The sequence below is a fragment of the Gordonia sp. CPCC 205333 genome (genome assembly GCF_048537885.1).
Lineage (GTDB): Bacteria > Actinomycetota > Actinomycetes > Mycobacteriales > Mycobacteriaceae > Gordonia.
On the sequence record NZ_JBCLVI010000001.1, the window covers coordinates 683,949 to 741,619 of the forward strand.

50 protein-coding genes and 4 tRNA genes (1 of these 54 only partly in view) are annotated in these 57,671 nt (G+C 63.6%); 26 read left to right on the forward strand and 28 right to left on the reverse strand.

Annotated elements, in window-relative coordinates:
• The 4 genes from cysC to AAFP29_RS03310 all read left to right on the forward strand — a co-directional run.
• Positions 1 to 1,686, forward strand: the 3' portion of a protein-coding gene (cysC, locus tag AAFP29_RS03295; protein ID WP_419215874.1) for an adenylyl-sulfate kinase. Its footprint begins 228 nt before the window's first position; 1,686 of the gene's 1,914 nt are visible here — the last part of the coding sequence; the start codon falls outside the window, past its left edge; its stop codon occupies positions 1,684 to 1,686.
• Between the two features lie 143 nt (positions 1,687 to 1,829).
• Positions 1,830 to 2,282, forward strand: a complete 453-nt coding sequence (locus AAFP29_RS03300) for a MarR family winged helix-turn-helix transcriptional regulator (protein ID WP_419215875.1) — start codon at positions 1,830 to 1,832, stop codon at positions 2,280 to 2,282.
• Between the two features lie 79 nt (positions 2,283 to 2,361).
• Complete coding sequence (locus AAFP29_RS03305; protein ID WP_419215876.1) at positions 2,362 to 2,574, forward strand: helix-turn-helix domain-containing protein; 213 nt, start codon at positions 2,362 to 2,364, stop codon at positions 2,572 to 2,574.
• A gap of 25 nt (positions 2,575 to 2,599) precedes the next feature.
• Positions 2,600 to 3,514: a Clp protease N-terminal domain-containing protein gene (locus tag AAFP29_RS03310; protein WP_419215877.1), complete on the forward strand. Its 915-nt coding sequence runs from the start codon at positions 2,600 to 2,602 to the stop codon at positions 3,512 to 3,514.
• A gap of 43 nt (positions 3,515 to 3,557) precedes the next feature.
• Here AAFP29_RS03310 and AAFP29_RS03315 read toward each other — a convergent pair whose 3' ends face one another.
• The 11 genes from AAFP29_RS03315 to AAFP29_RS03365 all read right to left on the reverse strand — a co-directional run bounded on the left by AAFP29_RS03315 (position 3,558) and on the right by AAFP29_RS03365 (position 17,625).
• Positions 3,558 to 5,303: a dipeptide ABC transporter ATP-binding protein gene (locus AAFP29_RS03315; protein ID WP_419215878.1), complete on the reverse strand. Its 1,746-nt coding sequence runs from the start codon at positions 5,301 to 5,303 to the stop codon at positions 3,558 to 3,560.
• Positions 5,300 to 6,196, reverse strand: a complete 897-nt coding sequence (locus tag AAFP29_RS03320) for an ABC transporter permease (RefSeq protein ID WP_419215879.1) — start codon at positions 6,194 to 6,196, stop codon at positions 5,300 to 5,302. Before AAFP29_RS03320 ends, AAFP29_RS03315 begins: the two co-directional genes overlap by 4 nt.
• 1 nt (position 6,197) lies before the next feature.
• Positions 6,198 to 7,151, reverse strand: coding sequence for an ABC transporter permease (locus AAFP29_RS03325; RefSeq protein WP_419215880.1), 954 nt, complete (start codon positions 7,149 to 7,151; stop codon positions 6,198 to 6,200).
• Positions 7,152 to 7,154: 3 nt separating this feature from the next.
• Positions 7,155 to 8,750, reverse strand: a complete 1,596-nt coding sequence (locus AAFP29_RS03330) for an ABC transporter substrate-binding protein (protein ID WP_419215881.1) — start codon at positions 8,748 to 8,750, stop codon at positions 7,155 to 7,157.
• Between the two features lie 85 nt (positions 8,751 to 8,835).
• Positions 8,836 to 10,326, reverse strand: coding sequence for an APC family permease (locus tag AAFP29_RS03335; protein ID WP_419215882.1), 1,491 nt, complete (start codon positions 10,324 to 10,326; stop codon positions 8,836 to 8,838).
• Positions 10,327 to 10,335: 9 nt separating this feature from the next.
• Positions 10,336 to 11,643 carry an LLM class flavin-dependent oxidoreductase gene (locus AAFP29_RS03340; RefSeq protein WP_419215883.1) on the reverse strand — a complete coding sequence of 436 codons (1,308 nt, stop codon included), beginning with the start codon at positions 11,641 to 11,643 and terminating at the stop codon, positions 10,336 to 10,338.
• Positions 11,643 to 12,527 carry a N5,N10-methylene tetrahydromethanopterin reductase gene (locus AAFP29_RS03345; protein WP_419215884.1) on the reverse strand — a complete coding sequence of 295 codons (885 nt, stop codon included), beginning with the start codon at positions 12,525 to 12,527 and terminating at the stop codon, positions 11,643 to 11,645. The genes AAFP29_RS03340 and AAFP29_RS03345 overlap by 1 nt, the downstream gene beginning before the upstream one ends.
• Positions 12,528 to 12,530: 3 nt before the next feature.
• Positions 12,531 to 13,778, reverse strand: coding sequence for an acyl-CoA dehydrogenase family protein (locus AAFP29_RS03350; protein WP_419215885.1), 1,248 nt, complete (start codon positions 13,776 to 13,778; stop codon positions 12,531 to 12,533).
• A gap of 35 nt (positions 13,779 to 13,813) precedes the next feature.
• A complete protein-coding gene (locus tag AAFP29_RS03355; protein WP_419215886.1) occupies positions 13,814 to 15,001 on the reverse strand; it encodes a GNAT family N-acetyltransferase in 1,188 nt (395 codons plus the stop codon).
• A gap of 267 nt (positions 15,002 to 15,268) precedes the next feature.
• Positions 15,269 to 16,918 (reverse strand): long-chain fatty acid--CoA ligase, encoded by a 1,650-nt coding sequence (locus AAFP29_RS03360; RefSeq protein WP_419215887.1) that lies wholly within the window; start codon positions 16,916 to 16,918, stop codon positions 15,269 to 15,271.
• A complete protein-coding gene (locus tag AAFP29_RS03365; RefSeq protein WP_419215888.1) occupies positions 16,915 to 17,625 on the reverse strand; it encodes a nitroreductase in 711 nt (236 codons plus the stop codon). The genes AAFP29_RS03360 and AAFP29_RS03365 overlap by 4 nt, the downstream gene beginning before the upstream one ends.
• 230 nt (positions 17,626 to 17,855) lie before the next feature.
• On the opposite strand from AAFP29_RS03365, the gene AAFP29_RS03370 reads away from it, so the two are divergent.
• Positions 17,856 to 18,530 carry an alpha/beta hydrolase gene (locus AAFP29_RS03370; RefSeq protein ID WP_419215889.1) on the forward strand — a complete coding sequence of 225 codons (675 nt, stop codon included), beginning with the start codon at positions 17,856 to 17,858 and terminating at the stop codon, positions 18,528 to 18,530.
• A gap of 40 nt (positions 18,531 to 18,570) precedes the next feature.
• Here the strand turns inward: AAFP29_RS03370 and AAFP29_RS03375 are convergent, their stop codons facing one another.
• The 6 genes from AAFP29_RS03375 to AAFP29_RS03400 form a co-directional block, all read right to left on the reverse strand.
• Positions 18,571 to 20,163, reverse strand: a complete 1,593-nt coding sequence (locus AAFP29_RS03375) for a flavin-containing monooxygenase (protein WP_419215890.1) — start codon at positions 20,161 to 20,163, stop codon at positions 18,571 to 18,573.
• Between the two features lie 39 nt (positions 20,164 to 20,202).
• Positions 20,203 to 20,664: a PaaI family thioesterase gene (locus AAFP29_RS03380; RefSeq protein ID WP_419215891.1), complete on the reverse strand. Its 462-nt coding sequence runs from the start codon at positions 20,662 to 20,664 to the stop codon at positions 20,203 to 20,205.
• Entirely contained in the window at positions 20,657 to 21,811 is a 1,155-nt protein-coding gene (locus AAFP29_RS03385) for an acyl-CoA dehydrogenase family protein (RefSeq protein ID WP_419215892.1), read from the reverse strand. The genes AAFP29_RS03380 and AAFP29_RS03385 overlap by 8 nt, the downstream gene beginning before the upstream one ends.
• 61 nt (positions 21,812 to 21,872) lie before the next feature.
• A complete protein-coding gene (locus tag AAFP29_RS03390; RefSeq protein ID WP_419215893.1) occupies positions 21,873 to 27,011 on the reverse strand; it encodes an SDR family NAD(P)-dependent oxidoreductase in 5,139 nt (1,712 codons plus the stop codon).
• A complete protein-coding gene (locus tag AAFP29_RS03395) occupies positions 27,008 to 28,993 on the reverse strand; it encodes an AMP-binding protein (protein ID WP_419215894.1) in 1,986 nt (661 codons plus the stop codon). The genes AAFP29_RS03390 and AAFP29_RS03395 overlap by 4 nt, the downstream gene beginning before the upstream one ends.
• A gap of 589 nt (positions 28,994 to 29,582) precedes the next feature.
• Positions 29,583 to 30,128 carry an OsmC family protein gene (locus AAFP29_RS03400; RefSeq protein ID WP_419215895.1) on the reverse strand — a complete coding sequence of 182 codons (546 nt, stop codon included), beginning with the start codon at positions 30,126 to 30,128 and terminating at the stop codon, positions 29,583 to 29,585.
• A gap of 57 nt (positions 30,129 to 30,185) precedes the next feature.
• Here AAFP29_RS03400 and AAFP29_RS03405 point away from each other — a divergent pair, with 57 nt between their 5' ends.
• Entirely contained in the window at positions 30,186 to 31,271 is a 1,086-nt protein-coding gene (locus AAFP29_RS03405) for a helix-turn-helix domain-containing protein (RefSeq protein WP_419215896.1), read from the forward strand.
• A 46-nt stretch (positions 31,272 to 31,317) separates the two neighbouring features.
• Here the strand turns inward: AAFP29_RS03405 and AAFP29_RS03410 are convergent, their stop codons facing one another.
• The 7 genes from AAFP29_RS03410 to AAFP29_RS03440 all read right to left on the reverse strand — a co-directional run bounded on the left by AAFP29_RS03410 (position 31,318) and on the right by AAFP29_RS03440 (position 37,149).
• On the reverse strand, positions 31,318 to 32,439 hold the full coding sequence (locus AAFP29_RS03410; RefSeq protein WP_419215897.1) for an LLM class flavin-dependent oxidoreductase: 1,122 nt from the start codon (positions 32,437 to 32,439) through the stop codon (positions 31,318 to 31,320).
• A 354-nt stretch (positions 32,440 to 32,793) separates the two neighbouring features.
• Positions 32,794 to 33,690, reverse strand: a complete 897-nt coding sequence (locus tag AAFP29_RS03415; RefSeq protein ID WP_419215898.1) for a 1,4-dihydroxy-2-naphthoate polyprenyltransferase — start codon at positions 33,688 to 33,690, stop codon at positions 32,794 to 32,796.
• 36 nt (positions 33,691 to 33,726) lie between these two features.
• Positions 33,727 to 34,851: an o-succinylbenzoate--CoA ligase gene (gene menE / locus AAFP29_RS03420; RefSeq protein WP_419215899.1), complete on the reverse strand. Its 1,125-nt coding sequence runs from the start codon at positions 34,849 to 34,851 to the stop codon at positions 33,727 to 33,729.
• A 31-nt stretch (positions 34,852 to 34,882) separates the two neighbouring features.
• Positions 34,883 to 35,209, reverse strand: coding sequence for a DUF3349 domain-containing protein (locus AAFP29_RS03425; protein WP_419215900.1), 327 nt, complete (start codon positions 35,207 to 35,209; stop codon positions 34,883 to 34,885).
• 86 nt (positions 35,210 to 35,295) lie between these two features.
• Positions 35,296 to 35,607 carry a DUF3349 domain-containing protein gene (locus AAFP29_RS03430; protein WP_419215901.1) on the reverse strand — a complete coding sequence of 104 codons (312 nt, stop codon included), beginning with the start codon at positions 35,605 to 35,607 and terminating at the stop codon, positions 35,296 to 35,298.
• Between the two features lie 18 nt (positions 35,608 to 35,625).
• Positions 35,626 to 35,907, reverse strand: a complete 282-nt coding sequence (locus AAFP29_RS03435) for a hypothetical protein (protein ID WP_419215902.1) — start codon at positions 35,905 to 35,907, stop codon at positions 35,626 to 35,628.
• A 30-nt stretch (positions 35,908 to 35,937) separates the two neighbouring features.
• The gene (locus AAFP29_RS03440) at positions 35,938 to 37,149 is read right to left on the reverse strand and encodes an anion permease (RefSeq protein ID WP_419215903.1); all 1,212 of its coding nucleotides are present in this window, start codon (positions 37,147 to 37,149) and stop codon (positions 35,938 to 35,940) included.
• A gap of 193 nt (positions 37,150 to 37,342) precedes the next feature.
• Between AAFP29_RS03440 and AAFP29_RS03445 the strand changes: the two genes are divergently transcribed.
• Positions 37,343 to 38,404: an LLM class F420-dependent oxidoreductase gene (locus AAFP29_RS03445; protein ID WP_419215904.1), complete on the forward strand. Its 1,062-nt coding sequence runs from the start codon at positions 37,343 to 37,345 to the stop codon at positions 38,402 to 38,404.
• Between the two features lie 213 nt (positions 38,405 to 38,617).
• Here AAFP29_RS03445 and AAFP29_RS03450 read toward each other — a convergent pair whose 3' ends face one another.
• A complete protein-coding gene (locus tag AAFP29_RS03450) occupies positions 38,618 to 39,577 on the reverse strand; it encodes a 1,4-dihydroxy-2-naphthoyl-CoA synthase (RefSeq protein WP_419215905.1) in 960 nt (319 codons plus the stop codon).
• 118 nt (positions 39,578 to 39,695) lie between these two features.
• Here AAFP29_RS03450 and AAFP29_RS03455 point away from each other — a divergent pair, with 118 nt between their 5' ends.
• Both AAFP29_RS03455 and AAFP29_RS03460 read left to right on the forward strand, forming a co-directional pair.
• Entirely contained in the window at positions 39,696 to 40,661 is a 966-nt protein-coding gene (locus AAFP29_RS03455; RefSeq protein ID WP_419215906.1) for an esterase/lipase family protein, read from the forward strand.
• 30 nt (positions 40,662 to 40,691) lie between these two features.
• Positions 40,692 to 41,339: a PaaI family thioesterase gene (locus AAFP29_RS03460; RefSeq protein ID WP_419215907.1), complete on the forward strand. Its 648-nt coding sequence runs from the start codon at positions 40,692 to 40,694 to the stop codon at positions 41,337 to 41,339.
• 6 nt (positions 41,340 to 41,345) lie between these two features.
• Here the strand turns inward: AAFP29_RS03460 and AAFP29_RS03465 are convergent, their stop codons facing one another.
• Positions 41,346 to 42,593, reverse strand: coding sequence for a saccharopine dehydrogenase family protein (locus AAFP29_RS03465; RefSeq protein WP_419215908.1), 1,248 nt, complete (start codon positions 42,591 to 42,593; stop codon positions 41,346 to 41,348).
• A gap of 75 nt (positions 42,594 to 42,668) precedes the next feature.
• Here AAFP29_RS03465 and AAFP29_RS03470 point away from each other — a divergent pair, with 75 nt between their 5' ends.
• The 5 genes from AAFP29_RS03470 to AAFP29_RS03490 all read left to right on the forward strand — a co-directional run bounded on the left by AAFP29_RS03470 (position 42,669) and on the right by AAFP29_RS03490 (position 47,450).
• Complete coding sequence (locus AAFP29_RS03470) at positions 42,669 to 43,292, forward strand: class I SAM-dependent methyltransferase (protein WP_419215909.1); 624 nt, start codon at positions 42,669 to 42,671, stop codon at positions 43,290 to 43,292.
• Between the two features lie 59 nt (positions 43,293 to 43,351).
• Entirely contained in the window at positions 43,352 to 45,010 is a 1,659-nt protein-coding gene (menD, locus tag AAFP29_RS03475; protein WP_419215910.1) for a 2-succinyl-5-enolpyruvyl-6-hydroxy-3-cyclohexene-1-carboxylic-acid synthase, read from the forward strand.
• 18 nt (positions 45,011 to 45,028) lie between these two features.
• A complete protein-coding gene (locus AAFP29_RS03480) occupies positions 45,029 to 45,472 on the forward strand; it encodes a hypothetical protein (RefSeq protein WP_419215911.1) in 444 nt (147 codons plus the stop codon).
• 75 nt (positions 45,473 to 45,547) lie between these two features.
• Positions 45,548 to 46,693, forward strand: coding sequence for a glycosyltransferase family 4 protein (locus tag AAFP29_RS03485; RefSeq protein WP_419215912.1), 1,146 nt, complete (start codon positions 45,548 to 45,550; stop codon positions 46,691 to 46,693).
• Between the two features lie 43 nt (positions 46,694 to 46,736).
• Positions 46,737 to 47,450, forward strand: a complete 714-nt coding sequence (locus AAFP29_RS03490; protein ID WP_419215913.1) for a demethylmenaquinone methyltransferase — start codon at positions 46,737 to 46,739, stop codon at positions 47,448 to 47,450.
• Here the strand turns inward: AAFP29_RS03490 and AAFP29_RS03495 are convergent.
• On the reverse strand, positions 47,447 to 48,754 hold the full coding sequence (locus AAFP29_RS03495) for a geranylgeranyl reductase family protein (RefSeq protein WP_419215914.1): 1,308 nt from the start codon (positions 48,752 to 48,754) through the stop codon (positions 47,447 to 47,449). The two genes, AAFP29_RS03490 and AAFP29_RS03495, sit on opposite strands and share 4 nt — an antisense overlap.
• A 183-nt stretch (positions 48,755 to 48,937) precedes the next feature.
• On the opposite strand from AAFP29_RS03495, the gene AAFP29_RS03500 reads away from it, so the two are divergent.
• From AAFP29_RS03500 to AAFP29_RS03515, 4 genes are all read left to right on the forward strand, one after another.
• Positions 48,938 to 49,957 carry a polyprenyl synthetase family protein gene (locus tag AAFP29_RS03500; protein WP_419215915.1) on the forward strand — a complete coding sequence of 340 codons (1,020 nt, stop codon included), beginning with the start codon at positions 48,938 to 48,940 and terminating at the stop codon, positions 49,955 to 49,957.
• Positions 49,958 to 50,082: 125 nt separating this feature from the next.
• Positions 50,083 to 50,934 (forward strand): zinc metalloprotease HtpX, encoded by an 852-nt coding sequence (gene htpX, locus AAFP29_RS03505; RefSeq protein ID WP_419215916.1) that lies wholly within the window; start codon positions 50,083 to 50,085, stop codon positions 50,932 to 50,934.
• Between the two features lie 38 nt (positions 50,935 to 50,972).
• Positions 50,973 to 52,622: an N-6 DNA methylase gene (locus AAFP29_RS03510; protein ID WP_419215917.1), complete on the forward strand. Its 1,650-nt coding sequence runs from the start codon at positions 50,973 to 50,975 to the stop codon at positions 52,620 to 52,622.
• A 3-nt stretch (positions 52,623 to 52,625) separates the two neighbouring features.
• Complete coding sequence (locus AAFP29_RS03515) at positions 52,626 to 53,666, forward strand: hypothetical protein (protein WP_419215918.1); 1,041 nt, start codon at positions 52,626 to 52,628, stop codon at positions 53,664 to 53,666.
• On the opposite strand, the gene AAFP29_RS03520 is transcribed toward AAFP29_RS03515, so the two are convergent.
• Positions 53,653 to 54,144, reverse strand: a complete 492-nt coding sequence (locus tag AAFP29_RS03520) for a YajQ family cyclic di-GMP-binding protein (protein WP_419215919.1) — start codon at positions 54,142 to 54,144, stop codon at positions 53,653 to 53,655. The genes AAFP29_RS03515 and AAFP29_RS03520 overlap by 14 nt on opposite strands.
• A 124-nt stretch (positions 54,145 to 54,268) precedes the next feature.
• Here AAFP29_RS03520 and AAFP29_RS03525 point away from each other — a divergent pair.
• The 8 genes from AAFP29_RS03525 (at position 54,269) to nusG (ending at position 57,667) form a co-directional block, all read left to right on the forward strand.
• A tRNA-Tyr gene (locus tag AAFP29_RS03525) sits at positions 54,269 to 54,349 on the forward strand.
• Positions 54,350 to 54,459: 110 nt separating this feature from the next.
• Positions 54,460 to 54,532: transfer RNA gene (locus AAFP29_RS03530), tRNA-Thr, on the forward strand.
• Between the two features lie 22 nt (positions 54,533 to 54,554).
• A tRNA-Met gene (locus AAFP29_RS03535) sits at positions 54,555 to 54,628 on the forward strand.
• A 71-nt stretch (positions 54,629 to 54,699) separates the two neighbouring features.
• Positions 54,700 to 54,867: a 50S ribosomal protein L33 gene (rpmG, locus tag AAFP29_RS03540; RefSeq protein ID WP_419215920.1), complete on the forward strand. Its 168-nt coding sequence runs from the start codon at positions 54,700 to 54,702 to the stop codon at positions 54,865 to 54,867.
• Between the two features lie 141 nt (positions 54,868 to 55,008).
• Positions 55,009 to 56,085 (forward strand): fused (3R)-hydroxyacyl-ACP dehydratase subunits HadA/HadB, encoded by a 1,077-nt coding sequence (locus tag AAFP29_RS03545; protein ID WP_419215921.1) that lies wholly within the window; start codon positions 55,009 to 55,011, stop codon positions 56,083 to 56,085.
• Positions 56,086 to 56,253: 168 nt separating this feature from the next.
• Positions 56,254 to 56,326 (forward strand) — tRNA-Trp (locus AAFP29_RS03550).
• 38 nt (positions 56,327 to 56,364) lie between these two features.
• Positions 56,365 to 56,796 (forward strand): preprotein translocase subunit SecE, encoded by a 432-nt coding sequence (secE, locus tag AAFP29_RS03555; protein WP_419215922.1) that lies wholly within the window; start codon positions 56,365 to 56,367, stop codon positions 56,794 to 56,796.
• A gap of 67 nt (positions 56,797 to 56,863) precedes the next feature.
• On the forward strand, positions 56,864 to 57,667 hold the full coding sequence (gene nusG / locus AAFP29_RS03560; RefSeq protein WP_419215923.1) for a transcription termination/antitermination protein NusG: 804 nt from the start codon (positions 56,864 to 56,866) through the stop codon (positions 57,665 to 57,667).
• Positions 57,668 to 57,671 lie beyond the last annotated feature (4 nt).

Consider the following 57,671-nt stretch of genomic DNA (forward strand, 5'->3'; position numbering starts at 1 on the left):
CGGGAGCAGGGCATCACCATCGACGTCGCGTACCGCTTCTTCTCCACTCCCACGCGCAGCTACATCCTCGCTGACACTCCGGGGCATGAGCGGTACACCCGCAATATGTTCACCGGAGCATCGAACGCTCATGTGGCCGTTCTACTGGTCGACGCGCGCGCCGGGGTGGTGCGCCAGACCCGTCGGCATGCACGCATCGCGTCCTTGCTCGGAGTGAATCATCTTGTCGCAGCGGTCAATAAGATCGACTTGGTCGACTATGACGAGGCGCGCCTGCGTGAAGTCGAGCAGGAACTCGTGGTGCTCGCCGAGCGGCTTGGTGTTAAAGATCTGGTGGTCGTGCCGCTGGCAGCCAAGGACGGCGACAACGTGGTCCACCGGTCGCCGAAAACACCGTGGTACACCGGTCCGACTCTGCTCGAATACCTCGAGAGCGTCGAATTATCCGCCCCCGCAGCGACTCCCGAGGATCTGCGGCTGCCGATCCAGTGGGTGTCGCGGCCGGACGCATCGACGCGTCGGCGTTACACCGGCCGACTGTCGGCCGGGACGCTGCGGGTCGGCGATGTGGTCACCGCGCTGCCGTCGGGTTCGTCGTCGACCATCACCGCGCTCGATACCCTCGATCCCGAACGGGACCTCGCCGTTGCGCCACTGTCGGTTTCAGTGGAACTCGCCGATGATATCGATGTGGCGCGCGGCGACGTGCTGGTCAGCGGAGCAGTGCCCGACGGTGAAGATCCGCTCGAGCATCATCCGGTGCTGGCGCGCGAGTTGGAAGCGACGATCTGCTGGTTCGCCGACACTCCGCTGCGGGCCGGTGACCGGATCGCGGTCAAACACACCACTCGTACGGTGCGCGGCACCGTGGGCGAACTGGTGTCGAAACTGGATCCGGAGACTTTGAACTCCGACGAGTATCCGGTTGAGTTGGCGCTCAACGACATCGGTGTGGTGACGTTGCGAACCAGTTCGGTCGTCGTCGCAGATGCGTACGGGGACAACCGCGATGGCGGTTCATTCATCCTCATCGACGAGAATTCGAATGAAACCGTCGGCGCCGGAACAATTCTGACCGCGCGCGAGGTCAAGGCCGGTGAGCGGGTCCGCACCGATATTCGCTGGCATCCGTCGTCGTTGGATCGTGGGCATCGATGGACGTCGGTCGGGCAGCGGGGTGCGACAGTGTGGCTCACCGGATTGCCGGCGTCGGGTAAGTCGACAGTCGCGGTCGCGCTGGAGCGTGCCCTTGTCGAATCCGGCCGTGCCGCTTATCTTCTCGACGGTGACAATGTGCGGCACGGACTATCGGACGATCTTGGGTTCTCGCCCGGTGATCGAGCCGAGAACGTGCGACGCGTCGGTCACCTGACGCGACTGTTCGCCGATTCGGGCATCGTCGCGATCGCTTCGCTGGTCTCGCCGTTGGAATCGGATCGGGAGATCGCCCGCACTCTTAACAAGGCCGCCGAATTGCCGTTCATCGAGATTCATATCTCGACACCGGTCGAAGAGTGCGCGCGTAGAGATCCCAAAGGGCTTTATGCCAAGGCGAAGGCTGGCGAGTTGACCGGTCTCACCGGTTGGGATGCGCCCTATGAGACGCCGCAGAATCCGGACTTGGCGGTCGACACGACCGGTGCCGATATCGAAGAGATCGTGACGCAGATCCTGGCGCTCCTGTAGTTGGTCGCCTGTCCTTCCTGAAATCTGGGCTTGGGTTGTGTGCCGAGAACAACCTGTCCGTGCGGACTGAGCCTGCTGGAACGGATCTCGGCGCGGTCCAGAGTTTTGGGAGGGGTGCCGGCGGTAGCGAATAGACTCGGCGCATGTCCGCCAACTCGCTCGACGCCGCGCTGCCCGATCTCGACACCGAAGCCGTCGCCGAAGCGCTCTATTCGTTGTTGTCGAATCTGTTGCGTCGGCAACCGCGCGAGATCAGCATGACCGCGACATCGACGCTGGCGACCCTGCGACACGGCGGTCCCCGTCGAATCACCGCGCTTGCCGCGGCGCAGAAGGTTACGCAGCCGTCGATGACGGTACTCATCGGCTCCCTTGAGCGCGACGGGCTGGTGTCCCGGAAACAAGATCCCGATGATGGCCGCGCGATGCTGATCGAACTCACCGAGCAGGGATATGAGTTCGTGGCGCGACGTCGGGGTGAGTATGCCCAGCGAGTCGGTGAGTATATGTCCAAACTCCCGCCCGAGCGTCAGGTCGAGATCGCCGCGGCAGTGCCAGCGTTGCGACTGCTCGACGACGTGATTTCGCAGGCGTGAATCGCGTCTGTGCGTGACCGCTCAAATTTGTTCGTCAATAATTCTTGACATGCATCGAGTGTCAAGATAACCTGACGTTGTGCATGAAACCGAGAACGCTGCCGCTAGCCAAGATCCCGCCGAGGGGCTGGCCGCGGTACGCGCCCTGCGAACACTTGCCGACCGGCTCGAAGACGTACACGTCGCCAGCGCTCGCGCTGAGGGTTGGAGCTGGCAGGCGATCGCCGACGTACTACAAGTCAGTCGGCAGGCCGTGCACCAGAAACATTCACAACGCGACGCCCAGGGCTAACCCCGGGCAGAGGAAGGAGACGACCATGTTTGGCCGACTCACTCGCGAAGGCAAGATGATCCTGACCTTTGCAACACAAGAAGCCGCCGATCTGTCGCAACCGCGACTTGGCGCAGACCATCTCATCCTGGGCATGCTCTGCAATGCCCGCAGCCCGTTGTTCAGCCTGCTCGGCGAAAACGGACTGACACTGGCGGGAGCTCGTGAGGTCGTCAAGACTTATCACGATGAGCATCCAGACGACTCGGCGGACAAGACCGCCGAGGAACGTTACGAGGAAGACCGGAATGCCTTGCGCAGCATCGGTATTGACCTCGACAAGATTCGCGAGGCAGTCAGTGACCGCTTCGGCGATGACCTGGCCTTCGGCTGGGGCGAACGCGGTGACCGCGGTGGACGCGGCCGAGGTCGTGGACGCGGCCGGGACTGCGGCCCGCGCGGCGAAGGCGAATGGGGTCCCCGTGGCGGAGGCCGAGGTCGCGGACATCGAGGACATCCCGGTCAGTTCCGGCCCGGCGACTTCGGGCCGCGCGGTCCCGAAGGCCCACGCGGTCCCGAAGGCCCACGCGGTCCCGAAGGGCCAGAGGGTCGATTCGGTCCTGACGGACCATTCGGCGAGCGCGGCCCGTTCGGCCCCGAAGGGCCGTTCGGTCCGGAAGGTCCATTCGGTCCCGAAGGCCCATGGGCGCAGGGACGCGGACGTCGTGGACCGCGCGGCCGGGGTAACCGGCCACGGTTCAGCGTGGCGGCCAGGGATGCCTTCGCCGCGGCCGTGCAGATCGCGCGGGATGCCGACGACGACCGGCTTCGTCCCGAGCACCTGCTGCTCGGCATCATCGCCATCGAAGACCCGGCGTCGCAAGCTGTGCTGCGGTCGGGTACGTCGAGCGTCGACGAGTTGAAGGCAGCCGTCGAGGCATCATTGCCGCAGAGCGCATAACCCACCCACATCTGCCCGGCCGGAAATTCCGGCCGGGCAGATGTCAGCCTGCGTGCGCGTCCAGGGGTAGGACGGCGTCGAGCAATCCGCGCGTGATCGCGTGGCGGTCCGCGGCGAAGAGCTGATCAACACCGAATGTCTCGATCAGACGACCGGCCTGAAGTACGCCGATCCGATCACAGAAGTATTCGATGATCGCGAGGTTATGCCCGATGAAGACGTAGGTGAGTCCGAGTTCGTCCTTGAGGTCGAGTAGGAGATTGAGGATCTGCGCCTGGGTGGAGACGTCGAGGGCCGATGTCGGCTCGTCGAGGATGAGCAGGTCGGGCCGCAGGGCGATCGCCCGGGCGATACCGATGCGTTGACGCTGACCACCGGATAACTCATGGGGGTAGCGGTTGACATATGAATCGGGTAGGGAAACCAAGTCGAATACGGTCTTGACCTGAGCGGCGGCGGACTTCCTCGACGTTGCCCTACCGAACCGCCGCAAAGGTCTGCTGATCTGCTCGCCGACCGGGATTCGTGGGTTGAGTGAGCTGGTGGCGTCCTGGAACACGAACTGGAAACGCGGGCGCAATTCTTTGACACGGCGCGGGGGCAGCGCACCGATGTCGTTACCGGCCACCACCACGTGCCCCGCGGTGACCGGCTGCAAACCTCCGATGAGGCGGGCGAGCGTCGACTTCCCGGAACCGGATTCACCGATCAGACCGAAACTCTGCCCGACATCGATGCGCAATGAGACGTCGTCGACGGCGGTGATATGTGTCCGGGGCTGGCCGGTACCCAGTCCGCCGACGACATACTCCTTGGTGACCCGTGACACCTCGACCATCACCTCGATCGAGGTGGCTTCGGCGGATGTATTCCGATTCGGTCCGGCCGGTTCACCGGGTCGCTGGTCGACGGACCCGAGGCGGTGCCGCCGATGTCCGGCGGAGAGTTTCGCGCGTGACCCGAGTTCGGGCACCGCGGCGATGAGCGCGCGGGTGTAGTCGTGCGAGGGCCGGCTGAGCACCTCTGACCGAGTACTTGTCTCGACGATGCGACCGGTGCGCATTACGGCTACCCGGTCGGCGAGGTATGACACGACTCCGAAATCATGGGTGATCAGTAGTAAAGAGCTGCCGTTCTCATCGATCACGCTCTTGAGCAGGTCGAGGATCTGCTTTTGCGTAACCGCGTCGAGAGCAGTGGTCGGCTCGTCGGCGATCAGCAAGGTGGGTTGTGAAAGGCTTGCGATTGCGATCATCACCCGCTGGCGCATCCCGCCACTCAGCTCGTGTGGATAAGCACCCAGTACGCGTTCGGTGTCGGTGATCCCGACGTTCTGGAGCCAGGTCTGTGCGATCTGCTGCTGATGACGCCGTCTCGTGGCGGGCCGGTGCAATCCGATGATCTCGCGGAGTTGGGACCCGATCTTGAAAGATGGGTCCAGCGACGCGAGTGGATTCTGGAAGATCATCCCGATCTGCGAACCGCGATAGCTGCGCGCGTCGGCGCCGCGCAGCGGTAACAGGTCGCGGCCGTCCAGAGCGACGCTCCCGTTGGCTATCCGGGCCGAGTCGGGTAGCAGGCCGAGGATCGCGGCGGCTGTGATGCTCTTTCCGGACCCCGATTCACCGACGACCGCGAAGGTCTCACCTCGTGCGATCTCGAATGTGACACCGTCGACGGCGCGGTGTGGCTCACGCGAGCCGAACTCGACCACCAGGTCGTCGACCGCGAGCAGCGGTGCCGCGGAATTCGCGGCGGCGGGTGCGATGGTAGCTAGCTGCTCGGTCATGAGTTATGCCTCCGCCGGTGCGGGTCGGCGGCGTCGCGCAGCCCGTCGCCAAGCCAGTTGAAGGTGAGAGCGACGACGAGGATCGCCAATCCCGGTAGCAGCGCCAGCCAGAAGTTGCCCGAGATAATCACCTTGGCACCGTCGGCGATCATGCGGCCCCAGTCGGCGTCGGGCGGTTGAACCCCGATGCCCAGTGCGCTGAGACTGGAGGAGAACACGACCATGGCACCGACCAGACTTGTGCCGTATACAACGATCTGCCCGATGACGTTGGGAAGAACCTCACGCGTGAGAATCGACCAGAATCCGGCGCCGAGTGAGACCGCGGATTCGACATACTCGTGACCCCGCTGTTGTTTGACCTCGGCGAAGATCACCCGAGCCACATAGGGCACCGCCGCGAATACAATGGCGAGCACCAAGACCGTGATGCCGGGGTCGAAGACGAGTGCCAGGGCGACCGCGATGATGATGACCGGAAAAGCGAACATTATGTCGATCGTGCGCATGATCAATCCGGCCACCTTGTCGCCGGAGAATCCTGCGATCAGCGCGGTGGTGCTACCGATAACGGTGGCCGCGGTGGACGCGAGTACGGCGACGATGAGCGAGGTACGACCGCCGTAGAGCAGTCGGCTCAGGGTGTCGCGGCCCTGATCGTCGGTGCCGAGAAGGTGACCGGGGGAGCCAGGGGACAGATATTTCTGGGCGGCGTCACCGCTGATGGGGTCGTAGGGGGCGATCCACGGGGCCAGCACGCATACCAGCGCAAGGACTGCCAGCAGTGCGAAGCCAATGAATATCTGTACTCGACCGTTGGTGCGGCCCCGCCGCTGGCGCGACCCGCGAAGCCGATGGAGTTCGTCGCCCCTGCTGCTCGTCAGGATGGCCATGTCAGGTCCTCCGCAGTCGGGGATTCAGCAGGTCGACCAGTACATCGGTCGTCAGGTTGACAACCAGATAACACAGGGCGACGAGGACGACGCCACCCTGGATAAGGACATAATCCTTGCCATAGACGGCGTTGAGCAGCTGTGTTCCGATGCCCGGCCAGTTGAATACGGACTCGACGAAAATCACTCCGGTGAGCAGAGTGCCGATCTCCAGCCCGATGATATTGACGATGGTCGGCAGAATATTGCGGCCAATATGTTTGCCGAGGATGCGATGTTTCGGCATTCCCTGTGATTCGAGAGTCCGCACATAATCGGCATGTGATTCGTTGATAATGCCGATCCGTACGAATCGCGCGAGTACCAGCATGGAGATCAGTGCCGCGGCCAGGCCGGGCAGGATGAGATGCTGGAGAAGGTCGCCGGGACCGCCGCCGTTACGTGATTCCATCCCGCTGACCGGTAGCCACCGTAGGGTCAGCGCGAAGACCCAAACGAGGACCAGACCGAGCCAGTAGATCGACAGGTTGCTGCCCACCTGCACCACCAGCATGGACAGGCGGTCGACGATATTTCCGTGGTTGATCCCGGCGATGATTCCGATGCCAACCCCGACGACGACACAGATCGTGATTCCGGCGACCGTGAGTATCAGCGTGTTGACGAAATTCGGCCAGAGGATGTCGAAGACCTTCTGGTTCTGGCTGATCGAGATGCCACCGCCGTCGGTGAACAAGTCACCGACCCAGTTGAGGTACTGCCGCCACAGCGGCAGGTCGAGTCCGTAAGAATGTTTGACACCCTCGATCTGCTCGGGAGTCATGACGCGCTTGAACTGAGCGGTGATCGGATCACCGGGGGTCAGGTGGCCGAGCAGGAATGTCAGGACCGACACGATGAAGACAAGCGGAAACATGTTGAGGACCCGCCAGCCGATATGTTTGAGCGTCGCCATCGGTCAGTCCGACAGCCAGACCTTGGTGAGGTCGTAGCCGTTGGTGGCCGGCCAGACGAAGCCGTGGACTCGAGGACTGTACGCGTAGTACTTGGTGTAGGTGAATACCGGAATGGTCAATGCTTTTTGCCGCAGAATCGCGTCGGCATCGCGCCAGCGCGCAATCCTGGTCCCGGGGTCGGTGGTGTTGTCAGCTTTGTCGATAGCGCCGCTGAGATCCGGATAGGTCTTGACGACGTCGGCGCCGCCCTTGCGGCCGTTGATGCCGCTGTTGACCACATAGTCGAGCCATTCGGCGTATGAGCCGCCGTATTCGGAGATGTCGAATCCGTCGTCGGGCTGTGGTGAACCGATACGCGCCACATAACTCGGCCGATCGAGTGAGACGATCGTGAAATCGACGCCGATCTTCTTGTACTGGTTCTGCAGCCACTGGGCCAGGTTGGTGTTGGCGACGTCGACGACGAGATTGAGCCGGAGGGGTTTACCCGCGCCGTATCCCGATTGAGCAAGAAGTCCGGTGGCTTTGGCGGTATCGAAGGCAAAATCCTTGACGCCGGGCTGGTAAGCCTCATTTCCCGGGTGAAATGTCGAATAGTCGGGGACGCCGTAGCCGTCGTAGACCTCATTGATCAGTTTCTGCCGGTCGAGGCCGTAGATGAGCGCCTTTCGGACCCGCTCATCCCGCAGGGCGGGATTGGTGAAGTTGTAGCTGAAGTAGATATATGACGCGCCAGTGCCATCCGGTACCTGGAAGCCCTGCTTGGTCAGCGTCTCGATGTCGTCGGGCTGTACGTAGCTGATTTGATCGACCTCACCGCTCAGCAGAGCGGCGAGCCGAGTCTGGTTATTGGGGATGACGCGGAAGATGAGCTCATCTAGGTTGGGGCGGCCGCCCCAGTACTTCGGGTTGCGCCGCAACGTGATTCGATCGCCGATTTTGCGGGAGACGAAAGTGTATGGCCCGGTTCCTTCGGGGTGCTCGGCGAAACCGTCGTTACCGTACTTCTCCCACACCGCGGGATTGCCGATGGCCAGTGTGCCCATCGACTGGGCGAGGCCGCGAGGGAAACCGAGTTCCGGTTTGCTGAAGGAGAATGTGTAGGTGAACTCGTCGATGATCTTCCCGCCGGTGAAATGGTTGAACCACGCGGCGAGTCTGGACCGGCTCTGGGTGTCGAAGAACCGATAGGAGGGGTCGGCGACGCGACGAACATTCTTATCCAGCGCCTCGGCGTTGAATGGGGAACCGTCGTGGAATGTGACGCCCTTGCGGAGGTGAAAGGTCCAGTTCTTGGCGTCGGGACTGGCGTTCCACGATGTCGCGAGCGCCGGCACGATCTTGACCGGTCCTTTCGGATCTGAAAGATCTTCCGAGGTCAGTCCGTCGAAGATATTGCGGCTTACGCGGTAGGTTTCCCAGAATCCCTGCCGGTGCGGGTCAAGAGCGAGCGGTTCGAGATAGAGCCCGCTGATGAAAGAGCCGCCCCGCTGGGGTTCACCATCCGAGCCGCCGACCGAACCACCACCGCCACATGCGGTGATGCCGACGAGCAGTGCGAATAGTCCGCTGGTCAGCCGGTGTCGTCGTCGAATCATCTGCGGTGCCTTTCGGGATCGGTCGGGATCTGTTGTCGGGGTCAGACGCCGGTTGATACCGGCTGGGATCGGTAGCTGCACTGCGTTACGAGCGGTGTGCCGCGCTCGCGCCGGCCGCTATGCCCAACTCGGCCAGACGCTCCTGTTCCTGCGGTGAAAGCGTTTGGATGGTGCCGATTCGCCGGGCGACCTCGGGGCGGCGCAGGCGCAGAAACAGGTACCAGAGGAGTCCCGCGGCGAGAAGACCGAGGAATACGAACGGCAGAATGTTGTACGGCCATTTAGGGCTGGGATAGATGTTGCCGACGATCACATAGCCCACCGCGACGAAGGCGGTCCCCGAGACGATCGCACGCCCGACGGTCAGCGCCTTGATCCGGTACAGCCAGATCGGGGTGGCCGCCACGACCAGCAAATAACTCACCAAGAAGCCCCAGTTGGCGACGTAGATGCCGTAGACGTCGAACAGGAGACGCCCGGTCGTGCTCAGTGTCGCCGCCACCGCGAAGGCCAGGGCCAGAACACCGACGAACGCGATTCCCACCCACGGTGTGCGATGTACCGGGTGGACCTTTGCGAGCACCTTCGGCAGTGCGCCTTCCCGCGACAGGGTCAGCAGTGTTCGGGCAGCGGAATTGGTCACCGCCGTCACGAACACCAGGAACGCGACAGTTAGTGTGAGGCTCACGATCGGGTTGATCCATACGACGTCGGTACGGTCGGCGAGCTGCGGCAAGACGGCTTCGTCGGGGTCCACGCCCCCGATATTCAGCACCTGGGGATATGTCGCGATCAGGTAGAGCACACCGATCACCAGCACCACTCGCAGCAGCGATCGCGAGATGCTGCGGTGCGCGTCCCTCGCCTCGCCGCCCAGTGAGGCGACACTCTCGAATCCGGCATATGCTCCCACCGCGGTCACCGCTGCTACGAAGGTGGAGTTTTGACCGAGGTGGGAGAGACTGAACTGCTCAGCGTCGAAGTGCAGGCCGTAGGTGGTGTAGGACGCGCCGATTATCACCGCGATGCAAGCGATCGCGGCTATCTCAAACGCGAGTTCATATTTCGCCGCTAGCGACGCACCCCGAAACGGGAGGTAGGACGCCACCAGCACGACGATCACAGCGATCACCAGCTTGAACGCGGTGGACTCGGCGTGGATGCCGATCGAGGAGAGGAAGGACTCGAAGTACAGCACGCCGCCGAGTGCGCCGACCGTGGCGAAGCCGATGTAGCCGATCAACAGTGACAGTCCGGCGGCGAATGCTGCGCCGGGCCCGAGTCCATTGCCGGTGTAGGTTCCGAGGGACCCCGACGTGACCGTGCGTTTGGCTTGGTAGCTGATGGTGATCGCGATCAGGACGACAATTACCAGGCCGATGATGCCGGCCCACACCGCACCCTTCCCGGTGGCCGTGTAGAGCGAGATGGGCACACCCGCGATGGCTACGCTCGGTGCCGCAGCGGCGAGGCCCTGGGCGAATACCTCCCACGGACCGAGGCCGTCGCGGTGAAGCTCTCGGGACGGCGTCGGGTCCGCGACGTCGGCGTCCGGCGGGGTGATTGTGGATGTCATGTCGATCCTTCAAGGGGAAGTGGTTGTCTGAAGAGTTTCGTCATATGTGTTGGTGCCCAACAGATTTCCGCGCAGCGTGGTTTCTGCGTAGTCATGTCGGAATAGTCCCCGGCGGCGGAGGATGGGTACGAGTTCGTCAACGATGACCTCAAGTCCCTCCGCCAGAACATCGGGTTGCAGGTTGAATCCGTCGGCGGCTCCGGAGTGAAACCAGTCCTCGATGAAATCCGCGAGTTGTTCGGGGGTGCCGGTGAATCCGCGATGGCCGGACCCGGTGTACCGGGTTTCGTGCAGGTACTCGCGCACCGTCGGATTTGTCAGTCGGATCCGCGCGATCACCGATTCGCGGAATCCCAGGCTGCCCGGATGCCGTCCCGGATCCTTCGGCGGTTCCAGTACCTCATCGGGAAATGGTGCGTCCAGGTCCAGGGTGGTGGCGTCGTAGCCGATGGCATGGGAGAGCCATCCCAGGGAGTATGACGGCGGACCGGCATCGTGGAGTTCATCGTTTCGGCGCCGCGCTTCCTCCTCGGTACTGCCGAGTGATAGCAGCAGTCCGGGCAGGATGCGGATATCGCCGGCGCGCCGGCCCTGCTGTTCGGCGAGACGTTTCACCAGGTCGTAATGCTCAATCGCCTTGTCTTTGGTGAGTTCGGCGGTGAAGACGCCGTCGGCCAGACGAGCCGCGAGCCGGCGCCCCTGCGGCGAGCCGCCGGCCTGGAACAACACCGGTCCGCCCTGTGGCGAGGGCGGCGTCGAGAGTCCTTCGGCGACGACGAAACGTTCGCTCTCATATGCGACCCGCTGTCCGGTCGCGGCTGATGCCCAGAGCGCGCGTACCAGGTCGACGAATTCGGCGGCGCGTGCGTAACGGTCGTCGCGGTGCGGCACTTCCGGCAGCCCGAAATTGCGCGCGGGAGCCGCCGCGACGGTGGTGACAATATTCCATGCCGCACGTCCACCGGAGAGAATGTCGAGGGAAAGTAGACGTTCGGCCAGCTCGACCGGGTCGTTATAGGTCGTCGACGCCGTGGCCACCAACCCGATGCGCTCGGTGGCAGCAGCGACATGCGCCCAGGTGATCGTTGGTTCAAGATGTGCCGGATTCGCGTCGTATGCGGGGTCGGTCAGCGCGGGACCGTCCGCCAGGAACACGGCATCGAGTGTTCCGCGCTCGGCGATCCGGCCGATTCTGGTCCAATACTCGGGGTCGACGAAGGAGGTCGCGGTGAGTCCATCGGCCTGCCAGGAGGCGGGAAGGTAACCGGTGACAAGGGCATTCACCCCCAGGGACACCTGCCCGGAACGGGACGGCATCAGCGCACCGCCTGCTCGGACGCGCGGGCCAGATCTGGTCGGGGGGCGTCGAATGCCGGGGTCCCGAGCGGCGGTGAGGCATGCGGGGCCAGCCCGAGAGCGCCGCGCAGATCGATCGGAGGTTCCGCTGATGCCACGAGCCCGGCCAGTGGCGACACCTGTTCGAGTAGCACCCGGACCGGCAGCTGCCGATCGGCCACGACGACACCGGGACCGGAACCCGGATAATCGGCGGCGCGGACGATCGGCAGTCCGTGCGGACCCCCGATCACGAGGTCGATGTCGGGAGCGGGTTTCTCGCCTGTGCCGTGGGTGTCATACCAAGCGAGGATCGACGGTCCGGTCCGCGGTTCGGGCACGGTGAGTGGTCCGGTGATCGCATACGAACCGACCAGATCCACCCGGCGGATCCGGTCGGATAGCACGAAGATCCCGGTGTCCCGGTCGCCGATCACCGCGTCGAACGGCCAGCTCGCCTCGAGTGCGCGTACGGCGTGGATAGCGTCACCCCGCAGGCGGTTGGTCGGACCATGTACGGGCCATGAGCCGACCGGCGGTAGATAAGTGCCGCCGCGGAAGATCAGACCGGTGCGACCGTCGGACAGCAAACCCGCTGACGCCGCGCGCCGGGCGAGGTTGTAGGGGTGATCGCGACCAGCCCTCGCGGCGAACAACGTTCGGGCACGAGTGGTGTGAGCGGCGAAGAAGGCCGCGGCGACGCTCGGCTCAATCGTCGGCCGGCCGGCCGGTCCCGATTCGATGCGGTCCACGCCCAGCACGGTGAAGGCGAGGTCGATCTGATCCCAGTGATCGATCAGGTCGCGGTCGGCGGCCAATTCGACGACCTGGGATCCCGTGAGCGCCAGCGCCAGATAGGAAGCCATGGGTCAGTTCCCCTGTCCGCCGCGACCGGAGGAGGTAAGACGCGGAACCGGATCGGTTCCGTTCACCAGCCAGTCGCCGATGATCCTCGACTTGTAGACCACCGGATTGTGTGAGGAGAGGGTCCGTGCGTTGCGCCAGTGACGATCGAGCAGTCGGGTCTTCGACACTCCCGACGAACCGAGGGCGTCGAAGATATGGGTGGTGGCTTCCAGCGCGTTGCGCACGACGACGGCTTGCGCCTGATCCGTCGCCACCTGCGCCTCGGTGATGATGTCGTCGACCGCGTCCCGGCCCCTATCCGCGATCGCGGCGGCCAGTCGGTCAAGGGATCGTGCGACGTGTCGCAGCGCGGCTTCCGCGGCAAAACCCGCTTGGGAGACCTCGCCGATCACCTGCAGCAATTGGGGATCGCGTGCGGGTACCGGATCGAGTCCCTGCGGATAGTTGCGGCCGCGCTCGCGAAGGGCGGCCACACCGTCGCGCAGTGCCGCGCGGATGATTCCGGTGAGGACCGACAGGATCGCCACCTGATAGAACGGACCCTGGTAAACGAACCGTTCACCGATATCGAAGACATCGGATGAATCAGCTTGTGCTCCTTCATATGTCGCGCTACCACTAGCAGTTGTCTGCTGACCGAAGCCGTCCCAGTCGTCGGTGAGTGTCACACCGGCGTCGTCCCGGCGCACGAGCAGAGTGAGGTAGGCGCCGTCGTCGGTCTTTCCGAGGACATCGAGCCAATCCGCGTAGAGACTCCCGGTCGCGTAGAACTTGGCGCCGGTCACCCGGTGCCGGTTGCCGTCCCGCTCCACTCTGGTCGCGATATTCGCCAGGGTGCCGTTGCCGGCTTCGGTCCAGCCGCCGCCGACGAAGTCCCCGTCGCGGAAGCGTTCTAGCCACCGAACCGACTGTGACGCGGGGGCGTTCAGTCGATCTTCGACGAATGCCAGATGATTTCGGAACACATGCGCGACATTGGGATCTGCCTCCGCGAGGCGGGCCAGCAACACGAAGGTCTGTTCGAGCGAGGCGCCGAGACCACCGTGGTTCTCCGGGATCCGCAATCTGCCGAATCCCGCGTCCTTCAGGTCGGTCACCTCGTCATAGGGAAAGGCGCGCGTGCGTTCGCGCTCGACATTGTCGCGGGCGATCCTGGCGAATATGGGGGCGAAACGCTCTTCTAAGGCGGCCTCGGTGGTGGTCGACACCCGGAGTCCGGTTGCGACTGCGGCGTCGGGGGCGATCGTCATAGGTTGGTTCCCTTCACGAATCGTGGGGTAGAAGGTCAGAAAAAGGTGCCTGAATAGGGCAGGCGGTCGGTTGCAAAGAGCGCGTCGAGGCGCGCGAGCGCGGCCGGGTCGCGGACTTCCAGACGCCCGGCGGCGGCGAGTTGCCACCAGCGGGTGCCGCCGAGATAGGTCGTCGCCAGCTCGGCGACCGGGACCGTGACGTCTGGCACGGAATCGGTCGGCGCGACACCGTCACCGCTGATGCGGTAGGTGCCGCCGTTGGCCGGCAGCTCCTCATCGATGACGGCGATCGTCGCCGGTGCCGTCGCCGCGAAGGTGCGGGCCGACAGGGCGGCGGGTACGTCGATCAAGCGCAACCAGGTCTCGTCCCGGGCCGGGCCGAGCGTCACCGCACGTTCGTCTTCGACGAATAACGGCAGGGGATCATCGAGCGGCAGCGTCTCGACCTCGATGGTGTTCACCAGGTCCAGATCGAATAGATGTCGCCACAATCCGGCCCGCGCCGCATCGGTGAGTGCCACGAAGTCGGTGATCACGATGGTCCGTGCGCGACTGGCGAACCAGGTCGATGGATCGACCGGCCGGTAGTGCACATAACCGTCGTCCACTCCTTCGGTGCGGTGTACCGCGGTATAGCGCAACGGGCCGCTGTCACTGGGAGCGCGTGAGACCCACCAGCCCGGATGCCGGGTGATGGCACCGGTCCACGTCGCCCGCCGGTGGATGGGGTCGAGGAGTTCGGACCAGGCGGTATCGGCGATCCGGATCTCACCACCGGCGGGCAGCCCGGATCGCAGCTTTCCGCGAGTCCGATCGATCGTCGCCGATCGCACCGAATTGGCGATGCCGTAGCCGAATCGGCCGTAGATCAGGGCCTCCGACGCGCGGAGAGTGGCCACCACGTCGCCGCGCCGGGCCAACCCGGACAGCTGGCTGGTCAGCATGGCCCGCGCGATACCCCGTCGCCGGTGCGACGGCAGTACGCCGACCGCGGTGACCGCCGCATGCGGCACCTGGGCGCCGCCCGGTACCACCAGCGTTCCACTGGCGGAATAGGTGCCGCCGACGATGCCGGTGTCGTCGAGCGCCCCGATATACCTGCCCGGCTCGGCGGAGGCGGCCGGATCGATGGCTCGCAAGTCGACGCCGAGCAGCGACCGCCTAAAGACGCCGAATGCCGAACGGATCTCCTCCGGGGTGACGAGTTCACGAATCTCAGTCATCTGCACCACCTTCGGGTCGAGTCGCGGTATTCGCGGATCGGAACGTGCGGGGTGCCGTCGGCGTAAGACAAGACAGACTCCGTTCGTCGATGTGAATTGGGAACGAATTAATCGCGTTCAAAGTGAGGGCGATATTATTACCCTCAACGATGGGCCCAAAATAGCGTTCGGGACACCGTTTAAACCGCGACGATTCTTGATATTTCGTCGGATTGGCGCGGGCCGGAGGTCGGCCGGGGAGTATTTCGAGGGAAAGCCGGACCGGATCTAGCCGCGAACGTCGATTACCGCGTATTCGCTACTTCGGTAGGATTCCCGGATGAGCTTCTTGTCGAATTTCCCGACACTCGTCTTGGGAATCTCATCGGCGACTGCCCACTTCTCGGGTAGTTGCCATTTCGGTACGAGATCGACTAAATGGCGGCGCAACGCTTGTGCATCGGTCCCGGTGTCCCGGGCCACAAAAAGCACGAATGGCCGCTCATCCCACTGTTCGTCGGGTACGCCGATAACAGCTGCTTCACGAATTCCGTGATGTGACATGATCTTATTCTCGAGGTCAACCGAGGAGATCCATTCGCCGCCGGTTTTGATCAGATCTTTGGTGCGATCGACAATGGTGAGGTATCCATCCCCGCTGATCGTGCCGACATCGCCGGTCCGGAGCCAGCCATCCCGGAATTTCCCGTCGTTGATATTCGCGCCGTCATCGCGGCTGAAGTAGCTTCCCGCCACCCAGGGGCCGCGTACCTCCAGCTCACCGGCCGAGACGCCGTCATGAGGAACGATGGCCCCGTCTTCTCGGGTCAGCCGGGCTTCGACCAACGCCGAGAATTTTCCCTGAGTGCATCGATAGGCGAAGATCTCGTCGGGATCGGTGACATTCCGCGGAGCCCGGGCGACGGCACCCATCGGGGAGGTTTCCGTCATTCCCCAGGCGTGCACGATTGCCACACCAAAGTCCTCATCGAATTTGCGGATGATATTCGGTGACACGGTGGCACCGCCGACGAGAACCTCGCGGAGATGGGAAATATCTTGCGGCGCCGATTCGAGCTGCACCATCACCGCTTGCCAGATCGTCGGCACCGCCGCGGCGAAAGTCGGCCGGGTCTTAGCCATCAATCGCAACAACGGCTCGGGCTGCAGAAACCGGTCGGGCATAACCAGGGACATCCCCGAGATCATCGCGGCGTAGGGAAGTCCCCAGGACATCACATGAAACATCGGGACGATGGCCAACGCCGAATCCCGATCCGACAGGTTCATCGCATTCGGCTGGCAGATGGCCATTGAATGTAACCAGATCGATCGATGCGAATACACCACACCTTTCGGGTCACCGGTGGTGCCCGATGTATAGCAGACCACGGCCGGACTGCGCTCGTCGATCGCGGGCCAGCGGTAGGTATCCGGCTGGCCGGTGAGCAGGTCGGCGAATGAATGGACGGTGACCCCGGCCGGTACCTGCACGCTGTCGACCGGGCCGTTCGCGACCACCACATGTTCGATGGTCGGGGTCCGGGGCAGGTAGGACGAGACCAGTGGGCCCAGAGATGCGTCGATAATCAACACGATGTCCTGTGCGCTGTTTATCGAATACACCGCCTGATCGGCGGATAGGCGCAGATTGATGGTGTGGAGTACCGCGCCCATGCTGGGTACGGCACCGTAGACGACGGCATGTTCGGCGTTATTCCACATGAATGTGCCAACGCAACCGTGCACGCCGACACCCAGACCCGCGAGCGCGTTGGCGAGCCGGGAAGCGTCCGCCGACAGAGTCGGGAAGTCGATCTCGCGCACCCCCTCGCCGGTCCATGTCGACACGGTCGAATGTGGATGCGCGGTGCGAGCGAAATCAACGAGTCGGGAAATCAGCAACTCGCCGTCCTGCATGGTGTTGTAGTCGATCATTGGTTCTCCTGATCGGTCGATGCCGGGGCGACTCGGCCGTGCCGGACCACCGAGTCCTCGACCGGGGCGCGTTCGGTCCGGAACTGATTGGCCGGACTGGTCGTGTCCTCCCAGCCGAAGGAAATCCCCGCCACGATCCGGCGGTCCTGCGGGATGTCCAGGTGGCGCCGCAGTTCGTCGGCGACGCTGGCCAGTGACGCCTGCGGGACGGCCGAGACGCCGAGGCTGTGCGCCGCGGTTAGGAACGCCTGGATGTACAGGCCGCTGTCGATTGCGCCGTACACTCCTAGGTCGGCCGGGGTCGAAATAATCGCTGCCTGCGGCGCACCGAAGAAGGAGAAGTTCCGCAGCATCTGAGCGGCGGCCCCGGCCTTGTCGTCCTTGCCGATCCCCAGTGCTCCGTACAGGGCGAGCCCGGACGCCCGGCGGCGGTCGCGGTACTCTCCGGGGAATTTCTCGGGGAAGGCGAAATCGGGATTGGGAATCGTCGTACTGGCGGTGTCGTGAAGCGCCGACGCCAGTGGAGTCACCGCGTCTCCGACAACTAGATCCACCCGCCACGGTTGAGTGTTAGACCAGGATGGCGTCAGCGCGGCGTAGGTAAGAATCTTCGAGACTATTTCGTCGGGTACTGGCTTGGCAGCGAATTGTCGGCATGAATGCCTGGACTTGGCGGAATCGATCAAAGCTTGATAGTGGTCGGTCATTTCTGACTCCTATTCTTGTTTGTTGAGGTCGATCTATGCAGATCTTCAGCTATTGGTTCGAACTATTTTCGGAGCTATGTTGTAAATCACAAGGTAATGTCGCTCAGGTAATTTTCGATCTTGTCGCGGTATGGCTGAATGCTGTTAGACTGGCTCTCGAAAATCGATAACCGATTCTTCGCCGGGCCGTGTATCAACCCCGACGAAGCAGGCGATGAGGAGATGGCGCGATGGCGACATTTGTTTTGGTTCCGGGCAGCTTCGAGGGCAGTTGGACGTTTGCCGAACTTGAGCGCGAACTTGCCGACCGGGGACATTCCACGGTCACGCTGACCTTGCCTGGGCTTGAGTCCGACTTCGATATCGATCGGGAGATTCCCCCTAATCTCGACGACCATATTTCTGCGGTAGTCGACGCGATTCCCGAGGGTGCCGATCTCATTCTCGCGGCCCACAGTTACGGCGGAATGACGTTGCCCGGAGTGTATGAACGACTTCCTGATCGATTCGCCGGCGTGGTGTTCATCGATGCTTTTCTGCCCGGTCAGGGCGACTCGTGCTGGACATTGCTGACCGACGCGCTCCGGGAAACATTCGTCAGTCAGATCTCCGCCGACGGCAGATACCTCCGGCCGTTGCCCGGATCTGATCACCGCTCGAGTGATCACCCGGTCGCGTCGCTGATGCAGCCCTCGCGGGTCGGTTCCACCTTCTCCGGTGCGCGCAAGATCTACCTGTTCGCTAACCAGTGGGCCGGCAGCCCGTTCCGGGGAACTTTCGCCGCGCTGGAGAAGAGCGCCGAATGGGAGACCTACGAGTTGACCGCCGACCACGGTCTGATCCGGAACCAAGCTGAGCTGGTAGCCGAAGTCCTCGACCAGCTCACCGCGGCGGTGGTCGGTTGAGTGATGCCCGGCGTCGAGTCGTCCGGTCATACCCCGACCGTCACCGATCCGTTTCGACTGCTCGTGGACCACGGGTCCCTGCGGACCCAGCGGTGCCCGTCTCAGTGGCGAGTGCCCCTGCGGATCGCGTCGCGGCCAGCGCGTTGTACTCCGATTTGTCGAAGGTTTTGAGCGCGCGGGCATAGGCGAGATGCGACCCCGGCCAGGCGACGAATTCCCGACCGTCCTTCGACGAGTACCACCCCGAGCAGTCCGATGCGTAGACGGTGGTCTGGAAACGTTTGGCCAATTTGTCGTTATAGGTGTCCTGTACCTCTTTACGCACGTCGAGTGATTCCCCGGATTTGATCGAGCTGAGTGCCTTCCGGATGTACTCGGCCTGCCGCTCCAACAGGAACACTGCGGAGTTGACTGTGGTGCCGCCGGTCCCCGGACCGAAGATAGTGAACAGATTGGGGTAACCCGTGAGAGCGACGCCCAGGTATGAGGTCGCGGCCGAGGACTCCCATTCCTCGTGTAGATCCCGCCCGTCGATGCCGCGGATCCGGATCGGCGCGAGATACCGGTCGGCCTGAAAACCCGTGCACCAGACGACGACGTCGGCGTCGAGGCTGGTGCCGTCGGTCAACTCGACCGTGCGGCCGACCAGACGTTTGACGGATGCGGTGTGAACCGACACGTTCTTCTTGACCAGCGTCGAATACCAGTCGCTCGAGATGAGGATCCGATTGCACATCGCCTTGTATCGTGGGGTGACCTTTTCCCGGAGTTCGGGATCGGCGATCTCCCGGCGGATGTCGTTGAGCATGCGCGCCTCGAACAGTCCGCGTACCGCGTCGAACCGACGATAGATCAGGGGGGCCTTCAGTTCGTGATGAAGGAATTCCACCGCGTGCTGGAACCGGAGATACCACTTCGTTCGCCGTACCGCGGCGGGTAGTCGATGCCGGGGAGTGTCATGCTTCCGGTTGATGACCCATTTCGGGGTTCTCTGCACGATCGACAGATGTGCGACGGTACCGGCGATCCGCGGAACGATCTGGATGGCACTCGCGCCGCTACCCACGATGACCACGCTTTTACCGACCAAATCGACGGTCTCGTCCCACTCGGCGGAATGGAAGTGGGTGCCGGTGAACTCCGCGATATCGGCGTCGGGAATATACGGATTCGATAGAACACCCGATGCGGTGATCACCGCATCGAATATCCGATTCGCGCCGTCGGCGGTTTCGACGTTCCAGCGGCCGTCGACGAATGACGCCCCGACGACCTCGGTGTTGAAGTTGATCTTCGGAGTCACTCCGAATTCGTCCGCAGTCCGCTGCAGATAGTCCAGGATTTCGCGCTGCTCGGCGTAGGTTCTCGTCCAGTCGGCCGATAGCGAGTGGGAGAACGAGTAGATCGAGGACGGGATGTCACACGCGGCCCCCGGGTAGACATTCGCTCGCCAGACGCCGCCGAGACCCGAACTCCTCTCGAAGACTTCATATGAGTCGATCCCGGATCTGCTGAGTTCGATGGCCGCGCCGAGGCCGCCGTAGCCGGCGCCGATGATCGCCACCCGCGGGGGGCCGGGTGGATCGAGGGTGCTGTCGACGTCGACGACGGATTGGTCGGTATGAATAGTCATGTCACTGCCTTGTGTCGGGTCGGATGGGTCTCGCGTGGCTCAGTTGCCCGCGATGTTCTGTAGTCGCACTTCACCGTGCGCGGCGAGTTTGCCGGCGTCGTCGGTCACCGCGACATGCCAGATCTGCTGGGTTCGTCCGCGGTGTAGCGGGGCGGCCACCATCTTCAGTTCTCCGGAGCGGACGGCACGAATGAAATTCGTGTTGTTGTTGACGCCGACAACCCCGCCTTTGGGGCCGTCCGGCCGGTTCAGCCACGACCATGCGGCGGTACTGGCGATTGATTCGATGGCAGAGGTGTAGACGCCGCCGTGGACCAGGCCGAACGCCTGGAAGATACGCGGCGTCACGGTGAGCGTTCCGACGACTCGATCCGGCGATACCTCGGTCACCGTGAGTCCGAGCAGGGCATCGAGTCCGTTGGCGTTCAGTTCGTTGACCTGACTCGGTGTCAACGTCGCGGCATCCGGGTCGATTCGGTCAAGTGCGTCTTGGTCAGGCATAACTCAAGCCTTTCGCTACGATTTCGGACAACATCTCGTCAGTACCGCCAGCGATCGACATCACGCGGGCGTCCCGGTAATGTCGGCTGATCTCGGATTCGTTCATATAGCCGGTGCCGCCGTGGAGCTGGAGTGCGGCGTCGACGACGAAGGAGCACGCTTCGGTGGCCTGCCGCTTGGCGATGCACACCTTTATCGGCACGTTGCCACCGTCGTTGACCTGCACCATCACCGAATGCGCATATTCGCGGGCGACTTCGACCGCCTGCGTCATCTCGGTGAGTTTGTGCTGAACGAGTTGCCGCTTGATCAGTGGTTGCCCGAAGGTGCTTCGAGTCCGGCACCATTCGACGGCCAGGTCGAGGCTGCGTTGCGCGATCGTGTATGCCATCGCGGCCTGGCTCAGCCGTTCGTGCTGAAACAATTCCATGATGATCCGGAAGCCCTGATTCTCTTCACCGATCAGATTTTCGGCAGGAACTCGGAGGTCGGTGAAAGCCAGTTCCGCGGTATCCGAGCAGGCCCAGCCGATTTTGTCGAGCCGCCGAATGACATCGAATCCCGGCTGATCCGACTCGAGGACCAACAGTGAGATCCCCTTGTAGCCGGGGCCGCCGGTTCGTACCGCGGCAACGACATGATCAGCGCGCGCGCCGGAACTGATGAATGTCTTGGACCCATTGACGACATAGTGATCACCGTCGAGGCGTGCGGTGGTCTTGAGTGCCGCGACATCGGATCCGCCGCCCGGCTCGGTAATTCCCAGTGCGACGATCTTCTCGCCGGCGAGCGTCGGGCGCACGAAATTGTCGATCTGTTTGGGCGTCCCATGAGAAACGAGCGGAACCAGTGCGACCCGATGGGTATAGAGCGCCATCAGCAGTCCGCTGGACCGCCCGGCGTGGACGATTTCCTCGGCCGCGGTGTAGAAGTCGAGGCTGTCGCCGCCGCTTCCGCCGATGGTCTCGTCGAATTCCAGGCCCAATAGGCCTACATCTGCGGCCTTCTTGTGGATTTCCAATGGAATGGCCCCATCGGCTTCCCATTGGTCGATATGCGGCTGAATCTCCTTCTCGGTGAATTTTCTGGCGAGTTCGCGCAATGCGGCGCGATCGTCATCGGCGAATGGATCTCGACTGTTGCCCACGGGCTGTCCTCTCGATTGGCGAGCTGCGGATAGGGAATTCGTGGTGGTGACAGGCGGCCGGTCAGGCCGCGGCGGCGATCTTGGAGTAGAGATGGTCGGCGAGGTCGGCGACCGTCCGGTATTCGAATGCGGCGGTGGCCGAGAGCCGAACGCCGGTTCGGGCATGAATCTTGTTGCGCAATTCGATTGCACCGAGGGAGTCGAGTCCCAAGTCGGGTAGCACTTCCTCGGTCCCGATCGAGGTATGCCCACCGCGCAGGTTAAGAACCGAGCCCAACAATTCGGAGACCAGATCGACCGTGTCCTCGACCGATGTGGGCGATGTGCTGGCGGCCTGTGCCGGTGGGGCGCCGGCAGCGTGAGCCGGCGTTCGACGGTCCCACCGATCGAAGAGAACCGAGTGATAGGTCCCGCTGGCGAGGATCGTTGACGGATCGATCAGGGCGGGGATCGCCGAGGTCTGCTCACCTTTGATGACTTCGTCGAAGAGGAACGTGCCCGTCTCCGGTGAGATCGTTCCGATCCCGATCCGCGCCAGTCGGGCGGTGTCAGCGTCGCTGAGGCCGCCGGTCAGATCGGATGGCGCATCCCACAGTCCCCAGGCGAGTGACCGGGCGGGTAAGCCGATCTGGACGCGTCGTTCCGCCAACGCGTCGAGATAGGTGTTCGCCGCGGCATAAGCTGCCTGGCCGGCTGAACCGATCACCCCCGCGAATGACGAGAACAGGACGAATTCTCGCAGCGTCGCGATCTCCCTGGTGAGTTCATGGAGATTCCACGCGCCCACGGCCTTCGCGCGAAATGCCTGCTCAAGGTCGTCATCGTCGATGTCGGTGACCACCGCGTCGGCCAGTCCTCCCGCGGTATGTACGACGGCGGTGAGCGGGCGGTCCCCGGAAATACCGCGCAGGACAGCGCTCAACTGTCCACTGTCGGCGATATCGCAGGACACGATCTCCACCTGGGCGCCCAGCGCTTCCAGTTCCTTTCGCAAATCGGCGGCGGCTGGGGCGTCCGGGCCCCGCCGGCTCAGCGAGATCACCCGTTCCACTCCATGCCGCTCGACCAGGTGTCGCGAGAACAGTCGTCCGAGACCGCCGGTACCACCGGTCACCACAGCGGTGCCGCCAAGTGGTGCCAGTCGGTCGCGTGCGTCATTCGACCGCGGCGCGCGAACGACCTCCGGGATCAACCAGGTCCCGGCGTGGGCCGCGAGTTGCGCTCCACCTCCATACCGGCTGGCCCCTTGAACTACCGACTGGTCAGATACCGAGCCGTCCGTATCGACCAACGTGATACGCCCGGGATATTCGTTCTGCGCGCTGCGGATCAGGCCCCAGACCGCCGCCGCGTTCGGATTGATGCCATCCGCCCCGGCATCGCCTCCGGTACCGACCGCGTTCGCAGTTACCACCACGATATTCGAATCACTCTGTGCCAGAGAGGAGTTCAGCTTCTCCAGGACCTCGCGCGTGTTCTTGATGGCGCGTTCGGGCGACTGTGCTGGGTCAACCGCGGGTATGGCGATGACCTCGACCGGTGTCAATGCGACCGGTTCCTGCGGCGCGGTCGAGTCGGCCTCGCGCCAGCGCGTCTCGAACACGGCGGTCTCGCCGATGGACTCGAGTAACGCGTGAGCCGATATCGCCCTCACTACCAGTGAATCCACATCGGCGACGACGCGGCCGGCACTGTCCCCGAGGATGAGCCGGACCGAATTCTCGTCAGTGGTCCGGTGCAGAATCACCCGCAGCCGGTCACCCGCCGCCAGCCGATTGTCGTCCGGCCCGAGGTATCGGACCCCGCTCCAGCTGTAGGGGACGTCGATCTTGCCTTCCGATACCAGCGCCAGCGCGTGTAGGGCCGAATCAAGGATCGCGGGATGAAGAGTCGAATAGTCGGTTTCCGAGAGTCCTTCCGGGACCCGAAGTTCGGCGTAGAGGGTTTCACCGCGCTGCCACAGGGCACTTAGTCCGCGAAACCGCTGACCGTATTCGTAGCCGCGGTTCCACAGGATGTCGTAGGCGTCGGTCAGGTCGACTGATCGCGCGCCGATGGGCGGCCAGATCGCGAATTCGCGGGGCGCTGGATCGACGACGGTGGCAGCGGAGTGATCGAGTACGCCCTCGGCGCAGAGTTCCCACTGCGAGCCGATCGTTCTGGAATGGATTCTCAGCAACCGCTGGCCGAGCCCGTCGACGTCGGCCACATGTGCCTGTATTTCCCGTTCACGGTTATCGGTCCCGAATGCGAGGGGGGAGTGCAGGGTCAGTTCGCTGATCGCGGTGGCCCCGCTCTCCCGCAGCGCGGCGAGCGCGATGTCGATATACGCGGTTCCGGGTAGGACCGCGATACCCGAGACGGCATGATCGGCGATCCAGGTCTGACGGTCCGGCGAGATTCGGCCACTGAAGAGCGTCGCGTTCGAATACGCGAGATGCACGGCGCTGTCGAGTAGCGGCGCGCCCGGACTGCCGGCGGAGAGTGAGGCTGGGGCGGAATACGCCGGTGCCCGTTTCCAGTACGACCGTTCATCCCACGCGTAGGTCGGCAACACGACGCCGCCGCCCCGCCTCGCGTCGTCGGTCGGCTGCCACGAGATGTCGCCGCCCGCAACGAAATACTCCGCCCGGGCGCGGTCGAGGAGTGCGTGGCCGTCGTCGTCGCGTCGCAACGACGTGATTATGGAGACTCGTCGCCGAAGTGAATCGGCCACACTCTCGATCGAGGTGACCAGGGACGGATGCGGACTCATCTCGACGAAATGACGGTGGCCGTCGCGGATCAGCTGTTCGGTGGTCTCGACGAAGCGAACAGGTTCGCGCAGATTGTCGAACCAGTACTCCGCGTCGATATTGTCGGTCACCACCTCGGCATCGACGGTCGAGTACCACGCGATGTCGGTGGCGGCGCTATGAATATCTGAAAGGCTCTGGAGCAGAACGTCTTTCAGTGGCTCAACCTGGACGCTGTGTGACGCGTAGTTCACAGCCAGACGACGAACGAACACCCCGTCCCGGTCCAGCGATTCCACGAAGTCCGCGACGTCGCGCTCGTTCCCCGCGACTACGGTCGTCCGCACGCCGTTAGTCGCCGCGATGCTGAGATCACCCGACCGTGCCGCCAGTTCCGCCTCGGTGTCATCGGCGCTCAGGCCGACCAAGGCCATCGCGCCGGACCCGGAGATCTGGCCGAGTGCACTGCTTCTGGTGGTCACCACCTTCACCGCTGCCGACAGGGTCAGCGCGCCTGCGACATAGGCGGCGGCGATCTCCCCCTGGGAATGTCCGACGACAGCGTCGGGATAGATGCCTTGTGCCTGCCAGTGCGCCGCGAGCGAGACCATGACCGCGAACAATGCCGGCTGGACGACATCATCGGCGGCTAAGGCCGGCGCGGAGCCCTGCCCGTGAAGGACATCGATGACACTCCACCCGGTGATCTTGCGGATCTCGATGTCGCACCGAGCCAGTTCTGCGGCGAACGCCTCGGAGTGTTCGAGTAGGTCAACGGCCATACCTGCCCACTGCGACCCTTGGCCGGGAAATACGAATACGGTTTTGCCGTCGATTGCTCCGAGCCGGTCACCCCGCACCACAGTCGGCTGATCGACTGGTTCCCCGGTGCCGATGAGTCGTAATCCGTCGACCACCTGCTCGGTCCGGTCGGCCAGCACCACCGCGCGGTATTCGAAATGAGTGCGGCGCTGGGTGAGTGCGTCGGCGACGTCGGCGAGGGACACTCCCGGCTGGCGGTGGAGTTCTTCGATCATCCGCCCTAGCTGTGCCGCGTTACCCCGCAAGGCGCCCTCGCTCCTGGCGGAGAGGACGATATGCGTTGACACCCGCCCATCGGCGGGCGTCGTCGCCGGGACCGGCGGTTCCTCGATCAGGACATGGGCATTGGTGCCGCTGATTCCGAAGGCGCTGACACCGGCTCGGCGAGGCCGATTCGCGCTGCGTCGCCACGGCCGTCCTTCGCCGGAGCCGACGATCCGCTCGCGTAGCGGTCCGGTTCGCGAACCAACCGTTGCCGGAATCCACTCATGGTGCAAGGCCAGAACAACTTTCACGATCCCCGCGATCCCCGCCGCAGCCTGCATATGACCAAGGTTCGACTTCACCGAACCCACGACCAGCGGGGGCTGGCGGGTATCGGTCGGCTGGCCGTACACGGCGTCCAGAGCCCCGAGTTCGATCCGGTCACCCAGCGGTGTTCCGGTGCCATGTGCTTCGACGTAGTCGACATCTGCCGGTGCGACTCCCGCCGATGCCAATGCCGACGTCACAACTGTCACCTGAGCGGATTCGCTCGGCGCTGTCAGCCCTTGGCTCCGGCCGTCCTGATTGATGGCCGACCCTGCCACTACCGCCAGGATCGGGTCTCCGTCGCGTACCGCGTCGCCCCGCCGTCGGACCATGAGTACGCCGGCGCCCTCGGCCCAGACGACACCGTCGGCTTCGGGGGAGAAGGGGCTGCACACCCCAGACGGGGAAAGCCCGCGCATTCTGCTGAACTCGACATGGTTGGTCGGCGTCACCAGCAGACTGACTCCACCGACCAAGGCGATGTCGCAATCGCGCGACTGTAGCCCCTGTGTCGCGAGGTGCAACGCGACCAGTGATGACGAGCAAGCCGTATCGATTGTCATCGCGGGACCGGTGAGTCCTAAGGAATAGGCGATCCGGCCCGAGGCTACGCTGCCGGCCGAACCGGTGCCGACATAGCCGTCGAGGTCGTCGAGGGATGACGTGGACGAATATCCGCTGCCGTAGGCGCCGATGTAGACACCGGTCCGTACCGAACGCAGATCCTCGGCGCGTTTACCCGATCGTTCGATTGCCTCCCACGCGGTCTGCAGCAGAACGCGTTGTTGCGGATCCATCGATTCGGCTTCGGTCTCACCGATGCCGAAGAACCCGGCGTCGAACCGATCGATTCGGGAGAGGTAGCCGCCGGTGAGGGAGTACGCCTTACCCGTGGCGTCGGGGTCATCGTCGAACAGATCCGGCTGATCGGGCCACCGTTCGACGGGCGGGTCGCCGGTTACGCGATTTCCCTCGCGCAGGAGAGTCCAGAACTGTTCGGGGCTCTTGCTGCCGCCGGGGAAATCGCAGGCCATTGATACGACGACGATGTCGTCGTCCGAACCGTGTCCTGGGGTGGGAATTGCGTTGGGCGGCTGGGCTTTAGTCGTCATGGCACTTCATTCGTGACGGCACCGGCTGCGGCGGCCGCGGCCTCCGCGATGGTGGTGTGGGTGAACAAGAAAGTCGGCTCTAGTTCCCGGCCGAGGAATCCGCCGAGCTCCACCGATAGTTCGACCATCCCCTTGGATCCCAAACCGAGATCCGTCAACTGCTGCTGTGTACCGATCGAATCGGGTTCGGCCGCAACACGTTCGGCGATCACATCCTGGAGCCAGAACTCGATCGTGCCCTTGGACAGTCTCGGGCGCCTTCTTGCCGGGGGATCGGTGGGAGTCTTGATGGTGGTCTGCTCGGGTGCCCGCGCGGCAATCGCGAGCGAGCCTTCGAGATAGGCGGTCCGGCACGCTTGCCGTTGAATCTTGCCGCTGCTGGTTTTGTAGATGGTGCGAGGTTCGACCAACACGACATCGGCGACGGCGATTCCGTGTGCGCCACTGACGGCGCGGCGGATGGTTTCCGACAGGCCGGGCGCGTCGATCGCCGATGAGTCCGACTTTCTGATCTCGGCTACCACGACAACCGACTCGCTTGTTCCGTCGTCATAGGAGAAGGCCGCGATGCAGCCGGGGCGGACTCCCGCAGTCGCCTGCTCGATGGTCAGCTCGATATCCTGCGGATAGTGGTTCTTCCCGTCGATCACGATCAGGTCTTTGCTTCGTCCTGTCACATGAAGGTTCCCGTTGTGCAGGAAGCCGAGATCACCGGTGCGTAGGTGGGGAATACCACCGAGTTCGGCTCGGAATACTTCTGCGGTCTTCTCTGGGGAATCGAGATAGCCTTTCGCGACGCTGTCGCCCGAAACCCAGATCTCGCCGACGGTTTCGTCAGCGACTTCGACGCCGTTGTCCGGATCGGCGATCCGCACACCGATACCTGCCGGAGGACGTCCGGAGTTGACCCACTCGGTGTTGTCCCCCGGCAGTCGGTGGGTGGTGAACAGTTCGTCGCGATTCGATGCGGTCACCATCAGTGTGGCTTCTGCGAGGCCGTAGACCGGTAGTAGTGACTCGGCGCGAAAACCGCTGGGGGCGAACGCTTTCGCAAAGGCGCGCAGCGTCGTCGGACGTACCGGCTCGGCACCGTTGAATGCTGTCCGCCAATAGCTGAGATCCAGGCCGCGGGTCAGCTCCGGGGTCGCTCGACGCAAGCTGAGCTCGTACCCGAAGTTCGGCGCCCCCGCGGTATGCGCCCGATACGTGGAAATCGCCGTAAGCCAGCGTTCGGGTTTCGCCACGAAGTGCAGTGGGGACATCAAGGTGCTGGTTTTGCCGAAGAACAGAGTCTGCAGCAGGGGAGCTATCAACCCCATGTCGTGATAGACCGGCAGCCAGCTGGCGAAGAGGTCCCCCTCCCAGTCGCGAATGACCTCGGCGGTGTGGCCGAATCCTTCCGCGAGGGCGAGTTGGTTATGCATGAGGTTTTTGTGGGTGACCTCAACGCCCCGGGGAGTGGAGGTGGAACCACTTGTGTACTGCAGGAAGGCGAGGCCGTCGGGATCGACGGTCGGTGCCGCCCAGCCCCGACGCGGCGTATCGCCGATGACATCCCCGGCGATCCAGGTGAGTGACGTCAGGTCCAGATCATCTGCCTCCCGGCTGAATCTCGCAACCACCGGAGAGGTCGAAAGCGCAACGGAGACACCGGCATCGGTGATGATCTGACGGAGTCGCCGCAATCCGCGATCCCATTCGCTGCGCTCCGGCAGTGGCATCGGGATCGCCGTCGTACCCGAGAGCAGGCAGGCGGTGAAGGCGACGACGAAATCCAGTCCCGGCGGGTAGAGCAGCAGAGCCCGTCGGCCCGCGTGTTCATCGAGTTCGGAAGCCAGCGCCCGCGCTCGCGCGATCAGGTCACCGTAGGTCAGATACGAGATGTCGCCGTCCACGTCTCCGGATTCGAGAAATCTGAACGCGAGCTTCTCGGGGTTCTCGGCAGCGTGTTGCTGGATGACATCGACCAGTGTGTTCGTCATTTCCACAATGCTCCGTCGATCGTTGGTGGTGAACTCTGTGCGTTCACGTGCAGGTGCTGTCTGATGCGATCAGGTGCCGCACGACCCAAGTATGGGGGCAGGGCAACTTAAGCGCCACTTTAAAATCAGCGCTATTTCTAGAAATTTAATAATCTCTACTTCTGTTTTGGTAAGCAGGGTGAGGTTTTCCGGGCGCGTAGCCAGGCTTCGATGCCGTCGGTGTCGGTACTTGAAATCGGCCGTGCACTCTCGCGACTGAGCGGCGAAGGATGCTCCGCCGGCCCGCGTTTCCCCCCGGCCGCGGGTATGACAAATTGGCCCGGAATGGGTGGATATGGCCAAGCGGGTACGGCCGAAGGGGCGGGATTGGCGCGGCGCCGCGACTACGGCGATCGTCCGACCAGGCAAGTCGGCTGAGTAGAACCCCGCTAAGGGAGCGACCGCGCGGCGGCGTCACCCGAAAAGCGGTGGCTCAGACGCGTCGTGCCCGTGTGGTCACCAAAGGCACGGTCACCAAAGGCGCGGTCACCAAAGGCACGGTCACCAAAGGCGCGAAATGTGATCGCGTCGGTCGAGTCGGCGAGCGCTGTCAGTCAATAGATAGTGCGGTACTCACCGGAGTGGCCTGATGTACCGTGTGCGCTACCGGTGATCCGGACAGTGCGCGATCCCAGATGTCTTGTAAGACACTGTCTTCGGCGTCCCCGGAAATGGCGCCGTGAACTTCGAGCGACCGATACCCGGGACTTCCGGAAGATTCGAGCCCGGCCCACTTGAGGGTGTTCTCAAAAGTGCCGGACACCGAAACCCGCAGGCTGTGAAGCTGGACTCCGACGACAGTCGCGTGCAACACCACCCCTGCCAGCACACAACTACCGACTGCCGACAACATGTACTCGTGTGGTGTCGGAGCCGTATCGTCGGCCCGCACATCTCCCGGTTGATCGAATGAGATGGAGTGACCGCGTACTGACGCTGAACTCTTGAACCCCTCGGTCCAGGCACACTCCACGCTCCATGGGCCGGAGAATTCCTTCACCCTGCGTGCATCGCTCAACAGTTCCACGAGGACGGTGCGGTCTTCACCGGAAATACCGTTGACGGTGCCCTCATCGTGGTTCACCTGTGTGCCCATGGGACCAAAGTGTACGGTCTTCGGAATGGAGCGCATAGCTTTGGACGGCCGCCGAGTATGACCGGTCCACTGTTCGGGTTGCCGCCTCTCGATCAATTGCTTCAGGGGATGGACTGGGGCGAGAACATACTCTGGACGAAGAAGGCCGCGACGTCGATTGACGAGGGTCTCGAGCAAGAACTCGTGGTCGCGGCGTTGTCGGGCAAGCGATTCGCCGGTTTACTCCTCGTCGGAGAGGTGGATGAGCGGGGGATCAGCGACCGTATTTCCGGGGTCGATATCACATCGGTCGATGATGTCTCATCGGCTGCGGAAGCTTTGAAAGCACTGGGAAGAAAAACCCTAGTCGTCGTCGCCCGGCCGGCGAACGCCCCGGCACCCGACCGGTCCGGCGGGCTCGCCATTCTGATAGCGCGGACCGGTGCGGTCGGATATTGGTTCGATGGCTCAGGTGATGCGAACAAAGGATTGTCGACGCTGGCTCCGGTGATTCTCGAAGTCGACGCGACGAATATTCGCGTCGAACGCGCTGACGCCCGCGGCGCGGAGGTGCGCGGGGCGATCCTGCCGTATCGCCTGGGCCCAGAGGGTATCCGTGTGGAGGCGACTTCGACCGCGTCCCTGCTGGGTCGTGGGCTGCGTGCGGTCCGCCGCGAACGCGGCTGGAGTCAGGCGCATCTCGCATGGATGGTCGGGGTGTCTGGCAGCGCGATCTCGCAGGCCGAGCGCGGCCACCACGCGATGTCATTGGAAACCGTCCTCGACCTCGCGGATAAACTCGGTACCACCGTCGATCAGCTCGTTCGTGGCCGCACCCCCGACTACGGCATCGACCGGGCCGGATTCTCCGATAGCCACCAGACGCCGCGAATCATCACCCACGGTCGTGGTGGACAGGGCGGTCGTCCGGCGCTATCCACTGCGGTCAGCCGAATATTGCCCCGCGGATCATCCTCACCCGGCTTCGATTCCGACCTCACCCAGGTGCTGATAGTCGGCCGCGGAATGGTTCAGGCCATCTTGAAATCTGCCCGACCTCTACTCCGCGAGGGTGACGTACTCACCGTGGATCGCGGTGGCATTGCGAGTTGCCGCAATGTCGGCGACGATGAAGCGTTGGTGTTTTGGCAGCAGCTTCGATGACCCGCCGAGTGGAAAATACGAATTTTCCGCGTCGACAGTTCTCAATTCAGTTAACGGACGCCGGCAGGATTTCCGCGACAATCCGAGCGCGCCAGTCGGCGACCAGGGAGTCAGGGGCGCCCGCGCCCGGACCCATGAGCTGGAATCGCCGGATACCCATTTCATACAATTTGCCGAGGCGGTCGAGACAATAATCGCTGGGTCCGGCGATTGAGAATGCGTCGAATACTTCGGTGGTAACCGCTTGACTCTGCGGCGAGCCATGTTTGAAATGTGCACGCATGTCATAACTTTGTTTGACAGCGGCGAGTGAAGCGGATTGGGATCGGGCGATCGGGCCCGCAGTGCCATTCTGCATCACCGAAAAACGGGCGTAGGAGCCGACATGCCCCCGCAACGCCTCACGTGCCGCAACGCGATCGTCGTCGATCATCAGTGGCACATAGGCTCCGATTCCCAGCGTGTCGGGGTCGAGGCCGGCTGCCTCTCGGGTCTGGCGAGCCAAGTCGATGGCCCATGCCACCCGGTCGTCATCGACGCCGACACCGAGCGTGATCGCGTCGCCGAGGCGGGCGGCGATCTTGATCATCCGGGGTCCGGTCGCGGCGACGTCGACCGGCACCTTCGGCTGCGTGGCGTTCCGTTCGAGCCAGCGCAAACGACTCGCGTCGGGGGCACCGGCCAGACCGAGGGATTCGACTGAGCGCAGCCCACCGACCGCATCCGTCGCGAGATCGAAGGGGACATCATCACCGGCGAGATACCCCTGGAGTCGTTCGAGAAAGCGTTCGAACTGAGCAACGGGTGCTGGTGCGAGTCCAAGGTGGGCGAGCGCGGAATCTCCTCGCCCGATCCCGAGGACGAATCGTCCGCCGGATTCCTCCTGTAATGCGGCAGCAGCGGAGGCCAGGGTGGCGGGGTGGCGGGTGATGGAATTTGTCACCGAGGTGCCCAGGCGCAGGACGCTGGTTGCCACCGACGCGACAGTGGCGGCCACGAAGGTATCTCCGGAGGTGCACTGCGAGTCGACGATCCCCATCCCCGACCAGCCCTCTGCCTCCAAAGTGGCGGCGTTGACCGCGGCGACGCCCGGCAGTGCATAGCTGCTCGTCCAGTATTCGACATCGCTCGACGAGTTGCGACGCGGACTTCGCGGCTGGTTCGTCACGGCTGTCCTATGAGCTTCCGGTGCGGTTGAGACGGTAGATATGTCAACGTCGCATACTCCTAGCTAGGTGATACCTGCAGCATAATTCGCGCGCGCTTATGCCCGTCAAGATCCCAATCTCGATGATTTATTGTCACCGGATTAATTGGCATACCCTTCAGTGCGAATGGGTGACGAATTCGTCGCACCGAAAGCTTGGCGATTTATATGTGTTGGCGAACTGCGTCCGCGAACACATTTATCAGGGAATGTGCGATGCGGCACAAAGGTCTGCGAAACCGCGATTTAGGCCTGACAAGGAGTTGTTTCTAGCGCAGGTTGTCGACATAGCCATGGCACGATTCAGAGCTGCGCTCACCCGACCGCCAGGGCCACCGCCGTCAGCGCCGACCACGCCAGCATCGCCTGGCCGGTTGCACCCAGCGTGGGGATCAAACCCATTCCCTTCGCGCCGCCTGTGACCGGCTTATTCGCGACGTAGACCAGTGGCGCGGCCAGCAAACCGGCCAGTGCCCACGGCGTCGCGGCGATGAGTGCAAGCGAAACGACGAACGGCACAACTGTCAGCGTCGCGAATAGCACTCGCGTCTTGGCATCGCCGAGACGTACGGCGACGGTGATCTTGCCGGATTCGGTGTCGGTCGGGATATCGCGCAAGTTGTTGACCACGAGTACGGCCGACGACAGCGAACCCACCGCGACGGCGGTGAGCACACCGACCCAATCGACGCGTTCGACGAGCACATACTGCGTACCGCACACAGCGACCAGGCCGAAGAAGACGAAGACCGCGACCTCGCCGAATCCCAAGTAGCCGTAGGGCTTTTTGCCGCCCGTGTAGAACCAGGCTCCCGCAATGCAGACGGCGCCGACTACCACCAACCACCACGCGGTGACCAACGCCAGCACCAAACCGCATACCGCGCCGAGGCCAAGGCATCCGAACGCCGCCAACTTCACCGCCTGCGCGCTCGCGGCGCCCGACCCCACCAGCCGCATCGGTCCGACGCGATCATCATCGGTGCCGCGAACGCCGTCGGAGTAGTCATTGGCGTAGTTGACGCCGATGATCAGGGACAGCGAAACCGCAAGGGCCAGCGCCGCTTTCCACCATTCAATACCGCCGAAGCGGTCACCGACGCCGTCGGCCGCGAGATGCAGCGCAGCACCCGTCCCGGCGATCACCGGGGCGATTGCGTTGGGGAGCGTGCGGGGTCGCGCACCGTCGATCCACTGTTTCACCGAAGCCACGCACCGATCCTTCCATGCGTCACCTGCGGTAGATCCTCAGCCCTCCAGCTGAGTACGCAGTGCGCGCCGGTCGACCTTGCCCGGTCCGCGCATCGGCAACGCATCGACGACAAACAACTCACGTGGCGCGGCGAAGCGGTCGAGTTGTTCACCGACGCGGCCGGCCAGGGAGTCCAACGTCGGCTCGACATCGCCCGCCGCGACGACGACCGCGACTACCCGCTGACCGAGCCGACCGTCGCGGACCCCGACGACGGCGCACTGCGCGACGAGCGGATCCTCCAGCAGCACCGCTTCAACCGCCTGCGGCACGACGGTCAAACCGCCGGTGCAGATCGCCTCGTCGGCCCGCCCGATGATCGACAGCACGCCGTCGTCGATGCGGCCGAGGTCGTCGGTGAGGAACCAGCCGGGCTCCGCGAAAGACGGATGGTCGGGATGATTGCGGTAACCGTGCGCGACGGTCGGTCCCCCTAGTGCGACACGTCCGGATTCGGTGATCCGCACCCGCACGCCATCGAGCGGTTTGCCGTCGTATACGCAGCCGCCCGCGGTCTCGCTCATGCCGTAGGTTGCGACGATGGGCACGCCGGACTGCTCGGCTCGCCGACGCAACGGTGCCGGAGTTGCCGCGCCGCCGACGAGGACGGCGTCGAATTCACTGAGAGTCTTTGTCGCTGAAGGTGATTGGAGAACCTTCAGCAATTGCGTCGGTACCAGTGAGGTGTACCGACGGGCTGCCCGTAGGGCAGCGGCCATAACGACGAACTCATTGACGTCGAAGCCGTGCGATACGTCGAGTACTGCCGGTTTATGTCCGGCGGCCAACGCTCGTAGAAGTACTTGGAACCCCGCGATGTGGTGGGCGGGCAGGGCGAGTAGCCAGTTGCCGTCGCCGCCGAGCCGGCTGGCGGTAGCGCGGGCAGACGCCCGCAGCGTCGCGGCGGTGTGTACCGCTCCCTTGGGAATCCCGGTGGTACCCGACGTCGCGATCACCAGTGCGGCGTCGTCGGCGATGGGTTGGCCGGCACCGAGTGCATCAGTCAGGAGGATCGCGGCCGGATCGTCGGGGGCAGGTGGCAGAGGTAGGTAGGCCGCGTCGCCGTCGAGTAGGGCGGTCAGGTCATCGGCGACGTCGAGTACCGCGGGACCCATTGGCATGGGGAGCGGGGTCAATCGGCGTCCGCGAGTATTACTCACTCGGGGGAGGACCCAGTGGGTGATCGTCGAACGGCCATCCGGCGCCTTCGAGAACTCTGCGGACCCGGTTGAGATCGGTGTCATTCGGTAGATCTTCGGTGACTTTCGTGATCTCCACGCCGGCGTCGATTTTGGAGATCTCGTCGGACGGCGGACGCGCTTCCTTGATCAGCGACACAGCCACATCCTGGACCTCATCCTCGGTGAGTTGGCGGCGCAGGAGCGCCACCAGCGGGATGTAGTCACCCTGAGGTACACCGTTGGGGTACCCGGCACGCAGCCAGTCGATGACACTCTTCAAGAACGTTGGGCGATCCATGCGGTACCTCCTTTGTCGCAAGAGTATCGAAACCAGGAATCCCGCAGCGCTCTCGCTACGGGATTCCGGGGGAAGAACGGAAGCGGTTAACCGACGGTGACCTCGGTGGTGAGCGGCCAACCGGCCGCTGCGAGGCGGCTGGCGACCTGATTGATCTCCTCGGCGTTCGGCTCCTGTTCGGTGACCTGAGCGATCGCGGCGTGGATACGCTCTTCGGTCAACGGGGTGTCGGTGCCGTATTCGCGGGCGAGGGTCAGCGCCACATTGGTGACCTGTTCCTCGTCGAGGACACGCGTCAGCAGGGCCAGAAGCGGCGGAAACTCGGTTGGATCAATGCCTTCGGGATATCCCTTGCGAACCCACGAAACGATGGACTCGAATGTCGACTGGTTAGTCATGTATGCGCTCGCTCTCGGTTATTTGTAGCCGAACGGGAAGATCTTGACGTCGGTGTAGTAGTAGATCGTCTGTCGCGTGATCCACAGGATGCCGGTGATGATGACCAGCGCGACGATGGCGAAGAGCACTATGCCGAGATATTTCAAGAGTGGGTTGGGGGCGGAGACGGTGCCGTCGTCGTGGACGGTGCCTGAGCCGTCCGCGTACCAGCGCAGGCCCACCGCGAACAGGGCAGGCAGACCGGCGCCGAGCAATAAGCCGATGGCCAACACCTTGAGGATCGATTCAGCGATATCCATGAGTCTTCAGTCCTTGTCGATTCTTGGCGTTCAGGCGACAGTCGTCGTGTTCTTGGTGTCGGCGTCATCGGCCGGGATGAGGCCGTTCTCGTCATCCCATTCGGCGTTGACGTTTCCGGCATCGACCTTGTTCTGCTGGGCGCGCCAGTACATGTAGCCCGACAGAGCGATGAGGACTCCGAAGATGGTGATCGCGCCAGCGAGATCACCGAGCAGGTGCGCGCCGAAGTAGCAGAGGGCGCCTACGACGCCGGCTGCCGGGAGGGTGGTGACCCATGCGACGACCATGCGACCGGCGACCTGCCACCGGACCTGGGCGCCCTTCTTGCCAACACCCGAACCGAGGATCGAACCGGTTGCCACATGGGTGGTCGACAGCGCCATACCAGCGGCCGAGGAGGTCAGGATGATTGCGGCGGAGCTGGCCTCGGCGGCCAGACCCTGCGGGGGAGCGATCTCGACGAGGCCCTTACCCAGGGTGCGGATGATGCGCCAGCCGCCGAGGTAGGTGCCGAGGGCGATGGCCGCCGCGCAGCTGAAGACCACCCAGAACGGCAGACCGTGTTTTACGCTGCCGGCGTCGAGGTGGCCGGAAGCGATCAGCGCCATCGCGATAACGCCCATCGTCTTCTGAGCGTCGCCGGTGCCGTGCGCCAATGAGACCAGCGATGCGGTGGCGATCTGCCCGTAGCGGAAGCCGTCATCCTTCTGGTTGTTGGTGAGGCGCTTGGTGAGTGCGTAGATCATCCAGGTGCCAGCGGCGGCGACGGCACATGCGATAACCGGCGCGAACAGCGCCGGGACGATGATCTTCGCGGAGATGCCGTGCCAGTTGATGCTGACCGCAGCGGCGATACCGGCACCGATCAGCCCGCCGAACAAGGCGTGTGAAGAACTCGACGGGAGGCCGAAGAGCCAGGTGAAGAGGTTCCAGAGAATACCGCCGACGAGACCGGCGAAAATGATCAGGAGCGCGGTGGTGGTGTCCAAGCCGCCGGCGAGGCCGCCGTCCTTGGCTTGAATGTTGAGGACGTCTTTGGTGATGGTCGCCGCGACCTCGACGGAGAGGAAAGCTCCGACCAGATTCAGGATGGCCGAAAGGCCAACGGCGACTTTGGGTTTAAGGGCTCCGGTGGCGATGGAGGTAGCCATCGCGTTTCCGGTGTCGTGGAATCCGTTGGTGAAGTCGAAACCAAGTGCGGTGATCACCAGCAGTACCAGGATCAGCATCTCTGCGCTCATGGTTTAAATCATGATGTGCGGCCTATCGATTCGCCTAACTAATGCGCGGATTGGTTGACACGGTGACCAGCGTCTTTGCCTGAGGATTCGCTGAGTTCACCAACTGTTCATCTAGTCGACTGCGAGATGCAACCACAGGCGGTGTGACGTGGCCGACACCGCGCGCGATGGTCCCGTGGAACAATCGGCAACCATGACCTCCATCAAGCTCGGCATGCCAATCAATTACGCGGGCGACTTCCGTGAAACCATCGCCAATCTCGCCGACTTCGAAGGGGTGGGAGTCGGCCGGATCGCCGTTCCCGAGGCATACAGTTTCGACGCCGTCAGCCAACTCGGCTACATCGCCGCGAAGACCGAGAAGATGGAACTGCAGACCGCGATTCTGCCGATGTATTCGCGTACCCCGACGAACCTTGCGATGACCGCGGCCGGTCTCGACTACATTTCCGGCGGTCGTGCGATCCTCGGGATCGGAGCGTCGGGGCCGCAGGTGATCGAGGGTTTCCACGGCGTCAAATACGACTTCCCGTTGGGCCGCGCCCGAGAGAATGCCGAAATCTGTCGCAAGGTGTGGCGTCGCGAGAAAGTGGAGTTCGCCGGAAAGCATTACACCCTCCCGCTCGACGAGGAGCACGGTGGAAGTGGACTGGGCAAGTCGCTCAAGATCATCAATCACCCTGTACGCGAGCGCATTCCGATGCTGCTTGCCGCGATCGGGCCGAAGAATGTGGAACTCGCGGCCGAGTTGTTCGAGGAGTTCCAGCCATTCCTGTTCCATCCTGAGTATGTCGACGCGGCATTCGGCGAGTCGCTGGCAGCAGGTAAAGCCAAACGCGATCCGGCGTTGGGTGAACTCGGCATCGTGGTGCAGGCGGCCGCCCTGGTTACCGAGGATCAGACGGCTATCGACAACGCCCTCGCTGGCGTCCGCCACCACGCCGCGCTCTATATCGGCGGTATGGGTGCGCGCGGCAAGAACTTCTACAACTCGCTGGTGGTTCGATACGGCTACGCCGACGAGGCAAAACTCATCCAGGACCTCTACCTCGACGGTAAAAAGGCCGAGGCCGCCGCTGCCGTGCCAGACGACCTGGTACGCGCGATGTCATTGATCGGACCGAAATCCTATGTCGCAGAACGAGTTGCGGCATTCAAGGGAGCCGGGACGACAGTAGTGCTGGCCTCGCCGATCGCCGGCACCCATGCCGAGCGCGTCGACACGATGGCCACCTTGCAGGAGTATTTCGACTAAGGCGTTATCGCTGTCCGAGTGCCCGCTGGGCTGTGGGTTGTGCCGTCGTGCTCGCAGGGCCCGCGGCGGCACTCGACCATCAGTGCGGACAGTTACTCGACTGTCGGTTGGGGACCGTTGTCGCTGGTCGAGTGCCCGGTGAGGCGTTAGCCGAGGCGGGTGTATCGAGACCCCGCGGGCTCGCGCGGCGGTATTCGACCAATCCGGTGCCGCTCAGTAGTAGTACGGGAACGAGTCCCAGTTCGGGTCGCGTTTCTCCAGGAAGGCATCGCGTCCCTCGACCGCCTCGTCGGTCATATACGCCAGTCGCGTAGCTTCGCCGGCGAATACCTGCTGCCCCATCAGCCCGTCGTCGGTGAGGTTGAATGCGAATTTCAGCATGCGCTGCGCGGTCGGCGACTTGCCGTTGATCTTGCGTGCCCACTCGATGGCGGTGTTCTCCAAATCGGCATGGGGCACAACACGATTCACCGCTCCCATCTGATACATGGTCGCCGCGTCATATGCCTCGCCGAGGAAGAAGATCTCCCGCGCGAATTTCTGGCCGACCTGTTTGGCCAGGTATGCGCTGCCATATCCGGCGTCGAAGGATCCGACATCGGCGTCGGTCTGCTTGAAACGCGCGTGCTCGGCTGAGGCCAGGGTGAGGTCGGCGACTACATGCAGGGAATGTCCGCCGCCCGCGGCCCAGCCGTTCACGACCGCAATGACCACTTTGGGCATCGTGCGGATGAGTCGCTGTACTTCGAGGATGTGCAGACGCCCACCCTCTGCTGCGACGCGGGCGGCGTCGACACTCGATGCGTCGGCCGCGTTCACGTCGGCGTCGTGGCTGGTCGCGTACTGATAGCCGGAACGTCCGCGGATGCGCTGATCACCGCCGGAACAGAAAGCCCAGCCGCCGTCTTTTGAGCTCGGGCCGTTGCCCGTCAGCAGAATCGTCCCGATATCAGGACTGCGTCGGGCGTGGTCGAGGGTGCGGTACAACTCATCGACGGTGTGCGGGCGGAACGCGTTGCGCACCTCGGGGCGATTGAAGGCGATCCGTACGATCCCGTTGGCACGCCCCACCCCGACATGCCGGTGGTAGGTGATGTCGGTGAGGTTGTCGAAGCCATCGACCTCAGCCCACTGGCTTGTCTCGAATGGGTTGGCAGTCGATGTTTCACTCATGCCGACAACCCTAGTGGTGGCGCGGAACGGGGCCGCCGTGGCTGTGAATTCCCGATTCGACGCGTGCTTGTAGTCACAAGGTGTTAGGTGCGCCTAACCGATGTGATCTAATCGTGACATGAATCTTTCCCGTCGTCTGGCGACCGCGGCGTTGGCCGTGGTGGCTACCGTCGCTGTCGTCGTTCCTGTCACGGCAACTTCGGTGGCGCAAGCCGCTCCTGTACCCGCTCCCGCAGCGCTCACTCCGGTCAAACTGAACAAGAAGGTGCCGGTTGTCTACGTGGCCAGCGCCATCGAGACCGCACAGCTCGCGGAGACCTTCGCGACGCCGATGCGTCTGCGCGGCTACGACGTGCACGTCTTCCTGACCAAGGACGACAGTGACCCGGCGAATAACCCGTTCTATTCGATCCGCGGCAACTCCGCGAAGCTCGGTCGCTATGTCGCCGCGCTGTCGAAGAAGACGGGCCAGAAGAAATTCGACGTGGTCGGTGCGTCGCAGACCGGGCTCGTCACTCGGTACTGGCTGAAGTACTACGGTGGCCAGAAGTTCGCACGCAATGTCGTGTTGCTGTCGGGCATCATCAAGGGATCGCCGTACCAGGCGCAGTGGCTACGGCAGGGCAAATGCCCGCCCGCTGACCGACTCCAGTATCTGCCGAAGCAGTACCGCAAGGTCAATCCGACCCCGGCATGTGAAGAAGAAGCGATGGGCAGCAAGGTAGTCAACGCCCTGAATACGCCGCGCGAGGCGCTGCCGGGCATCAAGTACTTCAACATCACCACGCTGCAGGAAGAAGAAGCGGCTCCCTACTGGATCAACCTGATGTCGGGGCCGGGTAACTACCGCAACATCATCACGCAGGACCTATGCCCCAACGACCCGGTAGTGCATATCACCATGACTTTGCAGCCGTCGATGCAGTCATTGGTCGACAGTGCGCTTCGCGGTGGTCCGGTGAAGATGGACTGCATGGTGCCGGTGATCCCCGGTGCTCCCACGCTTAAGGACACCATCAAGGTCCTCAAGTCCCCGCCGGGCGTCAAACTGCCACCGGGATACAAGGTTCCGGCCGGATTCTGATGTTTGAGGGCGCTCTTATACGTTAAGTAGATGAGTGCTCAGCCAGATGTCGAGTCCGCCTCGATGACCGATGCCCACGAGGGCGGCTTCCGGCCGACCTTTGACATCAGCACCGAGCGGGGCGGACCCGACTATGGCGAGTTCGTCGGGCAGGTACGCGAATTCATGGACCGAGTCCGCGCGGCCCTGCCGACGGCCGAGCTGACCGACGAATTGCTTGATCAACTTCGCGGTATGAATGAGAAGCTGGCGGCCGTCGAAACCGATGAGTGGACGTCGCCGGCGGGCACCCGGATCGACTTGCCCGCGCGCGGCAATATCACCCTGCCGCCCTACGATGTCGTCGATGCCGGACCCACCGGTGTTGATGCGACGATCACCTTCACTCGGTTCAACCTGGGCGGAAACGGTGCGGCGCACGGCGGTTTCGTAGCGTTGCTCTTCGACGACCTCGGCGGCATGGCTGGGGCGTTGAATATCCAAGGGATTTGCCGCACAGCGTATTTGAAGGTCGACTACCGCTCACTCACGCCGCTGGACCGTGAGTTGAAGGTACATTGCTGGGTCGACCGCGTCGAGCGTCGAAAGGTGTTCGTGCGTGGGACATTGCACGAAGGCGATCGACTGTGTGCGGAGATGGACGCGTTGTTCATCCAACTCAAGCCGGGCCAACCGTAACGGGCATCAGCCGAGTTTCGTTACGTCGAGCGCAAAACCCGCGCCGCGTAGTCGCTCCACCAGCGCATCGCCCATCGCGACCGACGGCGTAAGCACGCCAACATGTTTCGGCAGTTTGTCGCGGTCGAGTGCCAGCGCTAATGCGCTTTCGCCCAACATCACCGCCGTCGCCTTATAACCTGGGTCGCCGCTGGCACGGATCTCCGAGCGATAGCGCGCACCGGTCGTCGTGCGCGTAAACGTTTGGGAGACAAAGAATCCCTTGTCCCGTGACTTCTCGTTGGGCCCCTGTCCCGGGGCGGGCAGCACTTTGTCGAGCAGCTTCCGGGTGGGTTTGATCGACATCGCGCCCAGGAACAATCCGGCACCGGCCGCGACGGCACTGGCCGCGACGGTCGATATCACCGGCACGCCGCCAACTGCCATCGCCTCGCCGTAGTGAAAGTCTGGCCCATAGGCACCCTCAAGCAACGCATTGCTGCGTCGCACGATTCGGGTGTTGTACGACGACATGAAGAATGGCGCCAATGTGCCGGTCAGCGACGGATCGACAGTCTTCGCGCGGATCAGGGAGATATCCGACGGTTCGCTGCGACGCGTCGCCTGCACGGTCTCATTCGGTCCCGACGACAGCGCCTGCGGGTTGAGCAACACCCGTCGCACCGCTGGATCGGAAGCCTGGTCAGCGATGACCCGCATCGAGTCGACGGTGCCGCCGGAAACTCCGCCGCGCATCGACTTAATGATCATGGTGGTGTCGGTGAGTTGGCCCGCGTCGTCGGCCGCGATCTTTCGGTACAGCAGATAGGTGCCCAAATCCGAAGGGACGGAATCAAATCCGCAGGAATGGACGATACGCGCACCGGTCGCGACGGCAGTCTCGTGAGCCTTGTCGATGGAGTAGCGTACGAACGGAACCTCGCCGGTGAGGTCGACGTAATCGGTCCCCGCACTCGCCGCAGCGGTCACCAGGGCCTCGCCGTAACGCAGGTACGGGCCGACGGTCGTACAGATCACCTGTGTGCGGGCGACCATGGCGTCGAGACTGGCCGGCGAATCGGAATCGGCGACGACCAGCGGCCACGATGCGGCCGCCGAGGGTAGGTTCGCCCGGATAGCCGCCAGTTTCACCTCGGACCGTCCCGCCAGGGCGACCTTGGTGCCGGCTGGGGCGTGCTCAGCCAGATAACGGGCGGTCAGCTCACCGACGAAGCCGGTGGCGCCGAAGACGATGACATCGAATTCGCGACTCATGGGGGCACCCTACCGCGAAGTCAGTAAGTCGGTCATCCGACCACAGTCGGAGGCGCGGCGACCTAGTGTTGCGGTATGGGCTTCTATGAGGACCGCATTCTTCCGCATATCATCGAGCGGACCTGCGGGATGCCCGCGATGAGGAAACCGCGACGTCAGGCGACCGCGGGGATGACTGGGGCAGCGGTGGAGATCGGATTCGGGGCGGGTGCCAACGTCGACTGCTACCCGGCGGCGGTAGCCGCTGTGACCGCGATCGAACCGTCCGATACCGCGTGGCGGATGGCCGAGCGCAGAGTTGCCGGATCGTCGGTGCCGATTACTCGCGGCGGATTGGACGGACAACGACTTCCGTTCGACGACAATACTTTTGATTCCGCCTTATCCACCTACACGATGTGCACCATCGTCGACCTGCCCGCGGCGGTGGCAGAGTTGCGCCGGGTGGTCAAACCCGGCGGGACCCTGCATATCCTCGAACACGGCAGTGCGCCGGACGAAAATATTCGACGCTGGCAGCGGCGACTGGAGCCAATCCAGCGCCGGGTCGGCGGCGGCTGTCATCTCACCCGTGACATTCCGGAGGTTGTGGCCGCCGGCGGCTGGGAGCCCGTTGAACTCGACCGATACTACGCGGAGCAGACACCGCGAGTATTCGGCGCGCTGTCGCTGGGAGTGTTCCGCAACTCCGTCCGCTGATCGGCGGTGTGCCCGACGCCATGCTCGACGCCGCAGGTGGGGCGCATACGCTGGAAGCCATGAATCCGTCCACACTGCAGGCCCGCGTCATCGTCGACGAATTGATTCGCGGCGGCGTGAGTGAAGCGGTGCTGTGCCCCGGATCGCGTAACGCGCCACTCGCATTCGCGCTGCATGCGGCCGACCAGCAGGGGCGCCTTCGACTGCATGTGCGGATCGACGAGCGGTCGGCCGGCTATCTGGCGCTGGGACTCGCGGTGGCGTCCAAGCGGCCGGTACCCATCGTGATGACCAGCGGTACCGCGGTCGCCAATATGAGTCCGGCCGTATTTGAAGCCAACTACGCCCGTGTCCCCCTGGTAGTGATCAGCGCCAACCGGCCATACGAATTGCTGGGGTCGGGTGCCAACCAGACCGTCGAACAGTTCGGTATCTTCGGAACTCAGGTGCGCGCGACGATCAGCCTCGGGCTGGCCGAACAAGACCTCGACACCAACAGTCAGTGGCGTTCCGCGGTTGGTCGCGTCCTCGCTGCGGCGCGTGGCGCGCGTACCGGCAATGCCGGTCCGGTTCAATTCGACATTCCGTTGCGTGAGCCGTTGGTGCCCGACGTCGACACCGCACCTGACGATGATCTCGGCGTATTCGCCGGTCGCGCGGGTGGCACGCCGTGGACATTGGCGCCGATCGGCAAACTCGACGTTCCGATCCCGATCGATCTCAGCCTCGACACCGTCGTCATCGCCGGACACGGTGCCGGCGTCTCGGCAGAACTCGCCGGTATCCCGACCGTCGCCGAACCCACTGCACCACAGCCGGACTCGCCATTGCATCCACTGGCGCTCGATTTGATCAAACCGCAGCAGGCGATTATCTGCGGCCGTCCGACGTTGCATCGCGGGGTGTCCCGGCTGCTCGCCGATCCGAATGTCCGCGTCTACGCCATCACCACCGGCCCGCGCTGGCCGGATGTGTCGGGCAACGTCATGGCGACTGGAACCAGGGTGGATCCGACGGCGACGCCACGCGAGGAGTGGCTGAAGGAGTGCGCGAGCGCGCAGCAGCGAGCCGTCGGGGCCGTTGATGCGGTACTCGACGAAGCCGGGCCGACGACGGGATTGCATATCGCCCGAATAGTCAGTGGCGCAGTACGATCCGGCGATCAACTGGTCATCGGCTCGAGTAATCCCATCCGCGATGTCGCGCTCGCCGGGCATGTCGTTGACGGTGTCTCGGTGGTGTCGAATCGGGGTGTTGCAGGCATCGACGGAAATATTTCGACAGCCATCGGAGCCGCTCTGGCGCAACAGGTTTCGCGGCCCGACAGTCAGACGATCGCCCTGTTCGGCGATCTCACTTTCATTCACGACGCCACCGCCCTCGTCATCGGACCGGAGGAGCCGCGACCGTCCGCGCTACGCATAGTGGTTGCCAACGACGACGGCGGTGGGATCTTCGGACTACTCGAACAGGGTGATCCGCGCTACAACTCCGGCCCGTATGCGGGCGCGTACGAACGTGTCTTCGGCACTCCGCATCGGACCGACCTGGCGGCATTGTGCGCGGGATTCGGGGTGCCGCATCGTCGGGCAACGATCGATGAACTGCCGACGCTGCTGAGCGGACCGCGGCCGGCGGGCGGAATTGAAGTCGTCGAGGTGACCACCGATCGCACGCGCCTGCGTGAGGTCCACGCAGCGATCGGCGCCCGCCTGTAGGTCTCTACACTGACGACCATGAATCCGACCGTGCAGCGCTATACCCAGATCGTGCTGCTCTGCATCGGTGCGGTGGTGACGGCCATCGCGGTCGTATTGGTCGCGGGCTGTCATCACAATGACTCGCAGATTGATGCCAACAAGGGCACCGTCATCGCCGACGTCGTATCGGCCGATGCGCTGCACGCGGCGGTGAACCTGCAAACCCCGGACGGCCAGATCTACAGCCCGCGACTGGGGCTGCTGTATCCCACCGAGCTGGCGGTCGGCGACCGAATCAGTGTCGACTATGACATCACCAATCCCGATCTCGCTCGTCCAACCGGCCGGGACTGGAAACTGTCGTTGACGCCCGCGCTGTCGATCGCGGTCATCGGCTGGCTCGCGGTCATCGTATTGATGCTGCTGGTGGCCGAGGTCAGTCGCCGGCTGCGGCTGCGTCGGCCGCCGGCGAGCGGTTAAGTGTTCACCTGAAATTCGCGACGCGGCACCCGGCGTCGTCCCGACTTGGCAAACCGGTGGGCAGACACTGTTTTCATGCGAGTAGCCATCGTGTCGGAGAGTTTCCTGCCCCAGGTCAACGGTGTGGTCAACTCGGTTCTACGGGTTACCGAACACCTCGAACGTACCGGTCACGAAGCGGTGATCATCGCCCCGGATTCGCCTCGCGGGCAACCCAACGCACCGCGAGTCGTCGGTCGGACACCGGTCCATCTCGTGCCATCGGTGATGTTTCCGGGCGTCGCGTCGCTGCCCTGCCCAGTCCCGACGCCGCTGCTCTACCGCGCGCTGCGCGACTTCGCACCCGACGTCGTACATCTTGCGTCGCCATTCGTCATCGGGATGGCCGGGGCGTATGCCGCGCGTCGGCTGGGACTGCCGTCGGTCGCGGTATTCCAGACCGACGTCGCCGGATTCGCGGCCAGTTACGGCGCCGGTATCGCGACCCGCGCGGCCTGGACCTACACCCGGCGCCTGCATGCGATGTGCGATCGCACACTCGCGCCGTCGTCGGACAGTATCGCCGCACTGACTGAACACGGAATACCGCGGGTGCACCGCTGGGCCCGTGGGGTCGACGTCGAGCGATTCGGTCCAACGAAAGCCGACGCCCGATTGGTCGCGTCGTGGCGTGGCGCGGGTGAACCGAAACTCGTTGTCGGATTCGTCGGGCGGTTGGCACCGGAGAAGCATGTAGAGCGGCTGGCTTCACTGGCCCATGATCCCCGCGTGCAACTGGTCATCGTCGGAGACGGGCCGGAGCGGTCGCGATTGTCGGCCCTGCTACCGAACGCCGTGTTCACCGGCGAACTGCGTGGCGAGGAGTTGGCGCGCGCCTACGCGAGCCTGGACGTATTCGTCCACGCGGGTGAACATGAGACCTTCTGTCAGGCGATTCAGGAGGCGATGGCCTCGGCGCTGCCGGTAATCGGCCCCGACGCCGGTGGGCCGCGAGATCTCGTCGCGCATTGCCGCACTGGCTACCTGCTGCCGCCAGCCGAGTTCGCGGATCGGTTGCCGGTTGCCGTGGAGTCGTTGCGTAACGACGCGGTGCGCGCGGAGTTCGGATCGGCGGCGCTGGCGACGGTGCGAACCCGCACCTGGCCTGCGATTTGTGACGAACTGCTCGGACACTATCGCGAGGTGAGCGGGCAGGGGATGCCCACCGCGCTGGCCGGGTGATGCGGCTGGGCCACCCCGGCGGCGTCGGGGTAGGTTAGCGGTCATGGCCTCTGGATTATCCGCACGCCCCGACCGCGCCGGGCTCGATAAACAGCCGTCCGACGTCGCGGCGATGTTCGACGGCGTCGCCAAGCGTTACGACATTACCAATACCGTGCTGTCCTTCGCGCAGGATCGCAAGTGGCGCAAGCTAACTCGCGAGGCGCTCGCATTATCGCGCGGCGACGTCGTGCTGGACCTGGCGGCCGGTACCGCGGTGTCGACGGTGGAATTGGAGCGATCGGGGGCGACCTGTATCGCCGCCGACTTCTCCCTGGGCATGCTTAAGGCAGGCGCTCATCGAGCCGTGCCGAAGGTCGCGGCCGACGCGCTCGCACTGCCATTCGCCGACGAGTCCTTCGACGCGGCGACCATCTCCTTCGGGCTGCGCAACGTCAACGACGTTCCAACGGCGCTGTCGGAACTGCGGCGCGTGCTCAAGCCGGGCGGCCGGTTGGTGATCTGCGAGTTCTCGACGCCGACCTGGAAGCCATTCCGCGTGATCTACCTGGAATACCTGATGAAGGCATTGCCGTCGGTAGCCCGTCGGGTCTCGAGTAATCCGGCCGCGTATGTGTACTTGGCCGAGTCGATCCGTGACTGGCCGGACCAGCCAGGACTCGGGCGGTTGATCACCGACGCGGGTTTCCGTGGCGTGAACTGGCATAACCTGACCGGCGGAATCGCCGCGCTGCATAGTGCGCGGAGAGCGGCTTAGACAAACGGTGGTCGTGGGTCGATTCGCGCCGATGCCCGGCCCGCGGTTCGCCACGCCCTGGCGATGAGGTCGGAGTCCTCCGGTGTGATCAGGTTGCCCATCACCCGCACCACCATCGACATCAGCGCATTCGACCGGATCCCTGGACGGCCAAGGACCGGAACGGTCTTCGGCATCGTAAGGAGCCCGGCCAAGCGTCGTGCCGCGGAGAAGGCGAGCCGGTAGTGCTCGGTCAGGATCGCCGGCCACGTGGTCGAATAGTCCTGTGCGCCAAGCAGTTCCACGGACAGGCGGGCGGTCTCCAATGCGTAGTCGATACCCTCGCCATTGAGTGGATTGACGCACGCGGCGGCATCGCCGATTAGTACCCAATTACGTCCGGCCACGCCGCTGACGGCCCCGCCCATCGGCAGCAGGGCTGAGGTAACCCGTTGTGGCGCACCCGATAACGACCATTCATCGCGCACCAGATCGGCGTAGTGATCCAATACCGGTTTGAGTGCCAACTGGGCCGGCCGCTTGGCTGTCGCCAACGCCCCGACACCGACGTTGACCAGGCCGGTCGTGCCGGTGGAGTCCGGGGTGCTCAGTGCGCCGCTGTCGGAGCCGAGTGGGAACACCCAGCCGTAGCCGGGGAGCAATTCGCCGTCGGGTGATCGAAGTTCCAGATGCGAGCCCATCCAATTATCATCGGCGCGTTCGGATTTCACATATGCACGCGCGGCGACACCGTACGCGGTGTCCCGATGCCACACTCGCCCAAGGATTTTCCCGAGGGGAGATCGAACGCCGTCGGCGACGATGAGGTCGGTCAGGGTGATCGTCCAGCGCTGCGAGCCGTCGTCGACGACGATGCCGGCGATTCGATCACCCTCGCGCTCCACATCGATCACCTTGACGCCCAATAGCATCGACGCTCCCGCATCGGCGGCGTGCCGTCGCACCGCATCGTCGAATTCCAATCGGGACACCGCACTGCCGTACGGGCCGAATGCCCCGGCGGGCCATCGGACCTGTTGCTGTGCACCCCAGCCGTTGAGCTCAAGGCCGTCGATGCGCGGGCGTCCAGCGAGATAGTCGCCCATGCCAAGGGTGTGCAACTCGGCCACCGCTCGCGGGGTGAGACCGTCGCCGCAGGTCTTGTCGCGGGGGAAGTTGGCCATATCGATCAGCAGCACGTCGCGTCCCGCGACGGCCGCGTATCGAGCCGCGGCGGCACCACCCGGACCAGCGCCGACTACGACAACGTCGGCGACCGTGGGGCGGGGCGAACCGGCGTCGGGGAGTGGTGCATGCGATGTCACCAGACCAGTATGTCGGTAGCGTCGGGGCCTGCGGGTACCCGGTTGGCAGAAGAGTAGACGCGCATCAAAGAGCCGCGATGGCTACGACTAGGCTCTGTGGCGGAACAGGCACTTCGGCCCTCCTATCGCGTTTTTCGGGGGTTATGTGCCGCACCTATTCATTCGACGTGAGGCGGCAAGCGCGTGAAGTCCACATTCGCCGGACTGAATCTGGTTTCCGATGAGTTCTCGGCATCGCTGAGTGACTCGTTGGCCCAGGTCGAAGACCTGTTGTTGCGTGAATTGTCGTCGGGTGATGAGGTCCTCACCGAAGCCGCAACCCATCTGGCTAAGGCCGGCGGCAAACGGTTCCGGCCGATGTTCGCGATCCTGGCGTCGAAATTCGGCCCCAACCCCGATGCCTCCGACGTCATCACCTCGGCGACCGTTGTCGAAATGATTCATCTCGCGACGCTGTACCACGACGACGTGATGGACGAGGCGCCGATGCGCCGCGGCGCGCAGAGTGCCAACGCCAGGTGGAGTAACAGCATCGCGATCCTGTCCGGCGACTTTCTGTTCGCGCGGGCGTCGCGGTTGGTCTCGACGTTGGGCCCCGAGTCGGTACTGATCATCGCCGATACCTTCGCCGAACTGGTCACCGGGCAGATGCGCGAGACCGTCGGTGCCCGGCCCGGCGTCGACCCGGTCGACCACTACCTCAAGGTCGTGTGGGAGAAGACCGGTTCGTTGATCGCCGCGGCCGGAAAATTCGGCGCACGCGCATCCGGCGCCACCCCCGACGATGTCGCGCGGCTGTCGAAACTGGGTGACATCATTGGCACCGCCTTCCAGGTGTCCGACGACATCATCGACATCTCGTCGGCCACCGACGACTCCGGTAAGACACCGGGCACAGATTTGCGCGAGGGCGTACACACCCTGCCGGTTCTCTATGCCCTCGCTGCCGGTGACGCGACCTCGGCGCGACTGACCGAATTGCTCATCGACCCGGCGACCGGCGCCACCCGCCCGCTGTCGGATGACGGCGAAGTCGCCGAAGCACTCGATCTGCTCAACAATTCGACTGGAATGGTTCGGGCCCGCGATCGGCTGCACGTCTTCGCCGACGAGGCAACCGATGTGCTGACCCAACTCGCGCCGGGGCCAGCGCATGAGGCGTTCGCGTCGCTGGTGTCGTATACCACCGAACGGCACGGCTGAGTTGACTGTGCGCCTGGCCACGGCGGGGAACTCCGGCGCTGCTCGCCAACGTTTGACAGACTGAGGTGTTCGATAGCGAACCCCGGCCAGTAGTTGGCAATCACGCGCCAGACGGGAGTGAAGAGATGCATTTCAACGGGCTTAAGACCGCGCTCCTGCTGGGGGTGATGTCGGCGATCATCGTTGCGATCGGGGCGATGTTCAGAAGCGGGCCGATCCTGCTGGTCGCGGTGGTGTTCGCGGTAGGTATGAATGCCTACGTCTACTTCAACAGTGCCAAGATGTCGCTGCGCGCAATGCACGCGCAGCCGGTCACCGAGGTACAAGCGCCGATGCTCTACCGCATCGTTCGCGAGTTGGCGACGGCCGCACGCCAGCCCATGCCCGCGCTGTATATCAGTCCGACCGAATCGCCCAATGCCTTCGCCACCGGCCGCAATCCGCAGAACGCTGCGGTGTGTTGTACCGCGGGTATTCTGCGGCTCCTCGACGAGCGGGAGTTGCGCGCGGTACTCGGCCACGAACTGTCGCATGTGTACAACCGCGACATTCTGATCTCGTCGGTGGCCGGTGCGATGGCGTCGATTATCACCGGCATCGCGCAATTCGCGATGCTCTTCGGCGGTGGGCGCAACGGTCAGGGCCCGGGGATCATCGGAATCCTGGCGATCAGCATCGTCGGGCCGGTTGCCGCGTCGCTGATCAAGATGGCCGTATCCCGGTCCCGCGAGTTCCAGGCGGACCAGTCCGGTGCCGAACTGACCGGAGACCCACTGGGCCTGGCGTCGGCACTGGCGAAGATCTCCGGCGGCGTCGATGCGGCTCCACTCGCCCCGCAGCCGTCGATCGAGTCACAGGCGCATCTGATGATCGAGAATCCGTTCCGCGGCGGGGGAGTCGCGAAGATGTTCTCCACCCATCCGCCGACGGCCGAGCGTATCGCTCGCCTTCACGAAATGGCGCGCGGGCAGCGGTAGTCGCATCGTTGTCAGTGGGGTCGGGCACAATGTTCCCCATGCTTCCGGGAGACACCAGTGCGCACCGCAAGGCGCGCGGCGCGTTCTATACGCCGCCAGGCGTTGCCCGGTTCATCGTCGAGTGGGCCATTCGTTCCGCCCAGGATGCGGTGCTTGAGCCGTCCTGTGGTGAAGCGGTATTCCTGCACCAGTGCGCTGCCGTCGACGGATTCGCCGGTGCACTGAAAGGTATTGAGCTGCATCGGGATTCGGCCCAGCATGCCGAACGCGAGTTGCGCGCGGCCGGGGTTGCCGCGACGGTCGAAGCCGCAGATTTCTTCCTGCGGGAACCGGTAGCCGAATTCGATGCCGTCGTCGGCAATCCGCCTTATGTTCGCTATCAATCGTTCACCGGCGAGGCGCGGCGACGTTCTCGTGCCTCGGCGTTGCGTGCCGGGGTCAGTCTGACTGGGCTCGCATCGTCGTGGGCGGCATTCGTCATCCACTCGGCGTTGAATCTGCGCGACGGCGGACGGCTCGGTCTGGTGCTGCCCGCAGAACTGCTGACGGTCAACTACGCATCGTCGGTCCGGCGATTCCTGATGGATCATTTCTCATCAGTCGGGCTGGTGCTCTTCGGCGAGCGGGTTTTCGCCGGGGTGCAGGAAGAGGTGGTGCTGCTCCTCGCCGACGGGTTCCGGCGCGACGGCACCGACGGCACTGATCATTGCGAGGTGTATCAGGTCGCGGACGCCGACGAACTCACCGCGCTGTCGATCGCCCAGCGTCCCGAACCGCAACGTTGGCGACCGGCGTCGAAGAGCGCGAAATGGTCGGGGTCGATGCTATCGGCGTCGGGGGCGCAGATCTTTGAATCACTCATTGCCACAACAGGTTTCGTAGACCTTTCGCAATGGGGCCGCACCAAACTGGGGATGGTCACCGGAAACAACACCTACTTCGCACTGTCGCCGGCCCGCGTAGCCGAGTTGGGATTGGCCGAATCGGATCTGATACCTATCTCGCCGCCGGGGTCACGTCACTTACGTGGGCTGACCCTCACCGGTACCGCGTTGGAAACACTGGGCGATGATGCTCGAGCCACCTGGTTGTTCCGTCCCGACGGACAGCCGTCGCGGGCCGGGCGCCGGTATATCGCAGCGGGTGAGGCCACCGGCGTCAACACCGCCTACAAATGCCGCGTACGCGACCCGTGGTGGCGGGTGCCGTATCTGCCGCCGCCAGATCTGTTCCTGACGTATATGAATGCCGACACCCCGCGGCTGTGTACCAACCGGCATCGCGTGCATCACCTCAACTCGGTGCACGGCGTGTATGTCGCCGACGGACTGCGCCGAGACGCGATGGATCTGTTGCCGTTGGCCTCCCTCAATTCGGTGACCCTGCTCGGTGCCGAGACGATCGGTCGCGCGTATGGCGGAGGTCTGTTGAAGGTCGAGCCGTCCGAGGCGGCGCAATTGCCGATGCCGTCACCGGACTTGCTTGCCGCCCGTCGTCGTGAACTCAGCGCCATCCGGCCGGCGGTGCAGCGTGCGCTGCGAGCGCGCAGGCTTCCCGACGCCGTCGCGCTCGTCGATGCCATTCTGCTCACCGACGCACTGAATCTCGATTCCGCCACCATCGAAGCGCTGCGCGCGGATCATCGGCATCTGTCCGGCCGTCGTGCCGCACGGGCCAAGGGACTGTAGAGCGTGACCCAGAAGGGTAGTGCCAAGGCACAGGCGTGGCCGCTGTTCGACGCCCTGGTCGCAGATGCCGTACTGCGCGACGTCAACCCGTGGGTCGCCGGCGGTCCGGCGCCGTCGTACGCTCCGGACTTCGACACTCTTACCAAACTGCTCGCCGTGCCGCTGGCACTCGACGCCGCCAGTCAATCCGGGGTGCCCGCGCTCGCCATCGACGTGTGGGTCGCGTACGAATTGCGCCGCGCCGGGCTCGATCCCGACGCCGTCTGGCCGCGTGCGCAGTCGCCACGGGTCGTCGATCGGGACGTGCTCAAATTCATCCGGTCGATGCCTGTCAAGGACCAGCAACCATTACTCGACCGGCTGCCCAAAAGTGGGGGTGTCGCATCGGCGTCGGCGAATATTCTGGGTAAGAACTATCTCAAGCAAGTCGATGTGTTGATGACTTCCTGGCAGACCGGGCCGGAACTGCTCATCTCGACCAAGCGGATGGACTCCTCCTTCGGCAAGAATGCGGCTAACCGCGTCGAAGAGTCCTACGGCGACGCGAAGAATCTCGCGCTGCGGCATCCCCTCGCCGCCCTCGGCTTCATGTTCGGCATTCGCTCCACGGCTTATACATCCGAGCGCGCCCAGTTCGACTGGCTCACCGACCTGCTCGTCAAACTTGGCCGCGAGGAGGACGCATATGATGCCTGCTCGCTACTCGTCCCGGAATACGACGCAGCGGCGCCCGCCGACGACCCCGGTCCGGATGACGTCATCCTCGACCCCGACGACGTCGAATTGGATGCCGACGACGTCGAGGCGAATGACGAGGCCGCGCTATTCGATCTGGCCGAGTTCGGGACCGAACCCGAGCCGGCCGCCCGAAAGCTGCCTACGCTCCCACGCGTCACCCTTCGCCATGACCTCGTACCCGACGAACTCTCGCCCGCCAGATTCTTCGAGGTGATGCTGCGGGTGCTGCTCGACAACTCGACCGTCGCACACCACAAACGTGCGCGGGAATTGCGGTCGAATCCGCGGCTCGTCAGCGGTAGTTGACGAACTGCAGCGCGACCTCGAGGTCGGCGCCCTTGAGCAGGGAGATTACCGCCTGTAGGTCGTCGCGCTTCTTACTCGACACCCGCAGTTCCTCGCCCTGGATCTGAGCCTTGACGCCCTTGGGGCCTTCGTCGCGGATGAGTTTGGAGATCTTCTTGGCATTCGCCGTGTCGATACCCTCTTTCAGGGTGCCCGAGATCTTGTAGGTCTTCCCCGACGCGGCAACTTCGCCCGCCTCGAATGCCTTGAGCGAGATGTCGCGGCGGATCAGCTTCTCCTTGAAAACCTCCAAGCCGGCTTGCGCGCGTTCCTCGGCGTCGGAGGTGATAATGATCGCTTCTTCGCCCGACCAGGCGATGGTGGTGTTGGTACCGCGGAAGTCGTAGCGCTGCGAGAGTTCCTTGGCAGCTTGGTTCAATGCGTTGTCGACCTCTTGCCGGTCGAGTTTGCTCACGACGTCGAATGATGAATCAGCCATGGACACAGGGTATCGGGTGCCCGACCCGCGTCTCTGAGCAGCCGGTTTGCGCAAGCCCCCCGATGCCGTTGTATTCTTTGCGGCGTTGTCATTCGCAGCGGACGTCCGCAGTGAGTAACACAACGGCAGGTTGCCCGAGCGGCCAAAGGGAGCGGACTGTAAATCCGTCGCGCAAGCTACATAGGTTCGAATCCTATACCTGCCACACCGAGGCGAAATGGCGCTGACGTCGGGATTTGTATCCAGACTGAGGCACTGTGTAACCTCGATAAGGCTCTTGTGCCGCCTTCGCGCAATCGAAGGCGGCATAAGCACGCCCCCTTAGCTCAGTCGGTAGAGCGTTTCCATGGTAAGGAAAAGGTCGACGGTTCGATTCCGTCAGGGGGCTCGCTGGACGCCAGTGTCCGCATGGCGGTGTAGCTCAGCTGGTTAGAGCGCACGACTCATAATCGTGAGGTCGGGGGATCGAGTCCCCCCACCGCTACAATCCTGGGATACCGACCGACAGGCACGGACCCAGCCCACCGAACGTATCACCCGAAAGAAGGCAGCGAAGTGGCCTCCTCAACTGATGTCCGCCCCAAGATCACCTTGGCGTGCGAGGTGTGCAAACACCGCAACTACATCACCAAGAAGAACCGCCGCAATGATCCCGATCGTCTCGAGATCAACAAGTTCTGCCCGAACTGCGGCAAGCACCAAGCGCATAAGGAATCGCGCTAAGACTGTCATCGAGCGGACGCCGGATTCGGCGTCCGCCGATTGTCCTATTTAGCCCCGACAACACAACAGCGCCACCTCTCCAACTACCGGCCCGACTCAGCCCTCGCCGAAACGGTGGCCGGAAGGTAGGTGTTCGAGCCAGTGTTGAGCGCAACCCAGACCGATAAAGGGCCGACCAGCGAGAAGCTCACACCAGAGCAGATCGCCGAGAACAGTGCGTCGAAGGTCGGCTATCACTACACGGTCGACGACTACTATGAGATCGGCCGCGAGGAAGTTCGCAAGCACGCTCTCGCGGTGCAGGACTCGCACCCGGTGCACTGGAGCGAGAGCGCTGCGGCGGCCAACGGTCACTCGGCTCTCGTCGCCGCCCCGACCTTCGTCAGCGTGCTGGGGATCATCGCCCAGCGCAAACTGTTCGAGGAAGTCGTCACCGGATACAACCTGTGGCAGATCATGCAGACCGACCAGCGGCTCCTCTACCACCAGCCGATGCGTGTCGGTGACCAGCTCATCTGCGACGTGTCGCTGGACTCCTTCCGCCATGTGACGAGCCCCGAGACGATCGACCTCATGGTCACCAAGAACGTCATCTGGAACCAACGCGACGAACCGGTGATGACCACCTGGACGTCGCTGGTGGCCCGCGCCGGACTCGAAGTGGATCCCGCGTTGGAAGAGTCCCTCGACCACGTGATGATGAAGGTGCCGCATATCGGGACCCCGGACAAGACAGTCGAGCGTCAAGGCGGCCGATACGATCTGCCTGATCCAACCGAATCTCCCGACGCCTACGGCGCGATCAGCTTCGACACACTCGAAGTCGGCCAGGAACTGCCGGCAAAGCAATTCCTGCTGACCCGTGGCAACCTCGCCAACTACGCTGGCGTCGCCGCTGATCCCAACCCGATCCACTTCTCTGACGAAGTGGTCAAGGTCGCCGGACTCGACGGCGTGGTGGCGCACGGCATGCAGACGATGGGACTCGGTGCCAGTTACGTATCTGAGTTCGTCGGCGACCCGGGTGCGTTCTGCGAGTACAACGTGCGCTTCACCAGCCCGGTGTACGTTCCGGCCGATGACAGCGCCGCGGTCGACTTCACCGGCAAGATCAAATCCCTCGATCCCGAAACTCGACGTGGCACCATCGCGATCACCGCGAAGTCGGGTGGCAAGCGGATCTTCGGTCGCGCCAATGTCGTAGTGCAGTTCAACTAGCGGCAGGCCAACGGGGCATGACAAGCGATTGGCATTTGTCGCGGTGCGTGCTCTACACTGAAGTGTCTGTGGTTTAGATCAGACTTGCGCGCTACCCGAAGGGTGGCGCGTTGGTTTTGTAAGGGTGTATTCCACAGTGGGGTCGTCGACCGAAACGCGGCGGCCCATAGGGGCGTAGCTCAACTGGCAGAGCAGCGGTCTCCAAAACCGCAGGTTGCAGGTTCAAGTCCTGTCGCCCCTGCCCCTGGAGAGGGCAAACGTCGATGAGAGGACTCGAAGGTGATTAAGCGCGATCGAGCCGCCCAGGCCAAGAAGGCCGGTGAGGCTGACGCCGCGGATGCGGCGGATTCGGTATCACTGGAGAAGGTCGATGAGCTCGATTCGGTAACCCAACTCGACGACGACTCGGACGATGCTCCGGTCCGTCCGTCGGGTAAGCGCAGGCGCGGATCGTCGGCGTCGGCTACCGCGGTCGCCGAGAAGCCCGCGAAGGCGAAGACGGCCAAGCCGGAACGCAATCGCAATCCGTTTGCCGCGATCTGGCTGTTCCTCCAGCAGGTCGTCGCTGAACTGAAAAAGGTCATCTGGCCGACGCGTCGGGACACGATCACCTACACCATCGTGGTGCTGGTCTTCGTGGTTATCGCCACCGCGCTGATCGCTGGCCTGGATATCGGATTCGCCCGATTGGTGTTGCTGGTATTCGGTTAGCCCTGCGAGACGGGCGAACGCAGTGACGGCAAATGAATAGCTAGTTGGAATTAAGGAGTGTGGCGCAGTGAGCACCGCAGAGAACGAGATCGATTCGGCGCAGGACACCTCGGTGACCGAACCGGCCGCAGCGACGGAGGATATCGACGCCACCGCCGCTGAGTCTGCCGACGATGCTGCGGTCGCTGACGGTGACACCGACGAAGCGGCTGCCGAGCAGCCTGCCGTCGAAGAGCCCGAAGAGGAAGTAGACCCGGTCGAGGAGTTGCGCAAGGAACTGCGGCGCGCACCCGGTGATTGGTATGTCATCCACTCCTACGCCGGTTACGAGAACAAGGTGAAAGCCAACCTCGAAACCCGCGTTCAGAACCTCGACGTTGGCGACTACATCTTCCAGGTGGAAGTGCCGACCGAAGAGGTCACCGAGATCAAGAACGGTCAGCCCAAGAAGGTCAACCGCAAGGTGCTGCCGGGCTACATCCTGGTGCGGATGGATCTCAACGACGAGTCGTGGGGAACCGTGCGCAACACCCCCGGTGTCACCGGGTTCGTCGGCCTGACGTCGCGTCCGTCGCCGTTGTCGATGGATGAGGTACTCAAGTTCCTTCTGCCGCGCGTCGAAGCGAAGAAGACGTCGGCAAAGGGTGGCGCCGATCAGAGCGTCGAGGCCGCTGCCGCCGCGGCGACCGCGATTATCGAGGTCGACTTCGAGGTCGGCGAGTCGGTCACCGTCATGGACGGTCCGTTCGCAACCCTGCCCGCGTCGATCAGCGAGGTTAACGCCGAGCAGCGCAAGGTCAAGGTGCTTGTGTCGATCTTCGGTCGTGAGACTCCGGTTGAGTTGAACTTCAACCAGGTGGAGAAGATCTGACGCC

Excerpts from the sequence above, each read along its gene's own strand:
- AAFP29_RS03465 (WP_419215908.1), bottom strand. The coding sequence starts at position 42,593 with ATGAGTCGCGAATTCGATGTCATCGTCTTCGGCGCCACCGGCTTCGTC.
- AAFP29_RS03455 (WP_419215906.1), top strand. The coding sequence starts at position 39,696 with ATGAATCTTTCCCGTCGTCTGGCGACCGCGGCGTTGGCCGTGGTGGCT.
- AAFP29_RS03345 (WP_419215884.1), bottom strand. The coding sequence starts at position 12,527 with ATGGCTTCCTATCTGGCGCTGGCGCTCACGGGATCCCAGGTCGTCGAA.
- AAFP29_RS03330 (WP_419215881.1), bottom strand. The coding sequence starts at position 8,750 with ATGATTCGACGACGACACCGGCTGACCAGCGGACTATTCGCACTGCTC.
- AAFP29_RS03440 (WP_419215903.1), bottom strand. The coding sequence starts at position 37,149 with ATGAGCGCAGAGATGCTGATCCTGGTACTGCTGGTGATCACCGCACTT.
- menE (WP_419215899.1), bottom strand. The coding sequence starts at position 34,851 with ATGCCAATGGGTCCCGCGGTACTCGACGTCGCCGATGACCTGACCGCC.
- AAFP29_RS03325 (WP_419215880.1), bottom strand. The coding sequence starts at position 7,151 with ATGGCGACGCTCAAACATATCGGCTGGCGGGTCCTCAACATGTTTCCG.
- AAFP29_RS03430 (WP_419215901.1), bottom strand. The coding sequence starts at position 35,607 with ATGACTAACCAGTCGACATTCGAGTCCATCGTTTCGTGGGTTCGCAAG.
- AAFP29_RS03355 (WP_419215886.1), bottom strand. The coding sequence starts at position 15,001 with ATGACTGAGATTCGTGAACTCGTCACCCCGGAGGAGATCCGTTCGGCA.
- AAFP29_RS03380 (WP_419215891.1), bottom strand. The coding sequence starts at position 20,664 with ATGCCTGACCAAGACGCACTTGACCGAATCGACCCGGATGCCGCGACG.
- AAFP29_RS03400 (WP_419215895.1), bottom strand. The coding sequence starts at position 30,128 with ATGGGCACACAGGTGAACCACGATGAGGGCACCGTCAACGGTATTTCC.
- AAFP29_RS03315 (WP_419215878.1), bottom strand. The coding sequence starts at position 5,303 with ATGACCGAGCAGCTAGCTACCATCGCACCCGCCGCCGCGAATTCCGCG.
- AAFP29_RS03365 (WP_419215888.1), bottom strand. The coding sequence starts at position 17,625 with ATGACCGACCACTATCAAGCTTTGATCGATTCCGCCAAGTCCAGGCAT.
- AAFP29_RS03310 (WP_419215877.1), top strand. The coding sequence starts at position 2,600 with ATGTTTGGCCGACTCACTCGCGAAGGCAAGATGATCCTGACCTTTGCA.
- AAFP29_RS03375 (WP_419215890.1), bottom strand. The coding sequence starts at position 20,163 with ATGACTATTCATACCGACCAATCCGTCGTCGACGTCGACAGCACCCTC.
- AAFP29_RS03435 (WP_419215902.1), bottom strand. The coding sequence starts at position 35,907 with ATGGATATCGCTGAATCGATCCTCAAGGTGTTGGCCATCGGCTTATTG.
- AAFP29_RS03300 (WP_419215875.1), top strand. The coding sequence starts at position 1,830 with ATGTCCGCCAACTCGCTCGACGCCGCGCTGCCCGATCTCGACACCGAA.
- AAFP29_RS03485 (WP_419215912.1), top strand. The coding sequence starts at position 45,548 with ATGCGAGTAGCCATCGTGTCGGAGAGTTTCCTGCCCCAGGTCAACGGT.
- AAFP29_RS03320 (WP_419215879.1), bottom strand. The coding sequence starts at position 6,196 with ATGGCCATCCTGACGAGCAGCAGGGGCGACGAACTCCATCGGCTTCGC.
- AAFP29_RS03425 (WP_419215900.1), bottom strand. The coding sequence starts at position 35,209 with ATGGATCGCCCAACGTTCTTGAAGAGTGTCATCGACTGGCTGCGTGCC.
- AAFP29_RS03350 (WP_419215885.1), bottom strand. The coding sequence starts at position 13,778 with ATGACGATCGCCCCCGACGCCGCAGTCGCAACCGGACTCCGGGTGTCG.
- AAFP29_RS03335 (WP_419215882.1), bottom strand. The coding sequence starts at position 10,326 with ATGACATCCACAATCACCCCGCCGGACGCCGACGTCGCGGACCCGACG.
- menD (WP_419215910.1), top strand. The coding sequence starts at position 43,352 with ATGAATCCGTCCACACTGCAGGCCCGCGTCATCGTCGACGAATTGATT.
- AAFP29_RS03390 (WP_419215893.1), bottom strand. The coding sequence starts at position 27,011 with ATGACGACTAAAGCCCAGCCGCCCAACGCAATTCCCACCCCAGGACAC.
- AAFP29_RS03520 (WP_419215919.1), bottom strand. The coding sequence starts at position 54,144 with ATGGCTGATTCATCATTCGACGTCGTGAGCAAACTCGACCGGCAAGAG.
- AAFP29_RS03395 (WP_419215894.1), bottom strand. The coding sequence starts at position 28,993 with ATGACGAACACACTGGTCGATGTCATCCAGCAACACGCTGCCGAGAAC.
- AAFP29_RS03450 (WP_419215905.1), bottom strand. The coding sequence starts at position 39,577 with ATGAGTGAAACATCGACTGCCAACCCATTCGAGACAAGCCAGTGGGCT.
- AAFP29_RS03445 (WP_419215904.1), top strand. The coding sequence starts at position 37,343 with ATGACCTCCATCAAGCTCGGCATGCCAATCAATTACGCGGGCGACTTC.
- AAFP29_RS03480 (WP_419215911.1), top strand. The coding sequence starts at position 45,029 with ATGAATCCGACCGTGCAGCGCTATACCCAGATCGTGCTGCTCTGCATC.
- AAFP29_RS03490 (WP_419215913.1), top strand. The coding sequence starts at position 46,737 with ATGGCCTCTGGATTATCCGCACGCCCCGACCGCGCCGGGCTCGATAAA.
- htpX (WP_419215916.1), top strand. The coding sequence starts at position 50,083 with ATGCATTTCAACGGGCTTAAGACCGCGCTCCTGCTGGGGGTGATGTCG.
- AAFP29_RS03405 (WP_419215896.1), top strand. The coding sequence starts at position 30,186 with ATGACCGGTCCACTGTTCGGGTTGCCGCCTCTCGATCAATTGCTTCAG.
- AAFP29_RS03460 (WP_419215907.1), top strand. The coding sequence starts at position 40,692 with ATGAGTGCTCAGCCAGATGTCGAGTCCGCCTCGATGACCGATGCCCAC.
- AAFP29_RS03370 (WP_419215889.1), top strand. The coding sequence starts at position 17,856 with ATGGCGACATTTGTTTTGGTTCCGGGCAGCTTCGAGGGCAGTTGGACG.
- AAFP29_RS03340 (WP_419215883.1), bottom strand. The coding sequence starts at position 11,643 with ATGCCGTCCCGTTCCGGGCAGGTGTCCCTGGGGGTGAATGCCCTTGTC.
- AAFP29_RS03510 (WP_419215917.1), top strand. The coding sequence starts at position 50,973 with ATGCTTCCGGGAGACACCAGTGCGCACCGCAAGGCGCGCGGCGCGTTC.
- AAFP29_RS03360 (WP_419215887.1), bottom strand. The coding sequence starts at position 16,918 with ATGATCGACTACAACACCATGCAGGACGGCGAGTTGCTGATTTCCCGA.
- AAFP29_RS03470 (WP_419215909.1), top strand. The coding sequence starts at position 42,669 with ATGGGCTTCTATGAGGACCGCATTCTTCCGCATATCATCGAGCGGACC.